Source organism: Ferrimonas pelagia, from assembly GCF_039543565.1.
Taxonomy (GTDB): domain Bacteria; phylum Pseudomonadota; class Gammaproteobacteria; order Enterobacterales; family Shewanellaceae; genus Ferrimonas; species Ferrimonas pelagia.
The window spans coordinates 115,344-173,014 of the sequence record NZ_BAABJZ010000003.1; the positions used below are offsets into that span (position 1 = coordinate 115,344).

Annotated in this window: 29 protein-coding genes and 1 pseudogene (2 of these 30 cut by a window edge); 11 read left to right on the forward strand and 19 right to left on the reverse strand. The window is 57.0% G+C overall.

Going from position 1 to position 57,671, the window contains the following annotated elements; genetic code table 11:
• Window positions 1–554, forward strand: a pseudogene (locus tag ABEA08_RS00990) (IS630 family transposase); it begins 484 nt to the left of the window's first position.
• Between the two features lie 136 nt (window positions 555–690).
• Here ABEA08_RS00990 and ABEA08_RS00995 read toward each other — a convergent pair.
• Both ABEA08_RS00995 and ABEA08_RS01000 read right to left on the reverse strand, forming a co-directional pair.
• Window positions 691–864 (reverse strand): hypothetical protein, encoded by a 174-nt coding sequence (locus ABEA08_RS00995; RefSeq protein ID WP_345332332.1) that lies wholly within the window; start codon window positions 862–864, stop codon window positions 691–693.
• 27 nt (window positions 865–891) lie between these two features.
• Window positions 892–1,806, reverse strand: a complete 915-nt coding sequence (locus ABEA08_RS01000) for a permease (RefSeq protein WP_345332334.1) — start codon at window positions 1,804–1,806, stop codon at window positions 892–894.
• Window positions 1,807–1,982: 176 nt separating this feature from the next.
• Here ABEA08_RS01000 and ABEA08_RS01005 point away from each other — a divergent pair, with 176 nt between their 5' ends.
• Window positions 1,983–2,279 (forward strand): ArsR/SmtB family transcription factor, encoded by a 297-nt coding sequence (locus ABEA08_RS01005; protein ID WP_345332336.1) that lies wholly within the window; start codon window positions 1,983–1,985, stop codon window positions 2,277–2,279.
• A gap of 100 nt (window positions 2,280–2,379) precedes the next feature.
• Here the strand turns inward: ABEA08_RS01005 and ABEA08_RS01010 are convergent, their stop codons facing one another.
• From ABEA08_RS01010 to bglX (ABEA08_RS01045), 8 genes are all read right to left on the reverse strand, one after another.
• The gene (locus tag ABEA08_RS01010) at window positions 2,380–3,627 is read right to left on the reverse strand and encodes an IS110 family RNA-guided transposase (protein WP_345332339.1); all 1,248 of its coding nucleotides are present in this window, start codon (window positions 3,625–3,627) and stop codon (window positions 2,380–2,382) included.
• Between the two features lie 551 nt (window positions 3,628–4,178).
• Complete coding sequence (locus tag ABEA08_RS01015) at window positions 4,179–5,720, reverse strand: sulfatase family protein (RefSeq protein ID WP_345332342.1); 1,542 nt, start codon at window positions 5,718–5,720, stop codon at window positions 4,179–4,181.
• 339 nt (window positions 5,721–6,059) lie between these two features.
• Window positions 6,060–9,617 carry a hypothetical protein gene (locus ABEA08_RS01020; RefSeq protein ID WP_345332345.1) on the reverse strand — a complete coding sequence of 1,186 codons (3,558 nt, stop codon included), beginning with the start codon at window positions 9,615–9,617 and terminating at the stop codon, window positions 6,060–6,062.
• A 443-nt stretch (window positions 9,618–10,060) separates the two neighbouring features.
• The gene (gene glk, locus ABEA08_RS01025; RefSeq protein WP_345332348.1) at window positions 10,061–11,032 is read right to left on the reverse strand and encodes a glucokinase; all 972 of its coding nucleotides are present in this window, start codon (window positions 11,030–11,032) and stop codon (window positions 10,061–10,063) included.
• 67 nt (window positions 11,033–11,099) lie between these two features.
• Window positions 11,100–12,542 (reverse strand): sugar porter family MFS transporter, encoded by a 1,443-nt coding sequence (locus tag ABEA08_RS01030; RefSeq protein ID WP_345332351.1) that lies wholly within the window; start codon window positions 12,540–12,542, stop codon window positions 11,100–11,102.
• A 352-nt stretch (window positions 12,543–12,894) separates the two neighbouring features.
• Window positions 12,895–16,410: a hypothetical protein gene (locus ABEA08_RS01035; protein WP_345332354.1), complete on the reverse strand. Its 3,516-nt coding sequence runs from the start codon at window positions 16,408–16,410 to the stop codon at window positions 12,895–12,897.
• Between the two features lie 231 nt (window positions 16,411–16,641).
• Window positions 16,642–18,339 carry a sulfatase family protein gene (locus tag ABEA08_RS01040; RefSeq protein ID WP_345332357.1) on the reverse strand — a complete coding sequence of 566 codons (1,698 nt, stop codon included), beginning with the start codon at window positions 18,337–18,339 and terminating at the stop codon, window positions 16,642–16,644.
• A 272-nt stretch (window positions 18,340–18,611) separates the two neighbouring features.
• The gene (gene bglX, locus ABEA08_RS01045; protein WP_345332359.1) at window positions 18,612–20,933 is read right to left on the reverse strand and encodes a beta-glucosidase BglX; all 2,322 of its coding nucleotides are present in this window, start codon (window positions 20,931–20,933) and stop codon (window positions 18,612–18,614) included.
• Window positions 20,934–21,304: 371 nt separating this feature from the next.
• Here bglX (ABEA08_RS01045) and ABEA08_RS01050 point away from each other — a divergent pair, with 371 nt between their 5' ends.
• Entirely contained in the window at window positions 21,305–21,490 is a 186-nt protein-coding gene (locus tag ABEA08_RS01050; RefSeq protein ID WP_345332361.1) for a hypothetical protein, read from the forward strand.
• A gap of 98 nt (window positions 21,491–21,588) precedes the next feature.
• Here the strand turns inward: ABEA08_RS01050 and bglX (ABEA08_RS01055) are convergent, their stop codons facing one another.
• The 6 genes from bglX (ABEA08_RS01055) to ABEA08_RS01080 all read right to left on the reverse strand — a co-directional run bounded on the left by bglX (ABEA08_RS01055) (window position 21,589) and on the right by ABEA08_RS01080 (window position 35,928).
• The gene (bglX, locus tag ABEA08_RS01055; RefSeq protein WP_345332363.1) at window positions 21,589–23,982 is read right to left on the reverse strand and encodes a beta-glucosidase BglX; all 2,394 of its coding nucleotides are present in this window, start codon (window positions 23,980–23,982) and stop codon (window positions 21,589–21,591) included.
• Window positions 23,983–24,265: 283 nt separating this feature from the next.
• On the reverse strand, window positions 24,266–26,641 hold the full coding sequence (bglX, locus tag ABEA08_RS01060; protein WP_345332366.1) for a beta-glucosidase BglX: 2,376 nt from the start codon (window positions 26,639–26,641) through the stop codon (window positions 24,266–24,268).
• 221 nt (window positions 26,642–26,862) lie between these two features.
• The gene (gene bglX / locus ABEA08_RS01065; RefSeq protein ID WP_345332368.1) at window positions 26,863–29,241 is read right to left on the reverse strand and encodes a beta-glucosidase BglX; all 2,379 of its coding nucleotides are present in this window, start codon (window positions 29,239–29,241) and stop codon (window positions 26,863–26,865) included.
• A 504-nt stretch (window positions 29,242–29,745) separates the two neighbouring features.
• The gene (gene bglX, locus ABEA08_RS01070) at window positions 29,746–32,178 is read right to left on the reverse strand and encodes a beta-glucosidase BglX (RefSeq protein WP_345332370.1); all 2,433 of its coding nucleotides are present in this window, start codon (window positions 32,176–32,178) and stop codon (window positions 29,746–29,748) included.
• A gap of 366 nt (window positions 32,179–32,544) precedes the next feature.
• Entirely contained in the window at window positions 32,545–34,095 is a 1,551-nt protein-coding gene (locus ABEA08_RS01075; protein WP_345332373.1) for a sulfatase family protein, read from the reverse strand.
• 132 nt (window positions 34,096–34,227) lie between these two features.
• Complete coding sequence (locus ABEA08_RS01080; RefSeq protein WP_345332375.1) at window positions 34,228–35,928, reverse strand: sulfatase family protein; 1,701 nt, start codon at window positions 35,926–35,928, stop codon at window positions 34,228–34,230.
• A 1,023-nt stretch (window positions 35,929–36,951) separates the two neighbouring features.
• On the opposite strand from ABEA08_RS01080, the gene ABEA08_RS01085 reads away from it, so the two are divergent.
• Window positions 36,952–38,868 carry a PhoX family protein gene (locus ABEA08_RS01085; RefSeq protein WP_345332378.1) on the forward strand — a complete coding sequence of 639 codons (1,917 nt, stop codon included), beginning with the start codon at window positions 36,952–36,954 and terminating at the stop codon, window positions 38,866–38,868.
• A gap of 910 nt (window positions 38,869–39,778) precedes the next feature.
• Here ABEA08_RS01085 and ABEA08_RS01090 read toward each other — a convergent pair.
• Window positions 39,779–42,520: a TonB-dependent receptor gene (locus tag ABEA08_RS01090; protein ID WP_345332380.1), complete on the reverse strand. Its 2,742-nt coding sequence runs from the start codon at window positions 42,518–42,520 to the stop codon at window positions 39,779–39,781.
• A 1,197-nt stretch (window positions 42,521–43,717) separates the two neighbouring features.
• Here ABEA08_RS01090 and ABEA08_RS01095 point away from each other — a divergent pair.
• From ABEA08_RS01095 to ABEA08_RS01125, 7 genes are all read left to right on the forward strand, one after another.
• Window positions 43,718–45,895, forward strand: coding sequence for a GCIP family protein (locus tag ABEA08_RS01095; RefSeq protein WP_345332383.1), 2,178 nt, complete (start codon window positions 43,718–43,720; stop codon window positions 45,893–45,895).
• A gap of 50 nt (window positions 45,896–45,945) precedes the next feature.
• Window positions 45,946–47,019, forward strand: a complete 1,074-nt coding sequence (locus tag ABEA08_RS01100) for a TonB-dependent receptor (RefSeq protein WP_345332386.1) — start codon at window positions 45,946–45,948, stop codon at window positions 47,017–47,019.
• 68 nt (window positions 47,020–47,087) lie between these two features.
• Complete coding sequence (locus ABEA08_RS01105) at window positions 47,088–47,783, forward strand: GOLPH3/VPS74 family protein (RefSeq protein WP_345332389.1); 696 nt, start codon at window positions 47,088–47,090, stop codon at window positions 47,781–47,783.
• Between the two features lie 143 nt (window positions 47,784–47,926).
• Window positions 47,927–49,216 carry an exonuclease subunit SbcD gene (gene sbcD / locus ABEA08_RS01110; protein WP_345332390.1) on the forward strand — a complete coding sequence of 430 codons (1,290 nt, stop codon included), beginning with the start codon at window positions 47,927–47,929 and terminating at the stop codon, window positions 49,214–49,216.
• Entirely contained in the window at window positions 49,213–52,923 is a 3,711-nt protein-coding gene (locus ABEA08_RS01115; RefSeq protein WP_345332391.1) for an SbcC/MukB-like Walker B domain-containing protein, read from the forward strand. Before sbcD ends, ABEA08_RS01115 begins: the two co-directional genes overlap by 4 nt.
• Window positions 52,924–53,096: 173 nt before the next feature.
• Entirely contained in the window at window positions 53,097–55,364 is a 2,268-nt protein-coding gene (locus tag ABEA08_RS01120; RefSeq protein ID WP_345332392.1) for a putative bifunctional diguanylate cyclase/phosphodiesterase, read from the forward strand.
• Window positions 55,365–55,444: 80 nt separating this feature from the next.
• On the forward strand, window positions 55,445–56,461 hold the full coding sequence (locus tag ABEA08_RS01125) for a LacI family DNA-binding transcriptional regulator (protein ID WP_345332395.1): 1,017 nt from the start codon (window positions 55,445–55,447) through the stop codon (window positions 56,459–56,461).
• 10 nt (window positions 56,462–56,471) lie between these two features.
• Here the strand turns inward: ABEA08_RS01125 and nagX are convergent, their stop codons facing one another.
• Both nagX and ABEA08_RS01135 read right to left on the reverse strand, forming a co-directional pair.
• On the reverse strand, window positions 56,472–57,581 hold the full coding sequence (gene nagX / locus ABEA08_RS01130) for a transmembrane glucosamine N-acetyltransferase NagX (RefSeq protein WP_345332398.1): 1,110 nt from the start codon (window positions 57,579–57,581) through the stop codon (window positions 56,472–56,474).
• Window positions 57,581–57,671 carry the 3' end of a sugar MFS transporter gene (locus ABEA08_RS01135; RefSeq protein ID WP_345332445.1) on the reverse strand. 1,238 nt of this gene lie beyond the right edge of the window, so the window shows 91 of its 1,329 coding nt (coding positions 1,239–1,329); its start codon lies beyond the right edge, outside the window — the gene reads right to left on this strand; its stop codon occupies window positions 57,581–57,583. Before ABEA08_RS01135 ends, nagX begins: the two co-directional genes overlap by 1 nt.

Sequence of the window (57,671 nt, forward strand, 5' to 3'; positions counted from 1 at the left end):
GTATCCGTGAGGCGTTGGAGAAATGCAGTGTCGACCATCCAGTCTTTTATGAGGATGAGGTCGATATCCATCTCAACCCCAAGCTAGGTGCTGACTGGGTGGAACGCGGCAAGCAAAAGCGGGTTGCGACTCCAGGAAAGAATGAAAAGCACTACCTGGCAGGGTCTCTGCATGCTGGCACCGGACGCGTGTCTTATGTAGCAGGTGCCAGTAAGAATTCAGACTTGTTTTTGTCGATGCTGAAGCTGTTAAAGCGGCAGTATCGACGAGCGAAAAGCATCACGCTGATCGTTGATAATTACATCATCCACAAGAGCAAGAAAACACAGCGATGGTTGGCAAAGAACCCCAAGTTTGTACTGCTGTTCCAGCCGGTGTACTCGCCTTGGGTTAACAAAATCGAGCAGCTCTGGCATGCGTTGCATGAAACCATCACGCGTAATCATCGGTGCAAGCACATGTGGCAACTAATCAGGCGGGTGAAGTACTTTATGAACAAAGCCTCACCATTCCCGGGTGGTGGTCATGGATTGCAGAAAGTAGAGCACAATTAGGATCAGTTATTTAGGAACGCTGCGCTGCGAGTGCCTAGGAAGAGCAAGAGCAACTGCCCGGAAGGGCGCCAAAAGGAGTCATTCAGCAGATGTAACAAAGCCCGCGTAATGCGGGCTTTGGAACTAGGCATCAGACTTAGCCGCGACGGCGGCGCAGACCAGCAATGGTCATCATGCTGAGCAGGTCGAACAAGCTAAGGGAACCACTGTCGCTGTCCTTGCCTCCGCCGTCAGGGCCGTCAGGCTTATTGATGTCGGAGTCGTCACCGGTAGCGTTAGCACCGCCCATGCGGCCAGCACATACACTCAACGTCCGCGACGCCGTCGCCAACACCCGTTAAGCCACCAAGTTGTATAACAGTCCGGTTGAGATCGCCATGGTGAATACCACCAGCAGGAACACGGCAATCAACTTATTCTTGAACAGAGACTTCAACAAGATCACTTCGGTCAGACTGGCACCGGCACTGCCGACGATCAGCGCAAGCAATGCGCCCATGCTCATGCCTTTGGCGATCAGTACTGAACTCAGTGGGATCAGCGACTCAACCGTCAAGTAGAGCGGAATGCCAATAAACGCTGCCACAGGGATGGCGAGTGGGTTGTGATCACCGGCGACGCGGGTGATGACTTCGGTTGGTACGAAGCCATAGACGAACGCACCGACGGCGACACCGATCATCAAGTAGGGAAAGGCTTTCTTAAAGTCATAGAAGGCGTTTTTGCCCACACGAATGAACAGGTTTTCTTTTGTCACAGCACTGCCACAGGTTCGGCTGCAAGTGACGCTTTCTTCGCGGCCATCAAACACGGCGTCTTTGACCTGATCGGCAAAGCCAAACTTCTCTAATAGGTAGCCTGCGCTGACGGAAACACTTAGCGCAACCAAGAAGAACATCACTGAAGTGTTAAGGCCAAAGTTCAGGGTCAGCAGGCCGAACACCACTGGGTTTAGCAACGGACTGGCGATCAAAAACGTCATGATGTTGCCAAACCGAACCTGCGATTTGAACAGGCTTTTTAAAAACGGGATGGTACTCGCGGAGCAAAATGGGGTGATGGCCGCAAGTAAGGCGGCAATGACATAGCCCCGTTCGTTACCCATCAACTTCTTCACTTTTTCCGGGGGTAAGAACTGCTGGATCAACCCGACAAAGTAGCTAAAGAGAAAGAATAAGACGGTTAATTGTGCGCCCAAATAGAGGGACATATAGGCTGCGTCTTTCAGCATGACAATAAATTCTGCGTTCATGGTCTACCACTTAATGTGTAAAAAGGAGACGATCCCCATCGATTTCTATGTTTCATGAAACCTTGAATCGTTAGGTGGGCGAATTCTATTCCCTTGAAATTGTCATGTCAACAATTCATGAAAATATGATTTGTGTTAGAATGCGGTAACTGCTTGTTTCAACCAGAGGCAAAATCGTGGATTCGGTACAAAGTGCGAAAGTATTGAAAGAGTTAGGTCACCCTGAGCGATTACGGGTTTTTCAGGTGTTGTCGGATGTGGGGTTGGAAGGCATTACCGTGGGTGAACTGAGGGATCGGCTGGAGATCAAGGGATCGACCTTGTCGAATTATCTATCGAACTTGGTGGCTGTCGATCTGGTGATTCAAACCCGTGAGGGTAAGTCGATACGTTGCGTCGCCAACTATGACACCTTCGATGCGGTGTTTTGCTATATCCGCGAGAACTGCGGCAAGATGCCTGCCACCTACTGAAGGGCGACCGGTTTCTAAGGCTCAGCAAGGTTTCAAGGGATCGGATAAATTGAAATGGCCAATGGCTGGTTCATGCCCTGAGGCATTCGTCAACTCAGCATCAACCGGTTACAAGCGGAGATCCTCGTAATTGGAGTTGTTGTACGTAACGCTCCTCGTCGTAAAGAGTGTGGGATTTCCAGCAGCGATACAGTACCCGTATCCACTTAAAGGCTAATGCCCTTACCGCGACTTGGTGAGGTTTCCCAGCCGCCCTCGAGCGTTGATAATAAGCACAGGCCCAAGTGGAGTAGTTCACAGACTTCTCTGCCCATTCAACAAAAGACTGGCGCACGAATTTCGAACATTGCCAACGGAAGTGAACCCAACACTTCTTCCCGCTGCGTTGCGTTACTGGAGCTATCCCCGCTAATTGTTGAACATCTTCAGCAGAGCTAAACCGTTCTCGCTTTTCACCAAAGGCAACCAGTAATCGTGGTGCCAAGCAGGCCCCAGCACCGGGCAAAGACCCGAATAGTTCGGCGTCTGGCATCGTGTTGAAGAGTGCTTTTACCTCTTTGTCGTAAATACGGATCGCCTTGGAAAGGTGCAGTAACTGGCCCGCTAGTGCCATGGCTTCTAATTGGTGGGGCATCAGTACTGCCCAATCGTCAGTGAGCTCTCTGGCCTGATACAGCGCTTGGATACGCAGTTCAGTTCGGGGTACACACGGACCACCTCGTTTATTGAAGAAGTGCCGAATGGTACGCTTTTGAGCGGCTTTAACGAATTGAAGTGATGGCCAGCGGAGTATGAACTCACAAAATAGGTCGGTATCGCGGTGAGCAAACAGTTCCAGGATTTGGGGGTAATAATGCTTTAAGCAGCAAATCAATCGATTGGCCAGTCGACGACGATCGTTGACGAACTTTCGACGTGATTCAACCAGTCGCTTCAGTGTCCTGAGCTCTTCACGTTCCAACTCCAAAGGCTTCACTTTATCTGGGTAGCGCAGCATTAGCTCAAGCGCATATTGCGCGTCGGTGGGATCATCCTTGGCCGCACTCAGTGAAAACGTTTCGCGGTAACGCGCTAAAGTGGTTGGTTCAACAGGGAAAATAGTGACGTAATCAAACTGCTGAAGCGCATAAACGATGGGTCCTTGCTTGAGCTCAACAGCAATCGCGATCTTACCTTGGCACTGCAGATGAAGCTCTTCGAGCCATGCTGAAATCGACTCTGGAGAACTGCCGATCTGAGAAAACTCTCGCTCATCTGATTCTGCTAATTGCACGCAGATATCGTGTTTTTGGTCAGCCCAATCAATACCGACGAAAGCACTGTATTTGTTTAAATGCACTGATTTCATTACTCAACCTCCTGCTGGTACAGCACGCGAATTGAGTCCGGCGAATCCAATATTGAGAGCCTGTGGGCAAGCCCTGAGTGTTCGTTTTGAACTCAAAAGACCCAAAAGTTCGAAAATAAACCGGTAATCATCTCAGTGATTGGGGCGTCTATTCGTAACTTTGGGTGCGAGCTTCACTGATCATGGCAAACAGAGCTTTTTCCGTTCAGAGAGTTTGAATGACAATAGTGGGGCGTCCGCTGCCGCTCGTTGGTGGGGAAACACTGTCTGTGGTAGGGCAGCATTAGCGCGGCTCTTTGCGCACGGTGTTGAATAGATGCTGCCGTGCGATCTCAAGGAAAAGACGGAGCGCATTTCAATGCCCCACCTCATGGCGGATTACGCGCGCTTCGCGGCTAATGCCGCCCTACGCTCGACCACCGCCTCGAGGCGTAAGCCGTCCTTACGCCACACCATGAGCAGCGTTCGCGGTTGCCCCCAACAAGCCACAGCAAAAAGCCCCACGATCCTATGACCGCAGGGCTAGAAAAGCCTGAATGGGGATTGAGACGCTAGTTCTGCTGGCGCTGCGCTTGCGCCTTGGCTCTGCGAGCCCGGTTCTCCGCCTGACGGGCTTTGACCTGCTGTAACTGCTGCTCTGGCATCAGGCTGAACTTGTCCGGATAGTCGGATTTGAGCAGCGATAACGCTTGTTGGGGATCGTCGCGGTGCGCCAGCATCGGCAGGACCGGATCCTTATGCGCGACCATCCAATCATTGAGCTTCTGGCGATACTCGCTGATCTTGGCTTGATACTCCGGGTTGTCGATCAGATTATTCAAACTGCCGGGATCCTGGCTCAAGTCGTAAAACTCCTCGGTTGCCCGCTCGCGGAACATCCGTACCCGCTCCAACTGAAGGTCGTCGCCTGGAGCCTGCATCGCCGTAATGATCTGCCCCTCGTTGCCATTGTTGTAGTTGGCCCCCTCGCGACTCCAGGGATTAAAGATGTAGATAAACGCCTTATCTTGGATCGCACGCATCGGCGTCGCGGGTCCCCCCATCTTGTAGTCGATCTGGGTATAGACGCAGTCGCGCCCGGCCTGATCCTCACCGCGCAGCAGCGGGATAAAGGATTGGCCATCAAACTCAGCGTCGATCTCAATGCCAGTGGCGTCCAAAATCGACGGCATAATGTCGACAAAGGAGATGAAGTTGTCTTCATCGACGTAGTCGGTTTGGATACCGCCATTGGGCCACTTGGCAAAGAACTTGGTGCGGCTTGAGAACATGTAGGTGTTGGCCTTGGCGAACGGGAACGCCGAGCCGTTATCGGACAGGAACATCACCAAGGTGTCATCCGCCACGCCCGCGTCTTCGATCGCCTTGATGATCAGGCCAAAGCTGTCGTCCAATCGTCGCACTGAGTTGTAGTAGTGACTGAGCTCCAACCGCACTTGTGGGATGTCTGGCAGGTAGCTGGGCACCACCACCTCATCCGGAGAGAACAGTTTAGAAGGCTTGGTCACCTGCCCCTCCAACATGGGATCGGCCGGATCGTGAAACTCTCGATGGGGATCGTGCGAATTCACCATCAGATAAAACGGCTGGCCCGCCGCCTGACTCTGCTCAATAAACTCCGTGGTGTACTTGGCATAGAGCTGGCCATCGCGACCGGCCCCTAAGTCGTCATAGTCCCGCTCGAAGTGCCACTGATAACCCAGTTCCGGCGTCGAGTGGGACACCTTACCCAACACCCCGGTTTGATACCCATGCGCCTTCAGCATCCCCATCAGGGTCGGGATCCGGGTGTCCTTGAGGTTGACAAAGCCCATCATGCCAGAGTTGATCCCATACAATCCGGTGGCCATGATGGAGCGGCTGGGCATGCAGATGGAGGTGTTGGAGTGGGCGTGCGTAAACGCCACCCCGCCTTTGACATAGGCATCCATGTTAGGCGTCAGATCCGGCAGGCCATCGGTGAAACGACTGAACACCTCATAGCCCAGATCATCCGCCGTGATCAGCACCACATTGGTGGGCACCGGCTCAGCCCCAACCGGCATCGCTATTCCAGCGGCCAAACAGGCCGTCGCTATCCACTCTTGTCTCATGCTGTCTCCGGTGCCAGCCCGGAAAAACTTAGGGCCGATCGATGAAAAAGTACTGCAAAACCAAGCAGCCTACGCGACACGCACCGCATTGCTGAGAGCCGGATCGGAAACTGAATTACCTTTACATTTTGATGGGTTAACTTAGACGCTTGGTGAGTGGGCCCAGGCTTTCAGCCCGTTGTTCCCGGTCATTACCAGCCTTGTTGCTGACGCCCAGACTGCGCAATTAGACGCACTTCTGGCATCCAACCTGCCCTTACTTTGAGTCTCCTTTATGCGCCACAGGCTAGAGAATAAAAAAGCGGCCTTGCGGCCGCTTATCATGAGGTTAACTTCAACTTACTGGTGCAGCGATGGCAAACACCCAGTTGGGCTATCCGCCACGCATTCATCGTCTTTGAACAAACGTTCTTTGTCCAAACGGAAGTCATCGATGTACACCCGGGCCATGCCTGAGATATCACTGCCTGAACGTTTCATCTCCATGCTGATGTCCACCGCGTGATCACCTGGTCGCTTGCGATAGGTGAAGGTACGTTCGCCATAATGACCCGGCAAAACATCCCCCACGTCATTTCGCAAAACGGTTCGCTCATCGTTTGCATCCTTGGCTTCCAGATTGACCGCAAACTTGAAGTCCTTTGCATCCGGCTCAGTCGCATCGGCATGGAAGCGGAACAGGTAACGGGTCCCGACGGGATCGTTTGACACATCGAAGCTTCGCTGCAATGTGGCGGCACTGGTCGCCGTGGCATTGCGCACAAAGCGGATCACTTTGTCACCGCTCACGGCCAGATCGGGATCCGTCACCAACACAATGCCGCTGCTACTGGCCTGCCAGCCATCCAGTCCCTGTGCAAAGTCGCCATTCTCAATCGGCTGCGCCGCGCCGCGCAGGGTCACCGCCGTGCTCTCGAAGGTCACGCTGCCGCTGTTGGCGACAAACTCAATGTGCAGATAGTTAGCCCCCGCAGGTTTTGCGGTTTTCAGCGCCATCATGACGCTGTCGCCTTGCACCGGCTCACTGAAGGTTTCCGCGAGCACCGGGCTGTTCAGCGCTGGGTCAGCGCGCCAGCGCAGACGGAGCTGCCCTTCGCCCTGCTTGGCACCGACCAAGGCATGGACGATGTAACGGGAGCCATCCAGCGCCAAAGCCACATCCAGCGGTTGACTAATGGCGCTCCCTCCGAAGAGTTGCACCGCGTGACTACCGGTCCCGTCAATCACAGCCGCGCTGCCTTGTACCGTCCACCCAGCGGTGCCATTGGCAAAGCTTGGGTTACTAAAGCGTGGCGTCTTGCCATCCAGCTTGTTGACCAGATCGTCCAGCTCGATCCAGTCGCCGAGCGGATCGAGCACCTCATACTCGGCATGGGTCCGTGGCAGCGTATAAGGCGACATTTGGAAGCCATACTCGGTGCGCAAACCGTCCGCATCAATGCCGACAACCTGACGTGGCGTCATGTTGGAGTAGACCAACTGGCCGTCCTGTTCCTCGACATACGGACGGAAGAAATCGCCACGCAACTTATCGATGGTGCCAGGCAAGATGGTTTCCACCAGGCCAATGCCACCATACCAGAAGTCGGCGATGCCCACGGAGCTCATCACAAAGTCGTCGTGCATCATCGACCAGCGGGTCAGCATCTCAATCGATTCACCGCCCGAGGCATTGTTCATCGGCTGGCGACGGCCGTCGCGGTACGCCATATAGCCGCCCACCATGGGCGCGGTGTACTGATGCTGACCAAAGCCCAATACCGCCGGGAAGTGCAAGATATCGTTGGGGTGATCGGACGGGCCATCGTTGTAGTAGCCGCCACAAGGCATTCCATCCGGATTCGGACTCGGACACGCTGGGTGGTTACCGGCGGAGAAGGCGGCAAAATAGGGCGCGCCCATGTCGTCGGTTTCCGCCATGGTCAGGCCATAGTAGTTGTGGTTCTGATCAACCCAGCCATCGCCGTAGAAGTGGTGGTTGAGGATCAACGTCGCGCCCATCACAATAAAGGCGGCGTGGGACGCCATGATCACCGGCTCGCCCTTGATGTAGTTGTCCACCTTAAAGCTGTCGCGATCATAGGTGTACGTGGCGTAATCGCTGGTTACATAAGGGTCCTGCGCGGCACCAATGTCGCCGTAGATCCAGGTTTCATTAGCCATCAGGTTGGCCGCGTTGCCACCGGTGGGTACCGGCCCAAAGTCGTCGTTGGTCCAGGTGATCCGCTGCTCGGCCTGCACCGTATCCATTGCCCGCTTAAACAACTGACGCAGATACTCTTTGTACTGCTGCAGGTTTTCATTGTCCGGATAGAGCTCGGCCGCTTTATACGCCGCCGGCAGATACTTCATGCTGACGTACACCTGCGGCTGCGGATTGCTGGCGTTGGGCTTGCCGTCATTGGCATAAACCCGCACAAAGTGGCCGTCTACGGTGCGCTCACCACCATGGCCCGGGGTCAGGCCAGCGTGGGTGCGGATAAGCAGCTCAACCACCCGCTCGATGTCCGGATCCGGCGCCACCTGATCGATCGCCATCAACAGGAACAGGGCCCAACCAACATTGTCGGCGATGGGGGTTTTGTTGGGGTTGTCGCCGGCCTTTTCGAGCTTACGCATCAGCATGCCGGGCTTGCCGATCAGATCACTGGTACCGGCGATCCCATCGCCCTCCACCAGACTGAAGATCGCCTGCTTATAGCCATCCAGCTCATCGTGCAGCCAGGCATCGTAGCTCAGCCGAGTATCCGTTTTCTCATACATCATCTGGACATCGGCCTGAGCCAGCATCATGCGACCATCGGCGGTGGCGGCGATGTCGCTTACCGCCGCATCCAGCTGCGCGGTATAACGCTTGGGACTCACGGCGCCGCCGCTGCGCAGTTCATCCAAGCCGACGCGTAGGATCTGCTTGTCGTCACCGCTGTGCTGCAACATAAACAGCCCACCGCTGTGCTCGGCGCCGTAGATCCGGCCCATGCTGAGACTGCCCAGCCCTTGCAGTGACGCAACTGACTGCAGCGCATTGCCGTCCGTCGCCATGCGGAACAAGCCCAAGTCAGTGCTGGCGTACAGGGTCTTTGTCACCATATCCACCGCCAGGCCACGCACCGGACTGTCGCTGCCGATCAACTCGCCCTGACCCAACCCCGCTTGCTCGTATACCGCGTTGCGCGTCGCCGGATATCGAACGATCCCGGCGTCACTGCCAACAAACAGTTCACCCTGGAAATAGCTCATGCCCAAACGTGCGCCAGGCTCTGCGCTCAGTGGGCGCCGATCAAACAGGGAGAGGGTGTCGGTATTGGTGTTGTAAGCCAGGATCGCATCATCATCGCCGGCACAGACCGAGAAATAGAGGAAACGACCGGATGGGGTGAAGGTCATGGCGCAGATCCCCTCCCCGTCGCTGACGTTCGCCTCGGGCACCAGCGCCAGGATCTCGGCAGCATCGATGGTTGCGGTCAATGACTCATTGATGTCGCGGATCTCAATGGCCAGCGCCTGACCATCGGCCGCCGCATAGCTGCCCGCCACCTGTGCGGCCGCCACCCAGTCACTCTGGCCGGTCTCAAATGCCCAGTCGCTCAGGCCGATCCCCGCTTCACCCGGAGGTGGCGTCGGACCGGGGCCAGGGCCGGGCTCGCCGTCTTCACAGTCGTCTCCGTCGCATTCTGGCGGTAACGGCTTTCCGGTCTCGCAATCGTAAGCGGTTTCGTCGCAATCGACCGGCGGCAGCGGCACAACCGCTTCACAATCTCCCTCCGGGCAGAGATCGATTTTGTCATTGTCATCGCTGCTGCCACAGGCGGTCAGCATCATGCCGGCACTGAGCCATAGGGCCGTGCGAATGGCTTTGGTTAGCCGATGGGGTATCGGGGCGTGTGCAATATCCATACTTCTTTAGGGAACCTTGTCTTATTATTTTGCGCTGTTGGAATGTTCAGCCGCGTCACCGTGAGCCGCATTCCTTGTGTTTTTTCGACATTCGATATACCCGCACCGCACCATTAAACTCACCGTCCTCTTATTGGGTCGGTTGAGCACCATTAAAGCGGTGCGAAAGGTACATTTCGCCCAGTTAAAGTAACCGACTGGAACAACGCGAGCCAAGTTTAAAAAATCCAATTCGTTAATAATTTACGACATTTACACAAAGTGAGATCTCGCGCCAACTTACAAGTCCCCATTGAAAGTCTACTCACTCCCGGTCGCAAGGCCGCCACCCTCGCAACAAACTCAGCGCGCCACTCTGCCACAAGCCGGACAGACGCAGAGCGAATCAATAGATACAAAAAAGGCAAAGCCGAAGCTTTGCCTTTTTCAACAGTGACAGTGCGTTAGCCGTGATCAAAGAACCAGGCCGCCGAGCCCATCAATGCGGTATCGCTTTTCAGTGCCAACGAGACCGGCACCGGATCCAGATATCCGGTCATGACCCCTTTGTGGCCAAAGGCCTGAGTAAAGTCGCTCTGCTGCAGAAAGTCCTTGATGCGCGGCAAAATGCCGCCCCCCAGATACGCCCCGCCCAGCGCGCCTTGGGCCAACACCATATCGGCCGTCACGCTGCCGAGCCAGCGGCAAAACTCTCGCAGGGTCTCCAGCGCCAGCGGATCGTTGCCGCTTTGGGCCGCGGCGGTGATCTCCGGCGGGGTTTCCAAATGCGCGTCCATCGACAGCAAAATGCCCATGGCCCGGTACAGATTGACCAGACCATTGCCACACAGCACGGTTTCCACCGAGACGTGGGCAAAACGACGACGCAGGATCTCAATCAAGGCCGCCTGACGCTCATTGGTCGCCGCCAGACTGATGTGGCCGCCTTCACAGGCGATGGGCTGCCACTTGTCGCCGCGAGGGCTTAGGGATGCGACGCCAAAACCGGTACCCGGGCCGAGCACCACCATAGGGGCACCTTTGGCGCTGTCACCCGGCTTGACGGTTTGCAACTGATCGTCCGGCAGCAGGGGAATGCTGTAAGCGTACGCCACAAAATCGTTGATCACATTCAGCTTAGGCAGCCCCAAGTGACCGCGCATATCGCAGATATTAGCGTGCCAGTTGAGGTTAGTCAGCGATACCGTCTCCGCGCCAACCGGCCCGGCGACCGCCAAACAGGCGCCATCCAATTCGATGCCTGCCGGCAAGGTGCTCATGTAATGACGCACAACCTGCTCGAGCGAAGCAAAATCCCGGCTAGGAAAGTGGTTCACATGCTCGATGGCGATCTCGCCAGCCACTTTATGTGCCAACGCAAAGCGGGCATTGGTGCCACCAATATCAGCGACGATGATGTGTTTATGCTGTTCCATAGTATTCCAACTTAATGACCAGCCAATGATGTCACGGCGGAGCGCCTAGACGCTCCGCCGTCGTGCATCAGCTGTCGGTCATTTTTTCCAATTCGATGCCTTTGGTTTCCTTGACGAACTTGAAGACAAACAAGAACGCAGCAAAGGAGAAGAAGGCATAAACGCTGTAGCTCATGGCCAAACCCAGACCCGCCAACATCACAGGGAAGCTCATGGTGATCAGGAAGTTCGCCACCCACTGAGCCAAACCTGCGACCGCCAGGCCGGTACCGCGGATCTGGTTGGGGAACATCTCACCCAACATCACCCACATGACCGGACCCCAGGTCATATTGAACAAGAATACGTATGCATTGGCCGCGACCAGCGCCAGCACGCCGTTGTCGCCCAGGATCAAGGTGCCGTCGGCCGCCACCTCGGACACGCCAAAGACGTAGGCCAAAATAGCCAGCATGATCCCCATGCCGATCCCGCCAACGTACAAGAATGGCTTACGGCCGATGCGATCGACGTAGGCGATGGTGATGATACAGGCAACAATCGACACCATAGGACCTAGGATGTTGATCAACAGGGCGTCCTGCTCGGAGAAACCGGCGGATTGCCACATCACGGCACCGTAGTACATCACCACGTTAATACCAACCAGCTGCTGCAGCATGGCCAGACCGATCCCGATCCAGACCACTTTCTTCACCTTGCCTGCACCATCGAGCAGATCACGGAAGGTGGTTTTGTGATGATCGGACGCCAGGGAAGCCTCGATCTCATCCACCTTCTTCTTGCCGGTGACCTTGCCGTACAGCTTAGCCAGCACGCCTTCGGCCTGCTGCTTGCGCTGCATCGCCATCAGATAGCGTGGGCTTTCCGGGATCAACAACAGGCCGACAAAGAACAGGGCCGCTGGGATCATCTCCATCCAGAACATCCAGCGCCAGGCTAGGATATCCATCCACAAGGTGGCGGTAGAGCCGCCAGCGTAGGAGGCCAGGATGTAGTTATTCAAAAACGCAGCAAACAGGCCCAAGACGATGGCCACCTGCTGGATCGAGGTCAGGGTACCGCGATAGCGTGCTGGGGCCACTTCGGAGATGTACGCCGGGGTCATCACCGACGCCGCACCAACGGCAAGACCGCCCAGGATCCGGAAAAACACAAACTGCATGGAGCTTTGTGCGGCACCCGAGCCATAAGCACTGATCAAGAAAAACAGCGCCGCGGCGATCAGCAAGGTTTTGCGGCCGTAGGTATCGGCCAAACGCCCGGCAAAGAACGCACCGAAGGCGCAACCAAGCAGCATGGAAGCCACGTTAAAACCGGTACCGATGTCGTCCGCGCCAAAGGCCTGACTCAAGCCATCGATGGTGCCGTTGATCACGCCACTGTCGAAGCCAAACAGAAAACCACCAAGCGCGGCGATACAGCTGATCAGAACGATGAAAAGGGTATTTTCTTCCTTTTCAACCTGAGTTTGAGAGAGGGGGCCGTTCGCGGCCTGCTGAAGGGTCAAAGCGCTATCTCCAAGAGATTATTGTAGTAATTAACCGTCATAGTGCGGCCGCCAATACTAGCCTTATTGATGCAATAACAACACTGTTAAACATCAAAAAAGGCGAGCCAAAGCACAAATCTTTGCTGAGTTTCCTTTGTAGAGAAACCAGTGTTCTCAGTAGCAAACACAGCAGCGCAGTAAGGACATACTTTGCCGTAGCGTAGCGCTGACAAGGCGCCGTTCAGGCCATCACACGGCACCGCCGATCCCTCCACGCTTAGGCCGTCACACACAAAGTTTACGTTTCACTACCACGCCATTAACGCGAAAAGGGATCCCGTAGGATCCCCGTCATCGTCTGGCAATGGGATTAACGCTGCTTCATCAGCGTCAGCTCCTCAATGAGCACCCGCTCCACCTCACTGCCGGGCTGCTCAGCACGGCGCATTCTCAGGAGCAGCTGGTAGTGCGCATCTTGCGGTTGCTTACGCAGTTCAAACCGGATCGGCCCATCCACTTCCGACTCGATACGTGCTAAGCGCTCATAGCGCCGAACCGTCTGCCCCGCTTCGTCCTTCACCAGTACCTGGATCTCAAACTCAGCGTCGTCCAGTGGTGCCGCCTGCAAACGTAATTGGAACCGATAGCGCGTGCCATCCTGCTCCTTATCCACATAGAGATCACGACGGGCCCAATGCCAGCCTTGACTGTCGCTTGGCAGTTCAAAGCGCAGAGCCTGCTTTCCCGGAAGCTCTCCTTCCACCGGTTCGGTCAATTGGATCTGCTCCGAGGAGACGGTCCAATGCGCCAATCCCTGACTAAAATCGCCATTGCGCAGCTTGACCTCAGCCCCCAAACGCTCCACCGACAAATTGTCGAATAGGAAGCGGTGCGATTCGCCTCGTTGCTGGGCAACGAAGCACAAGCGCAGCGCATTGGCGTCCTTCGGCTTGATGGTCTCCAGCACAAACTCCAGTTGCGGGGTTTCGCCATCGAGCGGCTCGCTGCGCTGTCCGCTCGACTGTCCAACCCACTGCAGGCGCAAGAAGGCTTGATCGGTTGCCATCCCATCCCGCAGCAAGCCGTTGGCGCGGATCCGATAGCGGGTTCGCGGCAGATCCGCCGCCAGCGACAACGACTGGCAAACCGTCAACGCCCCCCGTTGCTCCGCCGAAGTGTGCAACTGCAGAGCGGGGCCGACCAAACCGGCTCCCTCGCCATCCACCACTGCGATCCCGCTCGATGCCGACGTCGTCCATCCATCGAGATCTTGACTGAAATCTGGGTTGATGAAGCCTGGGCTCGCCGCGGTCACATCATTCAGTTCAAGCAGCTCCCCTTTGGGTTGCTCCACCCGAAAGTCCTTAAACGCGTGTGGGTTAACCACGTGAAAGGGACTCAACTGGTAGCCAAAGCTGATGGCTCGATCGTCGGGTGTTATCGCCACAACCCGGCGGGGCGTCAGCTGGGAGTAATGCAATCGCACGCTGCCGTCTGAGCTCAGCGCCAATTGAGGCTCGGCTCGGAAGTAATCCTCTCGCAGCGGTGCCAGCGCGCCCGGTTGCAGCGCTTCCACCAGACCCCAGGCCCCGAGCCACAAGGACGCGAGTTCAGGAGCCTGCCCCTGTGCCGCCGACGGCTCAGCCCCGCGCCACAGCAACTGGATAGGCTCGCCATTTTCCCCCAGAGCTAAGGTTTGTCGACGGCCATCACGGTACGCTTGGTAGGCCCCCACCACAGGTGGCATCAAGCCGTACTGACCCAGCCCAAGCACCAGGGAAAAGTCCGTCTGAGAGGAGCCCGTGCGCGCCGCTGACCGTTCTTGTCCTGGTGCTGCCGATGCGTCGCCAGCGCCAACCATTACGGAGAAATAGGGCAGCCCGGCAGCCTCTCCCTCCGCTTGCGCAATGGCGTAATAACGACGGCTCTGATCGATCTGTTCCGCCGCTTCGGCGAAATGACGCAACAGCGCCGAACGGCTCAGCACCGCTTCGAGCGACGTCATCGGTTGGCGCACCTCCTCGCCCAAGAGCCCCTCCGTCTCGCTGACAGCGGTTTTATCCCCCCGCGCGATCTGAGCCGCACCGAGCAAGGGATCGCGAGCGGCCATCAGCGCCCCATAGACGCTGCTGTGCTGTGCAACCTCAGGCTGAAATTCGATCTCCGCCTGCCGTACGCTCTGCCGGAGCCACTCTTGCACGCTGTTGAGGATCTCATTCTGCGGATAGTGTTGCGCCGCTTGATACAGTGCTGGCACCAGCAGTAGCCAAGGCGACTGCGCCTCGGGCGCGGCCATGTTCAGCCATTCAGCACCCTGTTCTCGCACACGCAGGGCCAAACGTTGCAACGCCACTTCGTGTTGCGGCTCAACGGAGAGTCGGTCGGCAGCGATCAAGATCAGCATGGCAGGCCCGATCAACGCTTTGTCGCTGGCGAAAGCCACATCGGCAGGCGCAGCGCTGACGACGTGAGCCAGCGCAATATATTGTTGCAGCTCATCACGCAGCCAATCATCAAAGCCCAAGCGCTGATCATTGCCATCGGACAAGATCTTCGCTCCCCCATCCGCCAGCAGTAATCGACCATCCGCGGTCGCGGCCAGCGAGCTCAGAGCCGGATCATAGGGTAAGTAAGCACTCGCATTGAGCGCCTCGCCGCTGCGCAGTAAGGCCGTGGGAATGGTCAGGATCTCCGCCTGTGCCCCGTCATTCTGCAACAGATACAGGCCCCCCTGCCCCTCTGCACCATAGGTGCGGGCAAACGCAATATCACGCAGATCCCGGCCGTGCAGGATCTGGCTGACGACCCCATCGGCAAACGGACGCTGGTAAAGCGCCGTCGAGGTTTGCAGATAGAGGATCTGGGCGGGCATATCCACCGCCAAGCCCAAGATCCCCTCACCTTGCGACGGGATCTCATTGCGCCACAGCAGCTCTGCGGGCTGGCCGCTCGCCACTGCGTTAGGGCTGGCGTCCAAGGCCAGCACCCCCGACTGGGTGCCGACCAACAACTGGCCTTGATAGAAGCTCATGCCCAATTGGGGCTGCTCAGCACGATCGGTCAGCGTCAACCGGGCAAACAACGACAAGGCTTGGGTGTTGCTGTTGTACGCCAGGATCGCATCCTCTCGCCCCTCGCCGGTACAGATCCCAACAAACAGATGACGACCACTGCTCGACAGCGCCATGCCACACAGCCGACTCTCGTCGTCCGCTTCGGGCAGCACCTGGCGCAACTGATGGGCCTGCAACACGGCCAAAGAGGCCTGTCGAATGTCACGCAGCTCAATGCGGAGCTCCTGCGGATCCGCCACCGCATAGCTTCCCGCCAGCTGTGCCGTCGCCACCAGTCCAGCCCGGCCCTCAAACGGCCAACTGTCCAGTTGGGCCTGCGGCACGATGGCCGTCGCCTTAAGACCGCTGATCTGGACGTTATCGATATGGGCCTGATGCTGCGGCTGATGTGAGTTGACCACAAAGCGAACGCGGGCGGTGCGGTTCGCCTCAAACCCTAACTGGAACTGCGAGCGCTGCCACGTTGAGTCTTGGGTGCTCTCGAGCTGCTGCCAAGGCCCACCATCAACCGACCATTCAACCCGCAGGCGATCCTCGCCGGACAGCGAAACCGCGCGGCGATCGTACGCCAGCGTCACCTGACGCAAGTTGGTCACATCCAGCGTTCGCACCATGCCAGCGCCCTCACGCAGTAGGGCACCCGTCGCTCCGTCAAACGCCGCTTCTGCCGAGCGCTGCGCCGGTGCGCGACCCGCTCTTCGCCAACCATTGCGGGCCAGTTCATGCTGCTCAAAATCGTCGGCAAAGAGCTCAGCCATTGCATCCGCGGCCTGCAAGGGCTGCCCATAACTGGCGGCATACAGCATGAACATCGCTGTCCATACACCTATCGTTCTCTTGCCCCGCTCCGTCATAGCAGCCCCTTTGATTGTTTCTTATTCATTATTTTTACATTGGGTTTCAGCAACCGATGGCAAAAGGAGTGGCCCTTTGCCATCGGTTTCCACGGTTTCGTTCAAGTCACCGCAAAACCGAAAAAAGGGGCGCAAATGCGCCCCCACTGTCAGTGAAGTCCATCAGGTTTCATCAACCTGTGCGCTCACTCAGTCTTTGATCACCTTGACGACCTTGCGGTCCGCGTCAAAGCTCTCTGGGTAAACCTTGTGCAGCTTCGCTTTTGGCGAGCGGTGCTCACGTAGGTTCATCTTGCGCCACTCATCCATTGGCGGCACATCATACTGATCCTTCAGCTCCGCCATGCGGGTTTTCAGACGCTTGATCTCACCGGCGTACTCTGGGTTATCGATGGCGTTGTTCATCTCCTTCGGATCTTTTTCCAGGTCGTAGAACTCCCAGTCGTTGGTACGGAAGTAGAAGTGCATCAACTTATAACGACCATCGCGAACACCGTAGTGACGGCCCACTTGGTGGATCGCCGGGAACTCGTAGAAGTGGTAGTACAGAGCATCACGGGCTTCTTCGGTTTTGCCGTTGATCACGTCGATCATCGACTCACCGTCCACGTCGTCGTACAGATCAACACCGGCGTATTCGAGGAAAGTCGGCGCGTAATCGATGTTCTGAACCATGGAGTCAACCACGGTGCCTGGCTTGATCTGATTCGGGTACTGGATCAGCAGCGGCGTACGGAAAGACTCTTCGTACATGAAGCGCTTGTCGAACCAACCGTGCTCACCGGTGTAGAAGCCCTGATCCGAGGTGTACACCACGATGGTGTTGTCGGACAAACCATTGGCTTCCAAGTAATCCAAAACCTCACCCACGGACTCATCCACCGCAATGATGGTGGCCAGGTAGTCCTGCATGTAACGCTGGTACTTCCACAGCGCCATCTCTTCGTCAGACCAGTTGGCCTCGTTGGCGTTCATGTAGTCGTTGCGCGCTTGGTAAGCGTCGTTCCACTCTTTGTGCTGCTCATCCGTCATGCGCGCACGCAGGTGTGGCCAGATATCCTGACGCCACTCGGTCTCACCAACACCAGTAGTCATCTTCAGATCGTGACCTTCCTGCGAGTGCAGGTACAAGGTCATCTCCTGGTTCTTCGCCGCTTCGCGACCTTCCCAGTTATCGAAGTAAGTGTCCGGCACTGGGAACTCGACGTTCTCGAAGGTGCGGGTGTGACGCGGCGCTGGCATCCAGTTACGGTGCGGCGCTTTGTGGTGCATGATCAGCGCGAACGGCTTGGACTCATCGCGCAGCTCGTCCAGCCAGTTGATGGTCTTGTCGGTGATCATGTCCGTGGTGTAGCCGTGCTCAGTGTGCACACCCTCTGGGGTGATCCAATCCGGGTTGTAGTACTCACCCTGATCGTTCAGCAGTTCCCAGTGGTCCAGCTTGAAGCCATCTGGCAGCACGTTGATGTGCCACTTACCGATCGCAGCGGTGTTGTAACCGGCGTCGTGCAGGTGGTTGATCCAGGTGTCCTGGCTGCCATCAAAGGTCTGACCGTTGAAGTTAAAGCCGTTCTTATGACCAAACTTACCGGTGAACATCGCCGCACGGGACGGGCCACACAGGGAGTTGGTCACGAAGGAGTTGGTGAACAGGGCACCGTTTTGAGCAATACGATCGATGTTTGGCGTCGGCGCCAACTCGGCCAGATCACTGCCGTACGCGCTCAGGGCACGAACCGCGTGGTCATCACTCATGATGTAGATGATGTTTGGACGCTGCTGCTCTACGGCAGATGCCTGCACGTCCACTTCCGCCGCTGGGCCGGAGCAACCGACCAGGGCAGAGGTACCGGCCAATAAAGCGGTACCTGTTGCTACTTTCTTCATATCGAGTACTACCTACTCTTGGTTTTATTGTACATGGGTGCCGCCAGACAGACCGAGATCGGCCCGACCGCACCCAATCCTAACTGTGTGCGCAATGAGCGAGCATAGCGCAGCGTTTCTTACCGGCGGGCCAGATTTACTCCGCCTTACACTCCATCAACACTCGCTGACAAAGCCGGCCGTTCTCTCCACCAAACTGGTTCGCCGCCGTTGGTATGAGTCCTCGGTGTTTGCAGCCCGCGCAGCATGGTCCAGCCGTCAACGGATACACCTCAATCAACCAGCGTGAAGCGGGCAGATCGCAGCTGATCCGATGCGGTGCCGATGAATAATTCAAACCGGCCCGGCTCCGCTCCCCATTGCATGTCTGCACGATAGAACGCCAGATCCGCCGCCGTCAGCGTAAAACTGACCACCTTCGATTCCCCAGGACCGAAGTGCAGCTTTTGGAAACCTTTCAGCTCTTTGACAGGGCGAGTGGCCGAGCCAACCCTTTGACGGGTATACAACTGCACCACTTCCTCGGCGGCATAATCGCCACTGTTGGTCACCCTGATCTGCGCGGTCAGGGCGCCATCCATCGACAGAGTGTCAGACGATAACTGAAGTTCACCATAATCAAACCGGGTATAACTCAAACCGTGACCAAAAGCATAAAGTGGCGTGTTTGGCGCATCGTCATAGCGGGATTTATAGTGCTCCTGGCGCTGCTTAGGGTTCGTCGCATCGTAAGGTCGACCGGTGTTCTTCATGTTGTAATAGATAGGCACCTGACCCACGCTGCGCGGAAAGGTCATCGGCAACTTGCCGGAGGGGACATGATCGCCGCTAAGCACATCCGCCAAGGCATGCCCGCCCATGGTGCCCGGATACCAGGCATGGAGGATGGCATCAACGTGTTGATCGGCCCATTGCAGATCATTGGGCCGACCGGACATCACCACTAACACCATCGGCTTGCCCAATTGTTTCAGTTCTTCCATCAGCGCCAATTGATTGCCCGGCAGGGACAAGGACACCCGAGACGAGGCCTCACCGGTCTGACGATCGTGCTCCCCCATCGCCAAGACGATCAGATCCGACCGCTTCGCCGCTTCAATGGCCGCTTGAAAGCCCTGCCGATTGCTTGGCGGCACATCATGCTTGTTGCTGGCGCCACGGGCGTAATGGATCGTCAACTCATCACCAAATCGCGCCTCCAATCCCTCTTTCAGCGTCACCGGACGATGACGACGATCGCCCGCGCCCGCCCAGTTCCCCACCATGTCTCGTTTGGAGTCGGCCAGAGGGCCGATCAAGGCAATGGCACCGAGCTTATCGGCTTGGAGCGGCAGGGTTTGATTGTCATTCTTTAGCAGGACAAACGATTTGCGGGCCGCCTCCCGCGCCAACGCCAGATTGTACTCTGACAGCACCTCGGTCTCGGCCCGCTGCGGATCCGAATAGCGATAGGGATCCTCAAACAGCCCCAGCCGCCATTTCATCTCCAACACCCGCCGCACCGAAGCGTCGATCTTCGCCTCAGAGACGCGCCCCTGCTCCACCAGCGTCGCCAGATGACGACTATAGAGCTGCCCCACCATGTCCATATCCACACCGGCATTGAGTGCCAGCTCGGTGGCATGGGCCTCGTCGCGAGCGTAACCGTGCGGCACCAGCTCATTGATGGCGGTGTAATCGCTGATCACCAACCCTTCAAAGCCCCACTGCTGACGCAAGATATCCGTCAGCAAACGCTGAGAACCGGTCGCCGGCACCCCATTCAGATCGTGAAAGGCCGTCATGAACGCCCCCACCCCGGCATCCAGCATCGCCTTAAAGGGCGGCAATTGGGTGGACCAAAGCTCCCTCTCCGACACATCGACGCTGTGATAATCCCGCCCCGCCTGTGCCAGGCCATAGCCGGCAAAGTGCTTCGCCGTGGCCATCAGGGTGTCGTTCGAGGCCAGATCCGCCCCCTGAAAGCCCTTAACCCGAGCCGCAGAGATCTTACTGACCAAATAGACGTCCTCTCCGGCTCCCTCAGAGACTCGGCCCCAACGCGGATCGCGAGTGATGTCCGCCATCGGCGCGAAGGTCCAGTTCACGCCTTCTGCAGCGGCTTCACGCGCTGCCACTGCGGCGGCGGCCTCGATCATCGCCAAATCCCAAGACGCGGCTTCGCCAATGGATTGGGGGAAGATGGTTTTGAAGCCATGCACCACGTCATAGCCGATCAGCAGCGGGATCCCCAAGCGGGACTCTTCCACTGCGATCCGTTGCAATGTTTGGCTCCACTTTGCGCCATAGTGATTGGAAACGGCGCCGATCTTACCCTCGCGGATCCGCTCTTGATGGTGATTGCTGATCGCCACACCATCCGCAGCAAACTGACCCACTTGCAGATCCAGCTGACCGATCTTCTCCGCCAACGTCATCCGCCCGATCAGAACATCGACAAAGGCATCCATCTGGGCCTTATCATCCTGCCAGTGCAGCTCGGATGCCGGTGACGCCGCCTTAATCGGGTTTAGGATCTGACCCGCATCCGACGCCATTGCCAGCGGCAACGCCATCGCACAGGACACCAGAAAAGAGAGGGTATATCGCTTCATCAAGGCTCATTGACTATCAAAAAGGAAGTGATGGACGCAGACATGACCGGGCCCAGGCAGGGCTCACACGGTGCCAAGGTCGGATGCCTTACAGCCAATAACGAGTCATACGCCACCAAATTGACGCTCACCTTACCGACTATTCCCGCCGTGTTCCGGCTGATTTACGTAGTCTTACACGCCGCTGTGAGCCTCGCCGATAAGCCGCCTCCCATTCAGCATCTGCCGGCACCGCATCGATCCCAGTCCGCTCCTGCCCTAGCCCGAAGCTCAGACAGAGGGGCAGCAACAGAGGGCAGCGGCAAATGCCCCCTTGATACGGCCAAGAAACCTTCCTCACCTAATGCTCCACAGGCCCCCTGTAAGATAACTTGCCGCTCCCATACTCCAGTCCAGAGTGGTCCGGTCCGCCGCAATACCTTATCGACGAACAAACCCAGGCCGTCGACGTTCGCATCGATCTGCGCTATTTCCAACTGCAGCTGCTCACCGATCACCTCGATTACCAAAAGGCCAGTCACTTTGGCGCCGCGCTGAGCCTGTCTTTGGTGTTGTAACCAGCGTCTGGCTCAGCCCAGACTGCGCCGGACGCGAACAACGTAAAAGGCACTGCCGAAGCAGTGCCTTTGATTGAACAAGCGTGGCCCTTAACGGATCAGTCGATCAGCTTGAAAGACAGACGCTGAACGTTGTCAGACGCCGTACCGACCATCACCTGGAAGTCACCGGGCTCGCTGCCCCAGCTCATATCGGCGCGGTAGAATGCCAAGTCATCCGCGGTCAGGGTGAAGCTCACCGTTTTGGTCTCGCCCGCGTCGAAGTGCACCTTGTCAAAGCCTTTGAGCTCCTGCACCGGGCGGGTGATAGAGCCCACCATCTGACGGGTGTACAGCTGAACCACCTCTTCACCCGCATGCTTGCCGGTGTTGGTGATCTCAACCGACACCGTCAGCTCGCCATCCAGGGTCAGGGTATCGGAGGACAGCGTGATCTCACCGTACTGGAAGTCGCTGTAGCTCAGGCCATGGCCGAAAGCGTACAATGGGCTGTTCGGCGCATCGTTGTAGCGGGTGGTGTATTCCTGACTGCGCACCTTTTGGGTCCACTCGTCGTGCGGACGGCCTGTACTCTTATGGTTATAGAACACCGGCACCTGACCCACGTTGTAGGGGAAGGTCATCGGCAGCTTGCCCGATGGGTTGTAGTCACCAAATAGCACATCGGCGATGGCGTGGCCCCCTGAGGTGCCCGGGTACCATGCGTGCAAAATGGCATCCAGGTTCTGGCTTTCCCAGCGCAGATCGTTCGGACGACCGGACTGGATCACAGCCACCATTGGCTTGCCCAGAGGCTTCAGAGCCTTCATCAGCTCGATCTGATTCCCCGGCAGCTGCAGATCGGTACGAGACGCCGCCTCACCGGAGAACGCCTCCTGCTCACCGATCGCCAGCACGATCACGTCGGACTGCTTGGCCAGCTTCACCGCCTCGTCGATCTGCTTCTGCAACGCGGCATCATCGCGGGTTTGACGAGCGACATAGTTAAAGCGGTCGTGAGCGAAAGGACTACCCTCTTCACGCAGGAAAGCATAGGTCGCCCCCTTGGCTACGTTCACCTTCACCTTGCCTTCCAGCCGCTCTTCTAGGCCCTGTTTTAGGGTGATCACATGATCCAGATGAGCCGGACCCGCACCGGCCCAGTTGCCGATCATGTCGCGCTTGCTGTCCGCCAATGGACCGATCAGAGCAATGGTTCTGAGCTCATCCTGGTTCAGCGGCAGGGCATTATTATCGTTCTTCAGCAGCACCATGGAACGACGGGCCGCATCACGAGCCAGCGCCTTGTTGTCGTCGGATAAGATCTCCTTCTCGGCACGGGCCATATCGAAGTAGCGGTAGGGATCCTCAAACAGACCCAGACGCCACTTCATCTCCAAGATCAGGCGAACAGAATGGTCGATCTTGCTCTCATCCACCTTACCTTCCTCGATCAACTCTTCGAGGTAGTTAATGTAGGTGCGACCCACCATGTCCATATCGGCACCGGCGTTGAAGGCGATCTCAGCGGCGTGTTTATCGTCACGGGCGTAGCCGTGCGGTACCAACTCGTTGACCGCGGTGTAATCAGTCACCACGAAACCTTCAAAGCCCCACTTGTCCCGCAGCACGTCTGTTAACAGGAACTTGGAGCCGGTCGCTGGCGTGCCATTAAGATCGTTAAACGAGGTCATAAAGGTGGCCACACCGGCATCCACCATCGCCTTGAACTGGGGCATCTGAGTGGTCCACAACTCATGTTCAGACACGTCAGTGGTGTGGTAGTCACGACCGCCCTGAGCCAGACCGTAGCCAACGAAGTGCTTGGCCGTCGCCAGCATGGTGTCGTGCTTGGACAGATCGTCGCCCTGGAACCCCTGTACCCGGGCCACGGACATCACCGAGGTCAGGTAGGTGTCTTCCCCCACCGCTTCGGAGACCCGGCCCCAACGTGGATCGCGCACCAGATCGGCCATCGGCGCAAAGGTCCACATAATGCCATCGGCGGTCGCTTCGCGGGCTGCGATCTTGGCACCCAGCTTCACCAATTCAGGGTCCCAAGAGGCCACTTCACCCAGAGACTGAGGGAAGATGGTTTTATGACCGTGGATGATATCGTGGGCGATCATTAGCGGCACACCCAGCCGGGTCTCTTCTACCGCCATCTGCTGCAGGGAGCGGGCAAAGTCAGCACCGTAGGAATTAAACACCGCACCGACCTGACCACGTTTGATCTGGTTCTCATAGTCCTCATTCACAAAGGGGCCGGTGTTGTTGCGAAAGCCCGACTGCAGATCCAACTGGCCGATCTTCTCTTGCAAGGTCATCTTGCCGATCAGCTCGGAGATGAAGGCATCCATCTTGGCCTTATCGTCTTTCCACACAGCCACGGAGGCGGGGACGTCGGCGCGGGCCGGCTCCAACACTTGGCCGGCATTGGACGCCAGGGCGCTGGAGGCGACGGGCGCAACCAGCGCCGCAGACACCATCAGGGGCAAAAAACGCAATTTCATGGGAGGTGCTCTCTTATCATTATCGAATTCGGTATCTAGGCTTCGCCAGCCGTTAGCATCCTGAGTGCTAAATCTGCCGTTCGGCCCGTGTCCTTTATACCAAATTCGTCACGCGAAGGCGGTTCGACTCGTCATTTCAGAACACTTTGGGGCATTAATCACATTCACCCTCAAAGTGAGACCCACCGAACTTCGAAACCAACTTAGCTGACTAACTTGAAAGCAAAAAAAGGCGCTGCTGATGCAGCGCCTTCGCGTCTCAATGGCCTAAGCCAATGGAATATCAGTCGATCAGCTTGAAAGACAGACGCTGAACGTTGTCAGACGCCGTACCGACCATCACCTGGAAGTCACCGGGCTCGCTGCCCCAGCTCATATCGGCGCGGTAGAATGCCAAGTCATCTGCGGTCAGGGTGAAGCTCACCATTTTGGTTTCACCCGCGTCGAAGTGCACCTTGTCAAAGCCTTTGAGCTCCTGCACCGGACGGGTGATGGAGCCCACCATCTGACGGGTGTACAGCTGAACCACCTCTTCACCCGCATGCTTGCCGTTGTTGGTGATCTCAACCGACACCGTTAGCTCGCCATCCAGGGTCAGGGTGTCCGAGGACAGCGTCATCTCACCATACTGGAACTCGCTGTAGCTCAGGCCATGACCAAACGCATACAGTGGCGTGTTCGGGCTGTCGTCGTAACGGCTCTTGTAATGCTCCTGGCGCTGATTCGGGTTATCCGCATAGTAGGGGCGGCCGGTGTTCTTCATGTTGTAGTAGATCGGCACCTGACCGACGCTGCGCGGGAAGGTCATCGGCAGCTTGCCAGACGGATTGGCGTGACCCAGCAGGATATCGGCCACCGCCGGACCGCCCATGGTGCCCGGGTACCAGGCATGGACGATGGCATCCAGGTTTTCATGCTCCCAGCTCAAGTCGTTGGGACGACCGGAGAACACCACGCCGACCATCGGCTTACCCAGCTTCTTCAGCTCGATCATCAGCTCGCGCTGATTGCCCGGCAGGGTCAACTCGACCCGGGAGGCCGCTTCGCCGGACATGCCCTGGTGCTCACCGATCGCCAGCACGATCACATCGGACTGCTTGGCGATCTTCACCGCTTCGGCAATGTCCGCAGCCAGTTTCGGATCGTTCGGATCGGCGTACGTCACCATATGATCGGCACGGGACTCGGCAAACGCCGCATCGGCAAAGAAGTTGAAGGACGCACCTTTGGTGGTGTGCAGCTCGGCCTTATCGCCGATCGCCGCCTCCAGGCCACGTTTCACCCCGATCGGCTTGGAGCGGCCACCCCGGGCGCGCCAGTTGCCGATCATGATGCTGTCAAAATCCGCCAAGGGGCCGATCAGCGCGATGTTGTCGAGCGTGTCCAGATCCAGCGGCAGCGTCTGGTTATCGTTTTTCAGCAGCACCATGGAGCGGCGTGCAGCATCCTGACTCGCTTCCAGATGCTCGGCGGCCAACAGGGTATCTTTGGCACGCTGCTCATCGAAGTAACGGTAAGGATCCTCAAACAAACCCAGTCGCCATTTCATCTCCAGAATACGGCGCACCGAGGTATCGATGGTGTCCATCGATACCTTGCCCTCATTCACCAGTTCCTCCATGTAGCCCAGATAGAGCTGGCCCACCATGTCCATGTCGGCGCCGGCGTTAAAGGCGATCTCCGCCGCGTGCTTGTCATCGCGGGCATAGCCATGAGGCACCAGTTCATTGATGGCGGTGTAATCGGTCACCACAAAGCCTTCGAAGCCCCATTGATCGCGCAGCACATCAGTGAGCAGGAACTTGGAGCCGGAGGCCGGCGTACCATTGAGATCGTTAAACGAGGTCATAAAGGTGGCGACACCGGCATCGACCATCGCCTTAAACGGCGGCATCTGGGTGGTCCACAGCTCATGCTCGGACACATCCGTGGTGTGGTAATCCCGGCCCGCCTGAGACAGGCCATAGCCAACAAAGTGCTTGGCGGTCGCAGCAACCGTATCAATGGCGGCCAGATCGTCGCCCTGGAAGCCCTCGACTCGGGCAACGGACAGGACGGTATTCAGATACACATCCTCACCAGCACCCTCGGACACCCGGCCCCAGCGCGGATCGCGGGTGATGTCGGCCATCGGCGCAAAGGTCCACATCACGCCATCGGCGGCGGTCTCTTTCGCAGCGATACGCGCACCCTGCTTGACCAGCTCAGGATCCCAGGAGGCGGCCTCACCGATGGACTGGGGGAACATGGTCATATGACCGTGGATCACGTCATAGCCAAACAGCAGCGGGATCCCCAACCGGCTGTTCTCCACCGCCAACTGTTGCAGCGTGCGATTGAACTTGGGCTCAAAAGCGTTAAACACCCCGCCAACCCGCCCGGCACGAACCAGTTTTTCATACTCGGCATTGACGGTACCGCCGGTGCGATCACGGACACTGGTCTGCAGATCCAACTGGCCGATCTTCTCGCTCAGCGTCATCTTGGCCATCAGTTCATCGATGAAGGTATCCATGGCGGCTTTATCGTCTTTCCAAACGCCCACCGAAACGGGCACTTCAGCTTTGTGAGGGTTAAGCAAACGGCCAGCGTCGGTCGCCATGGCGGCTGGCGCGGCCAAAGCGGTGGAGATAAGGAGCGTTAAGATCTTTTGTTTCATTGCAGCATTAGCTCTTATTTTTCATTGTTATCAAAGCAGGAGTCTGACGCCCCTGCAGGCGCTATCCTGTCCTGTTATAGCCAAGCCTTGCGCGCATGCCAGAAACTTTACCAACAATCACGTTCAATCAAGCCGAGCCCACCTAAACCCACCAAACGCGCATAAAAAAGGCGCTGCAGATGCAGCGCCTTCGTGTCTCAATGGCCTAAGCCAATGGAATATTAGTCAACCAGTTTGAAAGGCAGACGCTGAACGTTGTCAGACGCGGTACCTACCATCACCTGGAAGTCGCCCGCTTCGGCGCCCCAGCTCATATCTGCACGGTAGAAGGACAGATCTTCCGCAGTCAGAGTGAAGGTAATGGTCTTGGTTTCGCCGGCTGCGAAGTTCACCTTCTGGAAACCTTTCAGCTCCTGTACCGGACGGGTAACAGAGCCAACCATCTGACGGGTGTACAGCTGGACAACCTCTTCACCGGCGTGCTTGCCCGCGTTGGTTACGTCAACAGACACAGTCAGCTCACCGTCCATTTTCAGGTGATCGGAAGACAGCTTCACTTCACCGTACTGGAAGTCGGCGTAGCTCAGGCCGTGACCGAACGCGTACAGAGGCGAGTTTGGCGAGTCATCGTAACGAGACTTGTAGTGCTCCTGACGCTGGTTCGGGTTTTCCGCATTGTACGGACGACCGGTGTTCTTCATGTTGTAGTACAGAGGGATCTGACCAACAGAACGTGGGAAGGTCATCGGCAGCTTACCGGATGGGCTGAAATCACCCACCAGCAGATCGGAGATCGCGTGACCACCGGAGGTACCTGGGTACCAAGCGTGCAGGATGGCATCCAGGTTCTGATGCTCCCAGCTCAGATCGTTAGGACGACCAGAGAACAGAACGCCAACCATTGGCTTGCCCAGTTTCTTCAGCTCTTCCATCAGCTCACGCTGAGTACCCGGCAGGGTGATCTCAACACGGGAAGCGGCTTCACCGGACATGCGTTGCTCTTCACCGATGGCAAGAACAATCACGTCAGACTTCTTGGCGGCCTTAACGGCTTCCTTGATCATCTTGGCGTGAGCAGGCTTACCGATCACGTCACGACCCACAGAGCGGATCCCAACGTGAGGAGAGGTATCACCTTCCGCGTGCAGGTGAGCGTAGGTCGCACCCTGAGCGTAGTTGATGGTGACGTTGTCACCCAGACGCGCTTCCAGACCCTCTTTCAGAGACACTGGCTGCTTACGACGGTCACCGGCACCAGCCCAGTTACCGATCATGTCTTTCTTGTTGTCGGCCAAAGGACCGATCAGCGCGATGGAGTTGATGTCATCCAGCGCCAAAGGCAGAGCCGCATTGTCGTTCTTCAGCAGAACCGCAGACTTACGAGCCGCATCACGAGCCAGCTCCAGGTTTTCTGCAGTCAGGATATCGCGATCAGCACGCTCTTTGTCGAAGTAGCGGTACGGATCTTCGAACAGACCCAGACGCCATTTCATTTCCAGGATCAGACGCACGGAGTGGTCGATCTTCTCCATGGAAACCTTGCCTTCTTCAACCAGCTCCGCCATGTAATCCATGTAGGACTTGCCTACCATGTCCATGTCGGCACCGGCGTTGAACGCGATCTCAGCGGCGTGCTTGTCATCACGGGCGTAACCGTGTGGCACCAGCTCGTTTACTGCAGTGTAATCGGTTACCACGAAGCCTTCGAAGCCCCACTGATCACGCAGAACGTCGGTCAGCAAGTACTTAGAACCGGAAGCCGGGATCCCGTTCAGATCGTTAAAGGAGGTCATGAAGGTGGCAACACCAGCGTCAACCATGGCCTTAAACGGAGGCATCTGCTGGGTCCACAGCTCATGCTCGGAGATATCGGTGCTGTGGTAATCACGACCGCCTTGGGACAGACCGTAGCCAACGAAGTGCTTGGCGGTCGCTGCCATGGTGGTCGGAGAAGCCAGATCATCGCCCTGGAAACCCTGTACACGGGCAACGGACATCTTGGTCGCCAGGTATACGTCTTCACCCGGCGCTTCGGACACACGGCCCCAGCGTGGATCGCGAACCAGATCGGCCATCGGCGCGAAGGTCCACATGATGCCATCGGCGGTCGCTTCTTTCGCAGCGATCTCAGCGCCTAAGCGAGCCACTTCCAGATCCCAAGACGCCACTTCACCCAGAGACTGAGGGAAGATGGTCTTGTGGCCGTGGATGATGTCGTGACCGATGATGATTGGAATGCCCAGACGGGATTCCTCAACGGCACGCTTCTGCAACGGGTAAGCACGCTCGTAGGTGAAGTTGTTAAAGATAGAACCGACTTTACCTTCGGCAACCCAGTCTTCGTACTCATAGTTCACCAGAGAACCGGTGTTGGCCATGATCCCGGACTGCAGATCCAACTGACCGATCTTTTCGTCCAAGGTCATCTTGGCCATCAGATCAGTGATGAAGGCGTCCATCTTGGCTTTGTCGTCTTTCCAAACGGCAACAGAAGCCTTTTCGCCCATAACAGGGCTCAGTACAGCACCAGCATCGGCTGCCATGGCAGCTGGCATCGCCAGGGTGCTGGAGATCAGCAAAGGTAAAATACGTCGTTTCATAACAACTCTTCGATTAATTATCGTTGGTATTCATCTTTCGGTGTTGCCACCCAAGGATGAGGAAAATGTGCTTTCGAACGCTGATCTTTGCTCGGCGCTTGCCGATGCTCAGATCCCCGTTGCGAAGGTAAATTTGCGAACAAGCTTACCGACTCTTTGCGCCCAGTTCTGGCGCATTTACGCTTTCTTACACGGCGGTGTGATAGCCAGCAAAGTGGCACCCTTTTTACTCACCAGAGTGTGATCTCACCGTCAATTTTGACGGTTTGCTTTCATCCTATGTCGGCCAACACCAAGGCATTCACTGGCATTTCAATGGCAGAGTCACAAAGCCCCACCGTTTTGCAGCCACGATCAAACGCAGACTCGAAAACATCCGCGCGCGATCGCGCCCAAACACCAGTCGAGCGTTACTTAGCGACACTTAAGGGCAGTACGTTCAGGTGCGCCATCAACAAAAAAGGGCCGAACATCGGCCCTTTTCTCATGTCACTGAACAGGCGTTCAGTCCACCAAGGTAAACTCAGCTTTCTGTACCTGATCGGATGCGGTGCCCACGAAGACGTGGAAGTCACCGGCTTCACTGCCCCAGTTCAGACCGGCGCGGTAGAACGCCAGATCCTCGGCGGTCAGGGTAAAGGAGATGGTCTTGGTTTCACCTTTTTCAAAGTGCACCTTCTCAAAGCCCTTCAGCTCCTGAACCGGACGGGTGGTGGAAGCCACCAGCTGACGGGTGTACAGCTGAACCACTTCCTCACCGGCGAAGTCGCCGCTGTTGGTGATATCCACAGAAACGGTCAGTTCGCCGTCCATGGTCAGGGTGTCGGAGGACAGGGTGATCTCACTGTACTCGAAGTTGGTGTAGCTCAGACCATGACCGAATGCGTACAGCGGGCTGTTCGGAGAATCATCGTAGCGAGACTTGTAGTGCTCCTGACGCTGGTTCTCGTTATCCGCGTTGTACGGACGACCGGTGTTCTTCATGTTGTAGTACAACGGGATCTGACCAACAGAGCGTGGGAAGGTCATCGGCAGCTTACCGGATGGGTTGTAGTCACCCACCAGCAGATCGGCGATGGCGTGACCACCGGAGGTACCTGGGTACCAAGCGTGCAGGATCGCATCCAGGTTGGCTTGCTCCCACTGCAGATCATTTGGACGACCGGAGAACAGCACGCCAATCATCGGCTTGCCCAGTTTCTTCAGCTCGATCATCAGCTCACGCTGGTTGCCTGGCAGGGTCAGCTCGACGCGGGAGGAAGCCTCACCGGACATGCGCTGATCTTCACCAATGGCCAGAACGATCACATCAGACTTCTCCGCAGCGGCAACCGCTTCGGCGATCATCGCAGCCAACTCAGCCTCAGACTGCTGGTTGTAACCCACCATGTGATCGGCACGGGACTCGGCAAAGTCGGCGTCAACCATAAAGTCGTAGGTGGCACCGGTGGCGTAGTTGATGGCAACCTTGTCACCCAGGCGTGCTTCCAAACCGGACTTCACAGACACTGGCACGGTTTCACGGTCACCGGCCGCAGCCCAGTTACCGATCATGTCACGCTTGTTATCCGCCAATGGGCCGATCAAAGCGATAGAGCTCAGCTCGTCCAGTTTCAGTGGCAGGGCCGCGTTGTCGTTCTTCAGCAGAACCGCAGATTTACGGGCCGCATCACGAGCCAGCTCCAGGTTTTCAGCAGACAGGATCTCCTGCTCAGCACGCTGCTCGTCGAAGTACATGTACGGATCTTCAAACAGACCCAGACGCCACTTCATCTCGAGGATCAGGCGCACGGAGTGATCGATCTGCTCGATCGACACCTTGCCTTCGTCCAGCAACTCTTCCATGTAATCCAGGTAGACGCGGCCTACCATGTCCATGTCAGCGCCGGCGTTAAACGCGATCTCAGCGGCGTGCTTATCATCACGGGCAAAACCGTGCGGCACCAGCTCATTGATGGCGGTGTAGTCGGTCACGACGAAGCCTTCGAAGCCCCACTGATCGCGCAGGATATCGGTCAGCAGCTCTTTCGAACCGGTCGCCGGAATGCCGTTCAAATCATTAAAGGCAGTCATAAAGGTGGCAACGCCAGCGTCAACCATCGCTTTAAACGGCGGCAGCTGGGTGGTCCACAGCTCTTGCAGAGACACATCGGTGCTGTGGTAATCACGGCCGCCCTGAGCCAGACCGTAACCCACAAAGTGCTTGGCGGTCGCCAGTACGGTATCGGTGGCGCCCAGATCGTCGCCCTGGAAACCGTGCACACGGGCAACGGACATCAGGGTGTTCAGGTACACATCTTCACCGGCAGACTCGGACACTCGGCCCCAGCGTGGATCGCGGGCGATGTCGGCCATCGGCGCAAAGGTCCACATGATGCCGTCGGCAGCGGCTTCACGGGCCGCCACGCGGGCACCCACTTCCGCCACTTCCAGATCCCAGGACGCCACTTCACCCAGCGACTGAGGGAAGATGGTCTTGTGACCGTGGATCACGTCGTAACCAAACAGCATCGGAATGCCCAGACGGGTCTCTTCCACAGCCATCTTCTGCAGGTTGCGGTTGAAGTCCGGCTCATAGGCGTTGAATACCGCACCGACGTGACCGTCTTTGATCTGCTGCTCGTAGTCTTCGTTGATGGAAGGCCCGGTCAGATCACGGAAGCTGGTTTGCAGATCCAACTGGCCGATCTTCTCTTTCAGGGTCATCTTGCCGATCAGCTCATCGATGAAGGTATCCATCTTGGCTTTATCGTCGTTCCAATGGGAAACCGACGCGCCCACTTCAGCACGGACTGGGTTCAGTACGCCGGCAGGGCTGGTATCGAATTCGGTGGTGGCATTAGCTTGGGCACTGGCTTGATCCGCCGCGGGCGAGCAGGCGGCAAGACCACCGACCAGAGCGCAGGCGATCATCGCCGGTAAAATTTTCTTTTTCATGTAGGCTCGTTTGATGAGTTAGTTCCATGGAGGAGGCTGGGGAGCGGTGCGATCCGCACAACAGCAACGTCGTTTGTTTACGTCATTTATAGCCAGCCCCATTCAGCCAATCGCATTTATAGCAATAATTGACGCCTGAATGCAGATCATTGAAAGAAACAATCCTACATTACTGGCGAGATCACAGTTTCCCCTTTCATTGCAAACACCTACGTATCCTTTTCGATCCGCCATCGAGCGCCGCCACGGCGCCGCCGTGTTCTACGCATAAAAAAACCGAAGCCGGAAGGGCTTCGGTTTTTGGGGGCGAGCACCGAGAGACTCAATACCGGCTCTCGAGACTCAACGCTGTTGTCACAGCAGCCCTTAGTGGGCGTTATCGCGCTCAGGCTTATCCAGCACCATATGCTCTGGGAAGTCTGCGGCTTTCTCACCACCACGGACGCGGTAGCGCTTGTTGCGCTCCCAACCGTGCGGCTTGTTCATCGGGATATCCATGCCACCGGCTTCCGACAGGATCTCAAACAGCGCGTCCTGCATCTCTTCGATCTTCGCTTTGTACTTAGGATCGGCGATCAGGTTGTTGGTCTCGCGCGGATCTTCCTGCAGATCGTACAGCTCGTCGGTATCCCACAGACCGTAGTAAGTGGTGTACTTATAGCGATCGCCACGCAGGGAGAACACAGTCGGCGACTGCGGGAAGTTCTTTTCCCAGTAGTAGACGTAGAGGAAGTAGTCGCGCCACTCGATCTCCTTGCCCTGCGCCAGCGGAATGTAGCTTTGACCGTCCATGTAGTCCGGGGTCTTCAGGCCTGCCGCCTCGAAGAAGGTCGGCGCGATATCGATGTTGGCCACCACCTCGGAAACGGTCTGGCCGCCCTCCACCTTGGATGGCCACTGCATCACCATCGGCACGCGGATAGACGGCTCGTAGGCCACGCGCTTGTCGATCAGGCCGTGCTCACCGAACATAAAGCCGTTGTCACCCATGTAGATGATCAGCGTGTCTTCGTACACGCCCATCTCTTTCAGGGTCTCTTTGACCATGCCAATGCCTTCGTCCACGGAGGCGAACGCTTCGGCGTAGTTCTGGTAGTAGGTGGTGATATCCACCTCGGAGTGATACGGGAAGTCCATACCGTGCCAGGAGTTACGCTGATCGCGCAGCCAGCGCGGCGTGTTCGGGCCGTAATCGGTCGGCTTATGATTCTCCGGCAGTTCAACCTTACCGTCGTACATGCCGACGTGACGCTCGGCCGGGGTGAAGTTAGCGTGGACCGCCTTGTGCGACAGGTACAGCATAAATGGCTGATCAGAGCCCTCTTGCTCTTTCAACCAATTTACCGCGTGCTCATTGAGCATGTCGGTGATGTAACCCGTCTGCTCGATGCGACCGCCATTGAGGTTCAGGGTGTAACCCTCGTACGGCGGGTAGTATTCGCCCTGCCCTTCGAAGCTCATCCAGTGGTCGAAACCAGCACGGGGGTGATCCGACTCCTCGCCCATGTGCCACTTGCCCATCAGCGCGGTGTTGTAGCCGGCCTTCTGCAGGAACTGGGAGAAGTAGACGATGTCGTCCGGCTCTTCGCGCTGGTTGTCGATCACCCGGTGCTTGTGGGTGTACAGGCCGGTGAGGATGGACGCCCGGCTCGGGGAGCACAGCGCCGTGGTCACAAAGGCGTTCTCCAGGTGCACACCCTCGGCGGCAATGGAGTCCAGATGCGGGGTTTTCATGAACGGGTGGTCCATAAAGCCCATGGCATCGTAGCGGTGATCATCGGTCAGGATGAACACGATGTTGTGCTGTTTCGCACCTGGGATCTTTTCGATCTCAATGGTTTCTGGAAACACAGAAGCCACGGCTGGCGCAGCGGCCAGGCTGGCCAGCACCAGGGAAGCGGTGACGGTTTTGTGCATGTTAGTCTCTTCTTTTCATTATTATCATGACGGGATACCGTCGGCAGCGCCGATGATATCCCGCTCATGGTCAAGCTGGCGACGAGCCAAGCGGTGAACTCCGTTACCGATAGCGCATCACAGCAAGCGGGATCACTCGACAACGCGGATCACCTTGCCGTCTTCGTAGCTGTCCGGGAACATCTCGTCCAGCTTATACTTGGCGCCCTTGTACTCCTGCAGCACCATGTCACGCCACTCATCCATCGGTGGCACCGCGTATTGCGCTTCCAACTCCTGCAGGCGGGTTCTCAAACGGGCGATCTCACCGGCGTATTCCGGGTTATCGATGGCGTTGTTCACCTCCAGCGGATCCTTGCTCAGATCGTAAAACTCCCACTCATCGCCCGGGTGGTAGAAATGCATCAGCTTGTAGCGATCGTCCCGTACCCCATAGTGACGATGTACCATGTGGAAGCCCGGGAACTCATAGAAGTGGTAGTACAGCGCATCGCGAGCCTGGTCGCTGTTCCCAGCAAGCACCTCAACCATGGACTGGCCGTCGACGTCGTCGTACAACTCAACCCCGGCGTACTCCATGAAGGTCGGTGCATAATCGATGTTCTGCACCATAGCGTCCACTACGGTACCCGCTTCGATCTTGGCCGGATACTGCATCACCAACGGCGTGCGGAACGACTCTTCATACATGAAGCGCTTGTCGAAGAAGCCATGCTCACCGGTGAAGAAGCCCTGATCCGAGGTGTACACCACGATGGTGTTTTCGGTCAGGCCGTTGGCATCTAGGTAATCCAGCACCTCACCCACGGACTCATCGACGGAGATGATGGTGGCCAGGTAGTCCTGCATGTAACGCTGGTACTTCCACAGCGCCATCTCTTCGTCGGACCAGTTGGCCTCGTTGGCGTTCATGTAGTCGTTACGCGCTTGGTACGCATCGTCCCACTCTTTGCGCTGCTCATCGGTCAGACGGGCGAACAAGTGCGGCCAGATATCCTGACGCCACTCGCTCTCACCCACGCCGGTGGTCATCTTCAGATCGTGCCCTTCCTGCGAGTGCAGGTAGATGGTCATCTCCTGCTCAGCTGCGGCCTGACGACCTTCCCAGTCATCGAAGTAGGTCTGTGGCACCGGGAACTCGACGTTCTCAAAGGTGCGGGTGTGACGCGGCGCAGGCATCCAGTTACGGTGCGGCGCTTTGTGGTGCATGATCAGCGCAAACGGCTTGGACTCATCTCGCTGCTCGTCCAGCCAGGAGAGGGTCTTGTCGGTGATCAGATCCGTGGTGTAGCCGTATTCGGTGTGCACACCGTCGGCGGTGATCCAATCCGGGTTGTAGTACTCGCCCTGATCGTTAAGGATCTCCCAGTGGTCCAACTTAAAGCCCTTCGGCGTCAGGTTGATGTGCCACTTACCAATAGCCGCCGTGGTGTAACCCGCGTCGTGCAGGGCGTTCACCCAGATATCCTGGCTGCCATCGAACTCCTGACCGTTAAAGTTAAAGCCGTTCTTGTGACCAAACTTACCGGTGAACATCGCCGCGCGGGAAGGGCCGCACAGGGAGTTGGTCACAAAGGAGTTGGTGAACAGAGCCCCGTTTTGCGCAATACGATCGATGTTTGGCGTCGGCGCCAACTCGGCCAGATCACTGCCGTACGCGCTCAGGGCACGAACCGCGTGGTCATCACTCATGATGTAGATGATGTTTGGACGCTGCTCGTCGCCTTGAGCGACATTGCTCGTTGCCTCTTCAGCAGTGCCAGAGCACCCCGCCAAGACCGCCGAGCCCGCCAGAACGGCGCAGCCTGGGATCAGTTTCTTTATTGTTTCCACAATCTTTACTCCAATGATGTTGTGGTTAATCGAAACGATTTGAGCGCCCCAGCGCCCACCTCTAGCGGCGCTGGGGCCTTTGATCATGAGAACGCCTTGCCAGGCTCACATTCGCATGGCAATCCGTCTTGCCGGAGCAAAACCGCCCCCATAAAAAAACCGGCGGGCCACCCGTCGCCTCGCACGTATGCAGAAGGGATACCAGGGGATTCCGCCGGTATAAGGAACTCCATTCCTTCGGTGTTAGTGTGTGATTAAGCGCTGCCCCCATGCCCCCATGCCCCCGTTATCCTTACGGCTCGCGTCTTAGGGATCGTGACTGGTATACACGTTCAGCAGCAAGTGAGTCTCGATAAAGAGTCCTCATGAACACATGAGCCATATAGCCAACGGAATTGCAGCGATTACCGTCAGTGATTGTGAAATGACGTTGTGCTGTTGATCGACAGAAATAATTTTTAACTCACCCACTTCCGACACAAGTGGTGCCCGCGACTTACGCAGTGCGCCAGACTGACCTGCACCAAGGAGGCTGTGACGGTATTTTGCACGCGTATCTCGAATGCTCACTCGTAGACTTGGCTTGCATTGCATTGCAGAGGGTCGCCGATAATAACCTGAAGCCCTTTCACTCTTCGGTGACCAATGTAGTGAACACCATTACCAAAATGAACTCCCCACTAGGTTCACCAACTCAAATACTTCCACTTGCGAAACAACAAGACCTTCGCTATTGAGGGAACCGCCAAGTGCCGGTCTGCGGTGGATCACAGATTCGTAAAATGCTACGTGACCCTGGTCACGCGACACACTTACCAACCCAACCAACATGGAATTAGAACCTTCAAACCCAAAAGAATAAGCCACTGTTAATTAATGGTTTAATGTCCAATGTTGCCGTGCGAGCACAGTTCGAACGCCTATTGACAAATCTGCTCACATGGGACTAAATCAGCACCAGAAGCGAGTTCGGCCCGTGAATTGCGCCTCGTTATTATAAAAAGTCATTTAGGTAAGATTCCCATGAAACACTTCAAGCTTTCTGCACTGACCGTCATTATCGGTGCCTCACTCACCGGCTGTGGTTTCGAATTCGAACAGGTTCCCACCCCTCTTCCACCAGTTGAGTGCTATGACACAGATATCGAAGATTGCCAGCCCCTGCCACCAGCCAGTTCCAAGCTGGTGCGCTTAGCCACCCTACCCGATAATGCCCAGGTGGCTGGCTTGACAGTCGACAGTGACGGTAAACTGTTCTTGAATGTACGGAATCCCCGCACCAACAGCTCTTACGAACCCAATAACGCGCATGTCGGCTATTTTGCCGACACTAACGTGTCTGACTTGCCGCTGGAGATCCTCTCCCTAAGCTACCCACAAAACGCCGAGGTGAATCAACTGCGAGTCAGCGCAGAGCTGGGTGATTATGTTGAACTGGCCCGAGCACGCAGCGGCATCGACGGCAGCATTAACTTAGGTCTGGTACCCAAGGTGAAAGGGGCGGGTAACATGTCCGTTAACCAAAACCTGACCTTCAATGCCCTACTTGAGGATGAAACGGGTCATACTGCCACCCTGTACACAGGTCTGCTGGCTAACCCCGCCGCACTGAATAAGTTTGACTTGGTGCGCAACGACGACAATCAGTGGGAAGCGATCTCGCTGGATCCGATGAATTTGGGCCAAGACAGCGACAATGCAGCCGAACACAGCGGCATCATTGGTCTATCCGGGGGGATGATCAGCCCTTGGGGCACTGTGATCGCCAGCGAGATGTTCAACAACTTCAACGGTCTGGCCTCCGGTAACCAAGAGTGGAACAAAGATGGTGGTTCCAACACTGCCTCTAATACTCAGGTTAACCGCTTGTATCAGTTCAATGACAATGATCAGAGCCGTTTCCCTAATCCTTACCGTTACGGCTACATCACTGAAGTCGATGGTGAAGGCAACATGACGAAGCACTACGCCATGGGTCGCGCCAATCATGGTGAACTGGCGCTAATGCCAGATAACCGCACCGTGTTCTACAGCGCCGGCGGTGACAATGGTGTGTTGCTGAAATTTGTTGCCGATGAAGCGGGTGATCTGAGCAGTGGTACCGTATTCGGTGCCAAGGTGACGCAAAGTGCTGACACCGATCCAGCCGAAGCAACCTTCAGCGTCGCATGGCTGCCGCTGTACAGTGCCAGCAACGACGAGGTGGAAGCCTGGATCTCCAAGTGGGACGACATCAACATGGCCGATTTCGACCAGAATGAGGCCGCAGGCCATGAAGATGCCAGCTCCTTCCTAACCCTGAACGATCTCGCCGATTGGCAAAACGGCGAGAGCATCTTCCGTGCCCACGATCAGGGTGGCAACTATGTAACAGGAAGCCGAGATGGCCGTCTGGACATGGACGGCGTCGTTCAGATCCTAGAACTGAACCATGCGCAACTGAATGGCGACGAAGAGGAAGGCAAAGAGCAAGCCCAACCCACCGCCGAGTGGGGTCAGATCCACGGGATCAGCTACAACGTCAACCGCCTAAAAAGCGCCCAAGCCGGTGAGGGTGATATCGACACAGCCCACATCTACTTCTCCATCGGTGACTTTACTGGCCAAATGAGCCAGGAAGGTGACATTACCGTGGATGATACCATCGGTTGGTGTGGCGGGATCTACCGCATGCCCATCGATGTGTCCGAAATCGATGGGGAATACCAGTACGATATCTCCGTCATTGAGCCGGTACTGATGGGCGGTGAAGACAACGCGGCAGCCGGTAACAACCTGCGCTGTCCGCAGTCCCTGCCAGCCCAGGTCAACAACATTGAGGTACTGGACAATGGCGACCTGCTGCTCGGTGAAGGTATCGCCGGCCGCGCCAACGGAGCACAGAAAAACCGCTCCCTGTGGCTGTTCCGCCCAGACGCGGTAGAAATGGACGGCAAGTAAGTCGCTACTTATCAAACCGTTATAGATAGAGCGCCGCCGGTCGAAAGACCGGCGGCGCTTTTGGTACTTAAGCCCAAACGGTAACCCCCATCGACATGCCCAGCCTGACTGCTGGCGCGACTAAATCGCTTCCAATGAAGCGCTCTTTACTGTCTCCTCTTACCAATAGGTTTAAGTCACCGTATCCCGGTCTCTCGCAGCTCGGCCATGCCAGCGCACTCAGTCACAATGAAACACCTTGTCGCCTGAATGTTCTAGCCTCATTTCTCTGGCTCGATTTCCATCGGAATACACACCAAACTGCATTTCCCGTCAGGGAAATCAATTTGTCGATAATGTTCACCTCACCAATGGTGGGTGCTCAAACTCCATCAGGTGCGACTTGACCAGAGAGCCCCCTACGCTATCCAACACTGAATCCAAACGCCGGTGTCGGCGTTTTTGGCCCTCTATCACCATCGCCATCGCCACAGAGTGCATCGACCAAAAACAGAACCACACAAATTAGCCATCTCTGTGCTCATCACCTCGCACCGGCCGCTCAACTATCCCGCCCTGAATAATGCCAGTCACACTAAGTAATTAGCCATTTGGCTGATTGAAAACGGGCTTTCGGCAAGGCAATTCAGCGAAGCTCTCTGGGCTCAAAAGCGAGAGAGGCAAATGTGAAATAAAATCCTTTTAATCGAACACTTAGGCATCGACTTACGGCGCAATTTCGTTGTTTTGATCGCTAAAAATCGCCCCATCATTCCTGCACAATCACGTCGCGTTCCTGAACCGATGAGGGCTTTCGAATTGGGCAAATACTTAATGTGATTGGCATAACACGATGCGAAGACAAACAAAAAGGCCCTGACCGAAACCGGTCAGGGCCTTCACTAATGGAAGCGCTGTTTAGTGTGCAGTTTTAGAAGCTGTACACCATACCCATGTTGAATTTACGGCCCGCATCGTTAAACGCTCGGGTAATGCCACCATCGGTGTAGATGTGGCTGTCGTTATCAAACAGGTTGCTCACCGACGCGGTCAGACGCAGACCACGCACAGGACGGTAACTGGCCGCCAGGGTGGTACGGTTCTGATCATCATAGTAAGTGGCAGGGATCAGACCATCCGCAGCGTTTTGCAGGTAGCCCGCACGGTAGTTGTGCGACAGGCGCAGATCAAGAGCACGGGTGCTGTAGTACAGGGTCACGTTGGCGTTGTGCTCTGACGCGGCAGCCAGCAGCTCCGGCTCGGAGTTGTGGATAAAGGTGTAGTTGGCCTGCAAACCGGTGTTGCTCAGCAGCCCTGGCAGGTTGCTAAAGGCGGTTTGATAAGCCAGTTCCAAGCCGTGCAGGTCCAAACCCTCTTCATTGCTGCGACTGCGCACCAATACTTCAATAGGATCGTCCTGGCCTTCAACAGAAACCTCTTCATAGCGCTCAACCATGCGAACAAAGGTTTCCAAGTTCTTATAGAAGTACGCCGCAGAGACCATGGAGTCCTCGTTGTAGAACCAAGACCAAGTCATGTCCACATTGTTGGCGATGAACGGGTCCAAGGTCGCCTCGGTGGTGTTGATGGTTGGCTCACCATCAGGGGTGCTGACGCGGGTAGAACCCACCAGATCGTTCTTGTTCGGACGTGCCATGGTGCGGCTGACACCGAAGCGGAAATCCATGTCATCACGCATGTCGTACTTCAGGTTCAGGCTCGGCAAGAACTGGTGGTCGGTCTGGGTTGCGGTGTGGAATTCACGCTCAGCGACGAAGTCGTATGTCGGTCCGTTGTTATTGGAGCCGGTCACGTAAAGGCCCTGAGTCCAGTCGACATCCATTTTCTCGGTGATCTGCTCGGTACGGACGTAGCGCAGACCAATGTTACCGGTCAGGTTATAGCCGATCTCGAAGTCAGCGCGGAAGTAGGCCGCCAGGGTATCTTCGAACAGGTTATCTTCGTAAGCAGCAAAGCTCTTATTGGTACAATCGACATTGGCATCACATCGCGCCTGCTCAGCTTCGGCAAAGGCCCGCACTGCGGCAAAGTTGGTCTGAGCAAACAGGCCATCCACGTCCGGGGTGATCCAGTTACGTGGGCCAAAGGCAGTGCCATTGGCGCCGTCAAACCAATCGCCATTGGCCGGACGGGCGTGAACAAAGCCTGGCGTGTTCAGACCCAGTGCCTCAACCATCTCGGCAAACTGGCTCTCATCGAGGTTCACGTCGTAGCTGCGCTCTTTCATCTCTTCCATCGCGTAGCTGGCACCAAACGACATTTTGGTGATCACCGCGTGATCACCTAGGGTGATGTCGGTAAAGCGGGTGGCATCCAGTGCCACGGTGTCGGAGTTGCTCTCCTGGGTGGTGCCGAAGTTGGAGCTGTCCAGATACATCGCGCCGTAGCTGCTGGGGTTGGTCAGATCCAGTCCGATCTCATCCAGGTTACCGTAATCCGTTCCCCAAGGGCTGCGGCCGGTGCCGTAGAAGGTGACATTGTCCATAGAGGAAACCAGATCCGACTTCAGGCCGGAGGCATTCCACAGCATGTCGGAGCGCACCATGCTGTAAGCGCCCTTGATCTGCCAGTCGCCAAGTTCGTACTGCGCTTCAAAGGTGTTCACCATGACATCGGCATCACGTGAAATCGGTGAGGCTTCGACGAAGCTGTTCACACCATCCAGAGTCATCTGAGTGACGTAGCGGTTGCCGTCAACCATAACCTCTTCGTAGTCCTTCAACTGGGTCTGAGTACCGGTGTTAAAGGCAAAACGCTGGCGATTTTCCGCACTTTGATAATCGGTGTAGAAGCTTTCTGCAAACAGAGACAGGTTGTCGGTCGGGCGCCACTCGATGTTGGCAAACACCGCGGCACGCTCACGCTCTGAGTTGTTCAACTCGTAGCGCAGTTGGCTGGTGCCGTACAGACGTTCTGCATCACTGTCTTCCGGATCGTTCCACCACTTGGAGCCATACTGGTTACCGTTCTGGATCTGGGTGTGGTTGTCTTCCTTCAGGTAGTTAGCACCGAAGGCGATACCAATGGTGTCGTCGGCAAACTTATCGGAGAAGATAAAACTCAGATCAGGGCCAAACTCACCGGTATTACCGTCATAGGTCGTTTTGGCGACAGCGCGAACGACACGATCATTGGCCATAAAGGCGCGGTGACTGCGCATATCCACGGTACCGGAAATACCACCTTCATTCAGATCTGCAGCAGAGCTTTTCTGCACAGAGACCTGTGAAATAAAGGCGGATGGCATGATCTGGTAAGAGAAGTTACGGTTGGAATTCAAAGGTGTAGAGATGCTACGGCCGTTGTACAGGGTCTTGGTGAAGTAACCCGGCAGACCACGCACGTTTACTTCACGGGCTTCGCCGTTCTCGCTGCGCTGTACCTGAACACCGGCCACACGCTCGAGGGAATCGCCGATATCGGGATCAGGCATGACGCCGATATCTTCCGCGGCGATCACGTCCACCTGGGCGTCGGAGAAACGTTTTTCGTTCATCGCCTCAGACAGGGACGCACGGGTACCGGATACACGAATAACTTCTACATCACCATCCACCTCATTCATGCCGTCTTCGGCCATGGCATGAGCGCCAGTGAAGGTCAGCGCCAGGAACGCCGCCACAGGAGTTAGCTTTAGAGTCTTAACTGCCATCATCTCTATCTCTTCAAGTGTCAACCAACGGCTTACTACACCTTGGGTGCTATTGTTGCCGTCTTTTTATTGTCGGTATCCGATCTTCGCTTCGCAGAAATGCCAACCTTTATGCATCTCCACCCCATTCGATCTCATCCCTGGGCATGTCAATTGATCACAATCAATCAACACACTGGAAGTGCTTTCGCCTTCCGGATCGAACCGCTTTCGAATCGTATCAACCCGACCTCAAAACTCGCTGCCACTATCAACACTCTACCGACCCGACGCAAGCCTTTCGCTGTAATCTTCCTTCACAAAAATTAAAAAAAAACGCCACTACGGCGTAAGCCCACCCAAAATGTCAGAGTGAGCGACATTCATGTAACAAAATAACGCCTTTGAACGACATCTCTTAAAATAACACTCACGCACACCCACAACCGAGACCAAGTCACCCACCAACGTGCGGCCACCATCATTCACCGGGAACACCAGTCCGCCAGTAACATTTTGACAACCGCCACGGCGTCGGGCCGAACGCGGATCTACTCAACAAATTGGTAATACCAATTTCCCAAGAGTGACGCTTAACCCTTGATTTTTCGACGTCTCACATCGAAACTCGCCTTCCGTTTGGCATTCACGCTGACCACAACGACCCTAACAAGGCGACAACATCGTCCCCTATGCACGCGCCATTGCCGCGTTGTTAATGAAGACCATTTATCCCGTCACACGCCAGCCCCACACAAGCTCAATTCATGCGAGCAGCGATCTGCCTCACCACCCACTCCCCCGAGAACAGGTCGCTCAAGCCGCTTTAATTCACACTGATTCACACATTTGCTCGCCATTCGCTGCTTCAGTCGCCCGCAGCCAACCCAGATCCGATCCGTTTTCGCGCCTTCAGAGCATACGCGACACGCTTGCCTCACGACGACAGCGCAGATCGTGGGTGTCGCTCAGCCAGCCAACTCATGCGGTCGACGTGGGTTGATTGGATGGTGAACTCGAAATTGCTGCCAAAAGGGCAACCATAGGGCACAGGAGTGTTTTCATCGTGTAGCCAACCCTGCCGCGCAACGAACATCCTTTGCAGGTCAGGAGCCATTATCCATCCAACAGGGCAATCTCCCACATTTACTTTAGAAAATAAGAGTGTGAGTCGCCCTTACTCTGTTTGCTTCCTAAATACCTCAAACGGAAACTGATGTGACTTATAAACACTCTCTTATTGCCACCAGCATCGCCTCGGCGTTGCTGCTCAGCGGCTGTGGCAGCAGCGACAACAAAGACGACAACCCAGATGTGCCACCGGCGACCAGCGCTTTCTCCGGCGTAGTCAACAAGGGCATTCTCGCTAATGCCCCTATCACCATCTGTGCTGCCACCAGCACCGATTGTTCCGATGACGACGCGTTCCGCATCGAGACCCGCACCGATGAACAGGGTCGATACGAACTCAAAGAGGCTATTGCGGGAACCCCGCTGCTGGTGATCGCCCGTGCCGACGCGCATACCCTGATGACCTGTGATATCGCTCAGTGTGCCGAAGGCATAAACTTCGGCGACCAGTTTAACCCTGACGCCGGTTTTGAGCTGAAAGCAGTGACCCCAGGGATCTCCGCCCACGCTGAAGGCGCGGTGGTGAATGTCACCTCACTGACCGAACTGGCGGCAAACCAAGCTATTTCCGAGTCTGGTAACAGCGGGATCTTCGCCAATACCATTCGTCGCTCCAACGACATCATTCGCCAGACGTTCAACCTCGGTGACAACCACATCAACGAGATTGGTGCTGTTGACCTGACCGATCCTGAGCAGATGGCAGGTGCATCCAGCGAAGATCAACTGGCTGCGGTGTACTCCGCCTCTGTGATGCAGGCCCAGCAGGACAACCCTGAGCTGGAGTTGGACGAGCTGCTGAGTACCACTGATGGTCAAACGTACACCGTTGACACCGACGCGCTTGAAGAAATCTTTAACAGCGCCCGTGACGTAGTTGAAGAAGTAGACGAGCACCACGACGACATCGAGATGGGCGACATCGTAGATGAAATCGAAGACGCCGAAGATAACTTGGGTGATCTGGAAGACGGCATCGCGCCGGACCCAGATCTGCCAGAAGAAGATCTGGATGAAGTCAAAGCCGCCAGAGCATTCGTCTCTGACGTTCGCGGTGTGGTGAAGTCCGTCGCCGACGGCGGCGATCTGAACAACGCCCTGCGCTACTTTGCCGAGCAGTTTGAAGAACTGGGCGAGTTTGTTGGCGACGACATGGGAGAGATCATTTACAAGGTTGAGCTGGGTGCCATGGCCATCGCCGATGCCTACCTTGACGGATCACACAACAACGTTGAGATCTCCGGCAACACCTACACCGTAGTGGGCATCGACAGCTTAGAGATGGTGGTAGCCATCGACAAAGACGATATCGACGAAAGCGAAGCGTGTGACGACAACGTCTGCACCGGCGAGGCCAGTGCTGATATTGATATGAGCATCCAGGCTCTAAACATCACCGAGAACAAGACCGCGCTGTCCGCTCAAGGCCGTGTCCTGCTGGATAACGTGCAGATTGAGTACGTTGATGGCTACGAAGACCTCGATGGTGGCTACATTGCCATCTCTTCCGAAGTCCTAACCGCAGACCAACTGAGCTTTCAGTTGGCTGAGGTTGAGCTAACGCACACAGACGTCAGTTTCACTGGCAATATCGGCATTGATGGCAGCGGTGTGATCGTGGCCTTTGAGGACGACTACGGCTACAACTGGTCCGGTGATAACCAAGGTGGTTATGACTTCTACAACACCGAGATCTCGCTGCGCGGCCTAAGCTTAGGCTTTGACGGTGAACTAGCTAAAGGCAATGAGTTTGCCAACATCGGCTTGGGCATCGACATCGACAACCCAGACGGTTTTGTTTACTTCGAGCAGGTCTGTCACATCTGGGGCGACCTAATTGTCGATACCGATTGTGAGCCGAGCCGCACCGAAGAGAGCGAAGAGAAGTACGTTCGTGCCGGCATCAATGCCTTCACCGCTGTGGATGTGGCCCACGCCAACAACGACAACATCCCTGCATCTATCGACTTGACCGTCAAGCGCGATGCGTTTAGCCAAATCGATGGTCACGTCAAAGTGGTTCATCAGGACACCACCACCAACATCCGCGGTGCCGCGGGCATCTACGATCGCGATGGTGAGATTGAGCCAATCACCGCCACCAACGTCGATGGCACTGTGGTAATGGCGCTGGAAGAAAACGACGAAGGTCGCATCACCGGTACCATTACGGTTGAAGGTGTGCATGCCGCTGACGTCGACGAAGATCCTAGCGGCCTGATAACCATCCGCTACACCGACGGCTCCTTCGAGTCCATCCTGTAACACCCGCTAACTAGGTCAAAGGGAGGCATTGCCTCCCTTTTCTCGTCACTATGTCTTTTATCTTCATGGCGCTTAGCGCCGCCTCCGTGCTGCCTTACCAAGGCAGTGACAGCAACGACTGGCACCAATATCAACGCTACCAGGCGTTTGCCCATTCCGACAACAACGCCATCTACGACGTGCTCAAAACCCGTAAGGTACCCTACCAGGAAGGTGAGTTTGCCTTCCTGCAAAGCTCAGCCGAGCTGGGGGTACAAAAGGGCAACTGGGCCATCACCGCGTTTGCCCGCAGCGACTGGCACCTTGATTTCTCCAAAGACACCATGGCGTTCTATGGTGCCATCCGAAACAAGGAGTACATCGATCCCGATCGGGTGTACCAGTTGCACCTCAGTGCCAACCAGCTGGATGCCCAAGGGCTCAAAGCCAGCTACCTGTGGCAACTCACCCCTAGCTTTAGCCTATACGGCGCCGCGGCGCTGCTGATGGCCAATGGCCTGACTCACGGTGAAGCCTCAGGTTACGCCGGACGGGGCGCCGACGATAACTACTACGGCGAGGTTGAGCTTAACTACACCTACACCAAGGACTATCTGTTCTACCGTCCCCTGCCGCCAACGCAAAGCCAGTTTGGCTACAGCCTGGATCTCGGTTTTGCTTGGCAACTGAGCGAACAACTGACGCTTTCCGGCTTGGTGGAAGATCTGCATAACCGCATCCACTGGTACGACAGCCCCATCACTCAGGCCTTTGCCGACACCGCCGATACCATCGTTGATCCCGACGGCTCCGTCAGCGTTAATCCCATCATCCAAGGCCGGGAATACAACGGCGATCTGAGCCAATCGATGCCGGTTCGCGCCCGCTATATGGCGAGCTACCAGCGAGGCAACACGCACTATCAAGTGCGCGGCCAACAGTTGCACAGCCGCCACTACACCGCCGTCGGCTTTGAAACCCAGTATCCGGGCTTAAACTGGGGCGCAGCACTCTATCCTCAGCAGGGTGCCTTAGCACTGCACCTCAGCAATCAATATCTTCGACTACAGCTAATGGCCGATCACCTCGACTATCAAAAAGTCACCACCGCCGAGCTGGGCTTTCGTTTCATGGTTCCACTTTGACGCACGTCCTCGTCTCATTGTTATTAGGCGGTTAAGATGTAACCTCATCGACAGCAAGGAAGCTCGCCATGATCATGCCATTGTATCAATCGTACCTCTTACTCGCCCTGCATGACGAAAAGGGCAGCAGCCAAACCATGCACCTCGAACTGGGGCTGGCCACTGCCATCATCGCGCAGTTGATCTACCAAAAACAGATCATCCTGGACTGCGCACACAAGCCGACGCTGAGCCTCGAGGCGCACAGTGACGATCCGCTAATAGCCCGCAGCCTAGACCACCTGCGTCAGCACCAAGAGCCTTCACGCGGTTGGTGGGCGCAATTCGGCGAGACTCAGAGCCTCAAAGGTTGGATCGCCAGCCTAGCCGAGATGAAGACGCTCAAACAGGACGCCGTCACCCTGCTGTGCGACGCCAACATCTTGCAACGACGCGAGCGATCGCTGCTGTTTGTCTTCAGTCGCACCACCTTTCCCGAGCGCAACCCGCAGCCAGAGCAGGCGTTACTCGCCCGTCTGCGCGACGCCATCGAGGGCGATCATGTCCTCCAGGATGCGGAGATCTCGATACTGCTGGCCCTACTCAAAGCCACGGGCTTGATGCAACCGGTCTTCGGCGATAGCGCTGAGCGACGGGCCGATAGGATCGACGCACTGATCCAAGATCTGCCCTCCGGTCAGGCGGCTCAGGAGCTGATCGCCGCGATCGAAGCCGCCTTGCTGGTCACTGTGATCCTGCCTACGGTGATCAGCACCACCCAATAACGCCGCCAGCCGCTGTGCCTCTGCCTCAAAAGCCGATCACCGCCGGACTCCATCGCCGGGAAAACGCAGACGGTCAGCGGATTCTGAGGTAGGATCCGGCTACGGCTGTAGCGGCGTCTTTTTACGGGTAATCAAACAGATTTATGCGGATCCTCCACACCTCCGACTGGCACTTGGGCCAGTACTTTTACGGCAAAAGCCGAGCGGCTGAGCATCAGGCGTTTCTTGACTGGCTACTTGCGCAGATCGACCAGCTGGACATTGATGCGCTGATCGTCGCCGGCGATCTGTTCGATACCGGCACCCCACCCAGCTACGCCCGCAGTCTGTACAACGCCTTTGTAGTGCAGATCCAGCGCCGCCGCTGCAAGCTGATCCTGCTCGGTGGCAACCACGACTCCGTCGCCATGCTCAACGAGTCCAAGCAGCTGCTGGCCTGTCTGGGCACCGACATGGTGGCCGCCGCCAGCGAAGCACCAGCGCAGCAAGTGGTGACCGTCACCAATGCAGAGCAACAACCCATCGGCCTGGTGTGTGCCATCCCCTATCTGCGCCCGCGCGACATCGTCCGCTCCGAAGCCAATCAATCCGCTCAGGACAAGCAACGCAGCCTGCAACAGCAGATCGAGCGCCACTACCGTGAGGTGTACGACGCTGCGCTGGCACAGCGCGACGCACTGAATCAGCCGGGGCTGCCCATTATCGCCACCGGCCACCTGACCACTGTCGGCGCCAGCAGCAGCGAGTCGGTGCGCGACTTATACATCGGCACTCTGGATGCCTTTCCCGCCAGTGCATTTCCGCCCGCCGATTACATCGCCCTGGGCCATATCCACCGGCCGCAGAAGATCGGCGGCAGCGACACCATTCGCTATTGCGGCAGCCCCATCCCGCTGAGCTTCGATGAGCTGGGTCGGGACAAAGAGGTACTGTTGATCGAGTTTGCTGAGGCCCCTACCCCCAGCGTATCCGCACTGAACGTGCCGCTGAGTCAGCCGATGGCGATGCTCAAAGGCGATCTGGCCAGCATCGAGCAACAACTAGCCCAATTTGAGGGCGAGACAGACACCACTTGGCTGGACATCGAAGTGGTGGCGGAGGATTACCTCAGCGATCTGCAAGCGCGCATTATCGCCCTGACCGAAGCCCTGCCGGTGGAAGTGCTGCTGGTACGCCGCGCCCGCAACCGCCGCAACGACAGCATTGAACAGCAAGATAAAGAGACCCTGGCCGAATTGACGGTGCAGGACGTGTTCGCCCGCCGGCTGGCCAGCGAGGTGTTTGACGGCGACGCCGCCGAGCAACGAAAGCAGCGTCTGCAGGCCCGCTTCGACCAAACGCTGGCGCTATTGGCCGAGGCCGAGTCCGAGCCGGATGATCCCGCCCAGGCCATGACGGCCAGCGAGTCGGTGAAGCCGGAGGCGCAATCATGAAGATCCTCAGCCTACGCTTTAAAAACCTCAATTCGCTTAAGGGCGAATGGAAGATCGACTTTACCGCCGAGCCCTTTGCCAGCAACGGCCTGTTTGCCATTACCGGTCCCACCGGCGCCGGCAAAACCACCCTGCTCGACGCCATCTGTTTGGGCCTGTACCACGAGACCCCGCGGCTCAAAGTCTCGCCGACCCAGAACGAGCTGATGACACGGCACACCGCCGATGCGTTGGCCGAAGTCGAGTTTGAAGTCAAAGGCGTCGGTTATCGTGCCTTCTGGAGCCAGCGCCGGGCCCGCGGCGCCAGCGACGGCAAGCTGCAGCCACCTTCGGTAGAGCTGGCTCAGTTATCCGATGGCAAGATCATCGCCGACAAGGTCAAGGACAAGCTGGCGCTGGTTGCCGAGCTGACCGGCCTGGATTTCGGCCGTTTCACCAAATCCATGTTGCTGTCCCAAGGCCAGTTCGCCGCCTTTCTTAACGCCGACGCCAACGACCGAGCCGAGCTGCTCGAGGAGCTGACCGGCACCGAGATCTACGGCCGGATCTCCGAGCGGGTGTTTGAACAAACCGCCCAAGCCAAGGTGCAACTGGACACCCTGCGCGCCAAAGCCGAAGGGGTGCAGCTGCTGACTCCCGATGTACGCCAATCGCTCAGTGACGAACTGGCCGGGCTGCAGCAACAGCATCAGACGCTCACCGCCACGCTGGCGGAGCTGCAGACACAACAACAATGGCTCAGCCAAGCCCAGGCGCTGGACCAAACCCTCGAGCAAAGCCAACAACGCAAGCGCGATGCCGCCCAAAACGTCACGACGCATCAGGCCGAGCTCGACCAACTCACGCAGAGTGAGCCGGCGGAGCAACTGCGGGCGCAACACGAACAGCTCACCCAGGACCAGCAAGCCCTGGCGGCACTAGAGCGGGAGCTGACCGAGCGCAGTGCCCAACTGACTACGCTGGGCGACACCCTAAGCCAGCAACAACGCAGCTTGAGCCAAAGCCAACAGGCGCTGGCCGAGCAAAAGCAGCGCCAGGAGAAGGAAGAGCAGCAGATCATCGAGCAGATGATGCCGCTGGATCAGACTATCGGCCAGCTGAGCAAGGAGCAGGCGCACCTGAGCCAGCAGCAACAACAGCGGGACAATCAGCTTGAGCAGCTGCGATCCGATGAGCAGCAGGCGCAAACCGAGCGCCAGGCGCTGCAACAAGAGCTGGGCCAGTTACAGCACTATCTAAGCAGCCATGCTCATCTGGCACCACTGGGCAGCCAACTGTCCGCCTGGCAGCAGCGACTGCAAGGCTACCAGCAGCGCCAGCAGCAGCTGGCCCCGCTGCAACAGCAAGCCCAGAGCCATCAACAGCAGCTGAACCATTGCCGCGCCCAAAGCCGGCAACGGCAACAAGCGCTGAGCGAACAGCAACAGCGACGGACTCAGGCCCAGCAGGGCGCCGATGCAGCCAAGGCCCAACTGGCACAGTTCCAGCAACCCCTAGGCGCGCAAGCCAATATCGAGACACTGGAGCAGGCGCTGCATCAGCAGCAGGCCCAAGCCAAACACTGGCAAGAGCTGCAAACCCTGGCCCGGCTGTTTAGCAAGGATCAGCACGCCCTGCATCAGCTGGAGCAGCAAAAGCACCAACTGAGCCAGCAGTTGGCACAGGCTCAGCAAGAGTTGGCCGATAAGCGCCAACAATACGCCGCTCAGGTACCACACCTGAAAGATCTGGAAGCCCGCTTCGCGCTGGAACAGCAGATCCGATCACTGGAAGCGGAGCGCGCCAAACTGCAACCGGACAGCCCTTGCCCGTTGTGCGGCGCCACCGATCACCCCTTGGTGGAGGCGTATCAGCAGCAACAGGACTCCGACACCCAGCAACGCTTGACGCAGATGCGTGAGCAGGCTGAGCAACTCAAGGCGGCAGGCCTCGCCGCCAAGCAGGCGGTCAGTCATCATGAGCAGCAGCTAACCCAACTGAACCAGCAAGCGCAGAGCCTGACGGAACAAGTTACTGGGCTGAGCGAGCAGTGGCAGACGCACACGGCGGCGCTGGCCCTCACGTTGAGCGTGGAGCAGAGCGAAGCTCTGGCGCAGCAACATCAACAGTGGCAGCAAGGCATGGAGCAGCAAAGCCAGCAGTTGCAGCAGCTGCGCCAGCTCGATGCCCGCGCCACGCAGCAAGCGCAGCACCTGGCCGAGGCCATCCATGCCGAGCAGCAAGCGCACGCGGCGTTGGAGCAGTGTCACAGCGAAGGCAAACACCTAGCCCAGCAAAGCGCGCAATTTGAGCAACAATTTTTGCAACTGCAACAGGAGCAGGCCGCGCTGATCGAACTGTGGCAAACCGAAGCGAAGGAACTAGCGCTTGAGCTGCCGGACGCCGATCAGCTTGGCGACTGGCTGGCGCAATTGACCACCGAGACCCAACACTGGCAGGAGTGCACCACCAAGCAGCAGAGCCTGCAACAGCAGCAGGCCGTGCAACAGCAGCAGGCGCAACACAACGCCGCACACCTAGACGATCTCCGCCAGCAGCGGCAAGCGGCGCAAGAGCAACTCAACCAACTCGAGCAACAATTGACCCAGGCGCGCAATGAACGACGGGTGCAGTTTGGCGATCAAACCGTCGAGCAGGGCCGCGCCCTGCTCAAGCAGCGCACCGAGCAGACCGAGCAGGCGCTGGCACAGGCGCAACGCACCCTGGCCGCCACCGAACAGCAACACCACCAGCTCAGCGGCCAACAGCAATCGCTCAGCGCGCAACACACGCAACACCGCGATGAACAGCAACAGCGCCTGCTCAGCTTCACCACCGCCCGCGAGGCACTCGGCTTTGCCGATGAACTCGCCTTTAGCCAAGCGCTGCTGACACCGGCAGAGCGCGAGCAGCTGCTCAGCCTGCGCCAGCAACTGGAACGGGCCAGTAATGAAGCGGACGCGTTGCTGGCGCAAGCCCAACAAAGCGTCACTACGCATCAGCAGCGACAACCCCAAGCGCTGTCCAACGGCGGCAAACAGCCACTGCCAGCACAGCTCGAGCAACTCAAGCAGCAAACCCAACAGCACAGCGAGCAGCAGCAGGCTGTTTTGGCCCAGCAAGGTCAGCTCAGCGAGCGACTCGACAGCGATCAACAGCGCCGGGATGGGTTGCAACAATTGGTTGCGGAGATTGAACAGCAACAAGAAACGTATGACGACTGGCAGGGGCTGAACAGCTTGATCGGCTCAGCCAAAGGCGACAAATTCCGTCGCTTTGCCCAAGGATTGACGCTAGAGCACCTGATCCACCTGGCCAACCGCCAGCTGCAGCGCCTGCACGGACGCTATCAACTGCAACGCAAATCCAGCGATGCACTGGAGCTGCGGGTATTGGACACCTGGCAGGGCGACACCGCGCGGGACACCAAAACCCTGTCCGGCGGCGAAAGTTTCCTAGTCAGCCTCGCACTGGCGCTGGCATTGTCGGATCTGGTCAGCCACAAGACCCGCATCGACTCGCTGTTTCTCGATGAAGGCTTTGGCACCCTAGATCCCCAAACATTGGACACCGCATTGGACGCACTGGATCAACTTAATGCCAGCGGCAAAATGATTGGCGTGATCAGCCACGTCGAAGCACTCAAAGAGCGCATTCCGGTGCAGATCCCGGTGGAGAAGCGCAGTGGTCTCGGCCACAGCCGCCTAGCCCCACAGTTCGCCATTTAGCCCCTGCGATGTCGAACAGCCCGGTGCGCCGGGCTGTTACATTCGGTCACACAAAAGCGTTCTCTCACTCATGATCCGCTGGCAGCACTTGGCAGAGACACCTACCCTTAAGTCGAGACCCCAAGGCACATGGACAAAAGGGGAGGGGCCGCTGAGGCAGACAGGGATGCATTATGAGATGGAAAACGCTCTCAACCTACCGCTTGCGATTGATCGCCCTTTTGGTGATCGTCAGTCTCACTGCCGCCTATCAATGCTTAAGCCTGTATAAATCTGGGCAGCAACTGCACACCAACACCAACGAACTGGCTCAATACCACCTGCCGACCCTACTGCAACTGCAGGAGGTCAGCGCCTGCCTACATGACATGGAGCAGTTGCTACTGCTCATGGATAAATCCCAAGATCCGGCCGATCTTAACCAACAAGTCGATCAGATCCGCCAACGCTTTACGCAAGCCATTACGCCCCTCTCGGATCAAAGCCACGATGAGATCCGTCTGGAAAACATCGACGCCCTATTTAGACAGCAAGATCAACTGATCCAAAACTGGCGCGCCCAGCGACCCAGCAGCGAACAACGTCACCAGCAACTGCTGCACATCGATCCCAGCCTGCCTCAGGTGCAAACGCTGCTGCAGCAGATGATCGACGAACACCAAGTCCATACCGAGCAGGTTCTGACCCGTAGCCTGAACTACACCAGAACCAGTACCGGGATCGCGGTCGGACTGACCCTACTCATTGCCATTACCGCGTTTATGGTCGCCGCGGCATTAACCCGCGTGTCCATCGACCAAAAAGAACAGCGCAAGATGGCCTCATTTGCCGACCAAAACCCCGAACCTATCCTACGGTGTCGTCGCAATGGGCAAATACTGTACCGTAATGCCGCAGCCAACGAGCTGTTTGCACAGCTTCGGCTAGATGACAAACATCCCCTGCCCGATCTCGTCGAAAACCTCACCGATATCGGCGAGCTCGGCCTGCTGCAAAAGAGCTGGACCTTACAACTGGACTCACTGTTTTTCACCGTTCAGGCCGTGCTGTTACCGGAGGACGATCAGGTTCAGCTCCATATCAAAGACGAGTCACAGGCGGCGCTTGCACGCGCCGAGCTGAGCCATCGCGCTAGTCACGATGCCTTAACCGATCTGCCCAATCGGATGCAATTTATTGAAGACGTGCAAGCCCTGCTGAAACACGACGATCGCCCGTTCACACTGGGATTAGTGACCATCACTCAGTTCCAGCGTGTCACCAGCCAGATCGGCTTCCAATCCGCCGACGAGATCATGCAGCAGATCAGCCAGCGCCTACTGCGCGCCCTGCGCCGCTGTCGCCGCGGCCACAATCCATCGATGCTGTATCGGTTTGAAGGCACCCATTTCGCTCTGCTGCTGGTCGAGCAATACAGCGAAGAACGACTGAACATGGTCGCCAACGAATTCAAACAGGAGTTTAGTCCCCCATTTCTCTCCGACGATGAATTGCACACCTTCTATCTCTCAGTGGATCAGGGCTTTGTTCGCTACCCCAAACACTGCCGCAGCCTGGATGGATTACTGAAATTTGCCGATATCGCCGTCCGAGAGGCGGGACTAAACACAGAAGCTACGTACCTGATGTTTAGCCCGGAAATGAAAGAGCGCGAACAAAGCATGATCGAGCTGGAAAATGAGCTACGCCACGCCGAGCAGCAGCAACAACTGATGTTGCACTACCAACCCCAGCAAACCCTCAGTAATGACACCTTATCTGGCGCCGAAGCGCTGATCCGCTGGCGCCACCCCGACAAAGGCCTGATCTCCCCCGCGGATTTTATTCCCGTCGCAGAGCAAAGCGGGCTGATCCTCTCCATCGGGGACTGGGTGCTGCGTCAGGCCTGCCAGCAAGCCCACCACTGGCACCAACAGGGCTACCCCCTACTGGTCTCCATTAACCTGTCCGCCAAACAGTTCCAGCAGCCCGATTTTGTCGACAAGGTGGCCGCCATCCTACAAGAAACCCAGGTTGACCCGGCCAAGATCGAGCTGGAGCTGACCGAAAGCCTGTTGATGGAGGATATGGATCACGCCTACGACACCCTGACCAAACTCAAAGCACTGGGGGTCAAACTGGCCATCGATGACTTTGGTACGGGCTACTCTTCGCTGGCCTACCTAAAACGCTTCCCCGTCGATACCCTTAAGATCGATCGTAGCTTTGTCGCCAACCTGCCCGGCGACAGCCAAGACAGCGCGATCATCAGTGCCATCCTAGATCTCGCCCAGCACCTGGAACTCAAAGTCGTGGCGGAGGGGGTCGAAACCCAAGAGCAGCACGACTGGCTGCAGCAACGAGGCTGTGACGTGATGCAGGGCTTCTGGTACAGCCGCCCCTTAGCCAGTCAGGATTGGAAGCAACTGCTGGCCGCGCACGACACTGTGGTCCACTGTTAATAAACTGCCGTTGCTTCCTAGCCAAATCTGCCGGTACACTCAATCGATTACACTGTCGAAAAGTAATATCGGGGAAGGCAATGAAAGTGACCATCAAGGATGTGGCCCGCCATGCGGGGGTCTCATTTAAAACCGTCTCCCGGGTGATCAACCAAGAACCGGCCGTACGCCAGGACACCATAGATAAGGTCCAGCAAGCCATCGAGGCACTGAACTACCAACCCAACAGCGCCGCACGCAACCTTGCCAGCACCAAAAGCTACGCCATCGGCTTTATCTACGACAACCCCAACGCCTACTACGTCATCGATATGCAAAACGGCATACTCCAAGCCTGCCGAGAAAACCACTATGAGCTGATGATCCACCCCAGTGACGCCACCGCCAGCGATATCTGCGACCAGCTCACCGCCTTGGTGAAACGCTCGCGCGTCGCGGGCCTGGTGCTGACGCCGCCCTTTTCTGAGTCGGCCAAGATCGTCGCCATCCTTGAGCAACTGGACGTCGCCTTTGTCCGCATCGTCTCCGGCTCCGGTGAGGGCAAGATCGATCCCAACTGCCTCTACATCGACGACCGACAAGGTGCTTACGCCATTACCGAGCACCTATTAGAGTTGGGCCACCAGCGGATCGGCTTTCTTTGCGGCGACAACGAACACCAATCCAGCCTTGAGCGACTCGAGGGCTATAAGCAAGCGCTGCGCGATCATCAACTGCCGGTCGAGCCAGAGCTGATCCTCGAAGGGCACTACTCGTTTGATTCCGGCGTCAGTAACGCCCAAACCATGATGGCTCGCCCAGTGCCCCCTAGCGCCCTGTTTGCCTGTAACGATGAGATCGCGGCGGGAGCGTTATTTGCGGCTCAGCTCGGGGGGGTGAAGATCCCGCAGCAGCTCTCCATTGTTGGCTTTGAGAACAGCCCCTTCTCGCGTCAGACCTGGCCCAAACTGACCACAGTGGATCAGCCCATTGTTACCATTGCCCGCCAAGCCACCGAACAGTTGATCCGACAACTTCGAGGCCATGCCGAGCCACAGGTTCAGCGCTTTGTGCCACAACCTGTGCTGCGCGACTCCAGCCAGCCACCGTCGGCCTAAGCGCCGCGGCTCAGACCTTGATGAAGATCTGGCGCCGAGCCATAAACCACAACAGCGCCCACTGCAGCGCCAACAGCGCACAGACCGACGCCACCATTTGGGCCGAGCCCGGCAATGCCGCGATCAGCCCGCCCGCCAGGCTACTAACCAGGTAGTCCCAGGAAAATAAGGCGCTGGCCAGGTAGATGGCGATGGCGTTAACGCCAATAAGCGCAAACAAACCGCCAAACCTGTGCCACGCCAGCCCGTCCACCAGCACCAGAAACAACGCCAACAACAGGGCGCTCCAGCCGCAGCTCACCAACACAAAGGTCACGGTCCACAGGATCTTATTGACCGGGATCCAACCATCCAGCGTCCAGCCCAGCGCCAGCATCAGCAAACCCGCACCACACAAGGCAGCGCTGCGTCGCCACAACGAATAAGGCTGACTGAGCCAACGCCCAGCCCAGACGCCGACCAAGGCATTGATCGCCGCACTCAGATGAGAGAGAAGCCCTTCCGGATCCAGCGGCGCATTCTGATACGTCCCCCCCGACAAAAAGCGTTGATCCACCCAGGCATTGACCGAGCCTGCGGCGCTGTAGCCCTCCGGCCAGAGCCCCTGCAGCAGCGCATATGCCAGCGCGATCCCCGCACCGGCCCAGAGCTGCCCCTTCAATGGCAGATGCCAGACGATCATCGCAGCGATAAACCAGGCCATGCCGATCCGGCCCAGCACACTGGCGTAGCGGATCTCATCAGGCGCCGCAGGCATGCCCGTGCCCCAGCCATGGTTGTAGATCATTCCCAGCAGGCACAGCAATAGCAGCCGTTTTATCGCCTTGCGATAGCGCTGTCGCCGCGCAACCGCAGGCAGCGCGGGCAGAGAGAGCGGGCGCAGCCCCAGAGTGACGCCAGAGAGGAAGATGAATAGGGGGAAGATCAGATCATACCAAGTAAAGCCATGCCATTGGGCATGGCTCATCTGCGCAGCAGCCAAGGCAAAGCCCTGCCAACCGGTCAGCAACAGCAAGGCGGCAAACAGTTGCTCACCGCCGAGGATCCAGAACATATCAAAGCCGCGCAGCGCATCGATGGCCAGCAACCGCTCACGCTGGCCATTGCTCGCCCGCTCCATCAGCGGCCCCAGTTGCGGAGCTTGTGCCCTTTGACGGCATAAAACAGGATAAACAGATAGCAGGGCAAACCGACCCAATAGGCCAGTTGG

Bases quoted from the DNA above. Each gene is read 5' to 3' on its own strand.
- bglX (WP_345332370.1), bottom strand. From the start codon at position 32,178: ATGAAAAAGAAAATTTTACCGGCGATGATCGCCTGCGCTCTGGTCGGT.
- bglX (WP_345332363.1), bottom strand. From the start codon at position 23,982: ATGAAATTGCGTTTTTTGCCCCTGATGGTGTCTGCGGCGCTGGTTGCG.
- ABEA08_RS01000 (WP_345332334.1), bottom strand. From the start codon at position 1,806: ATGAACGCAGAATTTATTGTCATGCTGAAAGACGCAGCCTATATGTCC.
- ABEA08_RS01020 (WP_345332345.1), bottom strand. From the start codon at position 9,617: ATGGATATTGCACACGCCCCGATACCCCATCGGCTAACCAAAGCCATT.
- ABEA08_RS01085 (WP_345332378.1), top strand. From the start codon at position 36,952: ATGAAACACTTCAAGCTTTCTGCACTGACCGTCATTATCGGTGCCTCA.
- ABEA08_RS01035 (WP_345332354.1), bottom strand. From the start codon at position 16,410: ATGTTCATGCTGTATGCCGCCAGTTATGGGCAGCCCTTGCAGGCCGCG.
- ABEA08_RS01010 (WP_345332339.1), bottom strand. From the start codon at position 3,627: ATGAAATCAGTGCATTTAAACAAATACAGTGCTTTCGTCGGTATTGAT.
- bglX (WP_345332366.1), bottom strand. From the start codon at position 26,641: ATGAAACAAAAGATCTTAACGCTCCTTATCTCCACCGCTTTGGCCGCG.
- sbcD (WP_345332390.1), top strand. From the start codon at position 47,927: ATGCGGATCCTCCACACCTCCGACTGGCACTTGGGCCAGTACTTTTAC.
- bglX (WP_345332368.1), bottom strand. From the start codon at position 29,241: ATGAAACGACGTATTTTACCTTTGCTGATCTCCAGCACCCTGGCGATG.
- ABEA08_RS01120 (WP_345332392.1), top strand. From the start codon at position 53,097: ATGAGATGGAAAACGCTCTCAACCTACCGCTTGCGATTGATCGCCCTT.
- bglX (WP_345332359.1), bottom strand. From the start codon at position 20,933: ATGAAGCGATATACCCTCTCTTTTCTGGTGTCCTGTGCGATGGCGTTG.
- nagX (WP_345332398.1), bottom strand. From the start codon at position 57,581: ATGGAGCGGGCGAGCAATGGCCAGCGTGAGCGGTTGCTGGCCATCGAT.
- ABEA08_RS01125 (WP_345332395.1), top strand. From the start codon at position 55,445: ATGAAAGTGACCATCAAGGATGTGGCCCGCCATGCGGGGGTCTCATTT.
- glk (WP_345332348.1), bottom strand. From the start codon at position 11,032: ATGGAACAGCATAAACACATCATCGTCGCTGATATTGGTGGCACCAAT.
- ABEA08_RS01040 (WP_345332357.1), bottom strand. From the start codon at position 18,339: ATGAAGAAAGTAGCAACAGGTACCGCTTTATTGGCCGGTACCTCTGCC.
- ABEA08_RS01075 (WP_345332373.1), bottom strand. From the start codon at position 34,095: ATGCACAAAACCGTCACCGCTTCCCTGGTGCTGGCCAGCCTGGCCGCT.
- ABEA08_RS01105 (WP_345332389.1), top strand. From the start codon at position 47,088: ATGATCATGCCATTGTATCAATCGTACCTCTTACTCGCCCTGCATGAC.
- ABEA08_RS01015 (WP_345332342.1), bottom strand. From the start codon at position 5,720: ATGAGACAAGAGTGGATAGCGACGGCCTGTTTGGCCGCTGGAATAGCG.
- ABEA08_RS01090 (WP_345332380.1), bottom strand. From the start codon at position 42,520: ATGGCAGTTAAGACTCTAAAGCTAACTCCTGTGGCGGCGTTCCTGGCG.
- ABEA08_RS01100 (WP_345332386.1), top strand. From the start codon at position 45,946: ATGTCTTTTATCTTCATGGCGCTTAGCGCCGCCTCCGTGCTGCCTTAC.
- ABEA08_RS01115 (WP_345332391.1), top strand. From the start codon at position 49,213: ATGAAGATCCTCAGCCTACGCTTTAAAAACCTCAATTCGCTTAAGGGC.